Annotated in this window: 52 protein-coding genes (2 of these 52 cut by a window edge); 27 read left to right on the top strand and 25 right to left on the bottom strand. The window is 69.8% G+C overall.

The window, feature by feature from the left end; genetic code table 11:
* Window positions 1–208 carry the 3' end of a hybrid sensor histidine kinase/response regulator gene (locus tag EZ216_RS01080; protein WP_135247726.1) on the top strand. Its footprint begins 2,903 nt before the window's first position, so the window shows 208 of its 3,111 coding nt (coding positions 2,904–3,111); its start codon lies beyond the left edge, outside the window; it ends in the stop codon at window positions 206–208.
* A gap of 53 nt (window positions 209–261) precedes the next feature.
* Window positions 262–849 (top strand): peroxidase-related enzyme, encoded by a 588-nt coding sequence (locus tag EZ216_RS01075; protein WP_135247725.1) that lies wholly within the window; start codon window positions 262–264, stop codon window positions 847–849.
* An 11-nt stretch (window positions 850–860) separates the two neighbouring features.
* Here EZ216_RS01075 and EZ216_RS01070 read toward each other — a convergent pair whose 3' ends face one another.
* Window positions 861–1,730: an N-formylglutamate amidohydrolase gene (locus EZ216_RS01070; protein ID WP_135247724.1), complete on the bottom strand. Its 870-nt coding sequence runs from the start codon at window positions 1,728–1,730 to the stop codon at window positions 861–863.
* 151 nt (window positions 1,731–1,881) lie between these two features.
* On the opposite strand from EZ216_RS01070, the gene EZ216_RS01065 reads away from it, so the two are divergent.
* A complete protein-coding gene (locus tag EZ216_RS01065) occupies window positions 1,882–5,511 on the top strand; it encodes a hydantoinase B/oxoprolinase family protein (protein WP_135247723.1) in 3,630 nt (1,209 codons plus the stop codon).
* Window positions 5,512–5,558: 47 nt separating this feature from the next.
* Complete coding sequence (locus EZ216_RS01060) at window positions 5,559–6,098, top strand: DUF4019 domain-containing protein (protein ID WP_135247722.1); 540 nt, start codon at window positions 5,559–5,561, stop codon at window positions 6,096–6,098.
* Between the two features lie 6 nt (window positions 6,099–6,104).
* Here the strand turns inward: EZ216_RS01060 and EZ216_RS01055 are convergent, their stop codons facing one another.
* From EZ216_RS01055 to EZ216_RS01045, 3 genes are all read right to left on the bottom strand, one after another.
* On the bottom strand, window positions 6,105–6,824 hold the full coding sequence (locus EZ216_RS01055) for a DUF4142 domain-containing protein (protein ID WP_135247721.1): 720 nt from the start codon (window positions 6,822–6,824) through the stop codon (window positions 6,105–6,107).
* A gap of 125 nt (window positions 6,825–6,949) precedes the next feature.
* Window positions 6,950–7,690, bottom strand: coding sequence for a DUF4142 domain-containing protein (locus tag EZ216_RS01050; protein WP_135247720.1), 741 nt, complete (start codon window positions 7,688–7,690; stop codon window positions 6,950–6,952).
* A 22-nt stretch (window positions 7,691–7,712) separates the two neighbouring features.
* Window positions 7,713–8,960, bottom strand: a complete 1,248-nt coding sequence (locus tag EZ216_RS01045) for a hypothetical protein (protein ID WP_135247719.1) — start codon at window positions 8,958–8,960, stop codon at window positions 7,713–7,715.
* A gap of 227 nt (window positions 8,961–9,187) precedes the next feature.
* Between EZ216_RS01045 and EZ216_RS01040 the strand changes: the two genes are divergently transcribed.
* The gene (locus EZ216_RS01040; protein ID WP_135247718.1) at window positions 9,188–9,559 is read left to right on the top strand and encodes a YXWGXW repeat-containing protein; all 372 of its coding nucleotides are present in this window, start codon (window positions 9,188–9,190) and stop codon (window positions 9,557–9,559) included.
* Between the two features lie 25 nt (window positions 9,560–9,584).
* Here EZ216_RS01040 and EZ216_RS01035 read toward each other — a convergent pair whose 3' ends face one another.
* Window positions 9,585–10,394 carry a ZIP family metal transporter gene (locus EZ216_RS01035; RefSeq protein WP_135247717.1) on the bottom strand — a complete coding sequence of 270 codons (810 nt, stop codon included), beginning with the start codon at window positions 10,392–10,394 and terminating at the stop codon, window positions 9,585–9,587.
* Window positions 10,395–10,491: 97 nt separating this feature from the next.
* Complete coding sequence (locus EZ216_RS01030; RefSeq protein WP_135247716.1) at window positions 10,492–11,376, bottom strand: dienelactone hydrolase family protein; 885 nt, start codon at window positions 11,374–11,376, stop codon at window positions 10,492–10,494.
* A gap of 101 nt (window positions 11,377–11,477) precedes the next feature.
* On the opposite strand from EZ216_RS01030, the gene EZ216_RS01025 reads away from it, so the two are divergent.
* Window positions 11,478–11,669, top strand: a complete 192-nt coding sequence (locus EZ216_RS01025; RefSeq protein ID WP_135247715.1) for a 4-oxalocrotonate tautomerase — start codon at window positions 11,478–11,480, stop codon at window positions 11,667–11,669.
* A gap of 5 nt (window positions 11,670–11,674) precedes the next feature.
* Here the strand turns inward: EZ216_RS01025 and EZ216_RS01020 are convergent, their stop codons facing one another.
* Together EZ216_RS01020 and polA are read right to left on the bottom strand one after the other, a co-directional pair.
* Window positions 11,675–12,253, bottom strand: a complete 579-nt coding sequence (locus EZ216_RS01020; protein WP_135247714.1) for a hypothetical protein — start codon at window positions 12,251–12,253, stop codon at window positions 11,675–11,677.
* Window positions 12,254–12,363: 110 nt separating this feature from the next.
* Window positions 12,364–15,186 (bottom strand): DNA polymerase I, encoded by a 2,823-nt coding sequence (gene polA / locus EZ216_RS01015; RefSeq protein ID WP_135247713.1) that lies wholly within the window; start codon window positions 15,184–15,186, stop codon window positions 12,364–12,366.
* A 180-nt stretch (window positions 15,187–15,366) separates the two neighbouring features.
* On the opposite strand from polA, the gene EZ216_RS01010 reads away from it, so the two are divergent.
* The 5 genes from EZ216_RS01010 (at window position 15,367) to EZ216_RS00990 (ending at window position 18,623) form a co-directional block, all read left to right on the top strand.
* Window positions 15,367–15,681, top strand: coding sequence for a hypothetical protein (locus EZ216_RS01010; protein WP_135247712.1), 315 nt, complete (start codon window positions 15,367–15,369; stop codon window positions 15,679–15,681).
* Between the two features lie 12 nt (window positions 15,682–15,693).
* The gene (locus EZ216_RS01005; protein ID WP_135247711.1) at window positions 15,694–16,656 is read left to right on the top strand and encodes a homoserine kinase; all 963 of its coding nucleotides are present in this window, start codon (window positions 15,694–15,696) and stop codon (window positions 16,654–16,656) included.
* A 94-nt stretch (window positions 16,657–16,750) separates the two neighbouring features.
* Complete coding sequence (locus EZ216_RS01000; RefSeq protein WP_135247710.1) at window positions 16,751–17,530, top strand: BPSS1780 family membrane protein; 780 nt, start codon at window positions 16,751–16,753, stop codon at window positions 17,528–17,530.
* A complete protein-coding gene (locus tag EZ216_RS00995) occupies window positions 17,527–18,282 on the top strand; it encodes a FecR family protein (protein WP_135247709.1) in 756 nt (251 codons plus the stop codon). The genes EZ216_RS01000 and EZ216_RS00995 overlap by 4 nt, the downstream gene beginning before the upstream one ends.
* Window positions 18,283–18,413: 131 nt before the next feature.
* Window positions 18,414–18,623 (top strand): hypothetical protein, encoded by a 210-nt coding sequence (locus EZ216_RS00990; protein WP_135247708.1) that lies wholly within the window; start codon window positions 18,414–18,416, stop codon window positions 18,621–18,623.
* A 68-nt stretch (window positions 18,624–18,691) separates the two neighbouring features.
* On the opposite strand, the gene EZ216_RS00985 is transcribed toward EZ216_RS00990, so the two are convergent.
* Window positions 18,692–18,973, bottom strand: coding sequence for a hypothetical protein (locus tag EZ216_RS00985; protein ID WP_135247707.1), 282 nt, complete (start codon window positions 18,971–18,973; stop codon window positions 18,692–18,694).
* A gap of 194 nt (window positions 18,974–19,167) precedes the next feature.
* Here EZ216_RS00985 and EZ216_RS00980 point away from each other — a divergent pair, with 194 nt between their 5' ends.
* Window positions 19,168–20,181, top strand: coding sequence for a P1 family peptidase (locus EZ216_RS00980; protein WP_205959602.1), 1,014 nt, complete (start codon window positions 19,168–19,170; stop codon window positions 20,179–20,181).
* Between the two features lie 5 nt (window positions 20,182–20,186).
* On the top strand, window positions 20,187–21,518 hold the full coding sequence (locus EZ216_RS00975) for a TAXI family TRAP transporter solute-binding subunit (protein ID WP_135247706.1): 1,332 nt from the start codon (window positions 20,187–20,189) through the stop codon (window positions 21,516–21,518).
* A 1-nt stretch (window position 21,519) separates the two neighbouring features.
* On the opposite strand, the gene EZ216_RS00970 is transcribed toward EZ216_RS00975, so the two are convergent.
* From EZ216_RS00970 to EZ216_RS00955, 4 genes are all read right to left on the bottom strand, one after another.
* Complete coding sequence (locus EZ216_RS00970) at window positions 21,520–23,739, bottom strand: DUF1631 family protein (protein ID WP_135247705.1); 2,220 nt, start codon at window positions 23,737–23,739, stop codon at window positions 21,520–21,522.
* Window positions 23,740–23,941: 202 nt separating this feature from the next.
* Window positions 23,942–24,166: a hypothetical protein gene (locus tag EZ216_RS00965; RefSeq protein ID WP_135247704.1), complete on the bottom strand. Its 225-nt coding sequence runs from the start codon at window positions 24,164–24,166 to the stop codon at window positions 23,942–23,944.
* Window positions 24,167–24,352 (bottom strand): hypothetical protein, encoded by a 186-nt coding sequence (locus EZ216_RS21230; protein ID WP_167772795.1) that lies wholly within the window; start codon window positions 24,350–24,352, stop codon window positions 24,167–24,169.
* Window positions 24,353–24,462: 110 nt separating this feature from the next.
* Entirely contained in the window at window positions 24,463–25,875 is a 1,413-nt protein-coding gene (locus tag EZ216_RS00955) for a hypothetical protein (RefSeq protein ID WP_205959601.1), read from the bottom strand.
* Between the two features lie 143 nt (window positions 25,876–26,018).
* On the opposite strand from EZ216_RS00955, the gene EZ216_RS00950 reads away from it, so the two are divergent.
* Both EZ216_RS00950 and EZ216_RS00945 read left to right on the top strand, forming a co-directional pair.
* A complete protein-coding gene (locus EZ216_RS00950) occupies window positions 26,019–26,654 on the top strand; it encodes a response regulator (protein ID WP_135247702.1) in 636 nt (211 codons plus the stop codon).
* On the top strand, window positions 26,654–28,465 hold the full coding sequence (locus EZ216_RS00945) for an ATP-binding response regulator (protein ID WP_135247701.1): 1,812 nt from the start codon (window positions 26,654–26,656) through the stop codon (window positions 28,463–28,465). The genes EZ216_RS00950 and EZ216_RS00945 overlap by 1 nt, the downstream gene beginning before the upstream one ends.
* Here the strand turns inward: EZ216_RS00945 and ettA are convergent.
* Window positions 28,449–30,116, bottom strand: a complete 1,668-nt coding sequence (gene ettA, locus EZ216_RS00940; RefSeq protein ID WP_135247700.1) for an energy-dependent translational throttle protein EttA — start codon at window positions 30,114–30,116, stop codon at window positions 28,449–28,451. The genes EZ216_RS00945 and ettA overlap by 17 nt on opposite strands.
* 171 nt (window positions 30,117–30,287) lie before the next feature.
* On the opposite strand from ettA, the gene EZ216_RS00935 reads away from it, so the two are divergent.
* Window positions 30,288–31,613 (top strand): beta-propeller fold lactonase family protein, encoded by a 1,326-nt coding sequence (locus tag EZ216_RS00935; protein ID WP_135247699.1) that lies wholly within the window; start codon window positions 30,288–30,290, stop codon window positions 31,611–31,613.
* A gap of 2 nt (window positions 31,614–31,615) precedes the next feature.
* Here the strand turns inward: EZ216_RS00935 and EZ216_RS00930 are convergent, their stop codons facing one another.
* Window positions 31,616–33,820, bottom strand: coding sequence for a DUF1631 family protein (locus EZ216_RS00930; protein ID WP_167772794.1), 2,205 nt, complete (start codon window positions 33,818–33,820; stop codon window positions 31,616–31,618).
* Window positions 33,821–34,040: 220 nt separating this feature from the next.
* Here EZ216_RS00930 and EZ216_RS00925 point away from each other — a divergent pair, with 220 nt between their 5' ends.
* The gene (locus EZ216_RS00925) at window positions 34,041–35,780 is read left to right on the top strand and encodes a DEAD/DEAH box helicase (RefSeq protein WP_135247697.1); all 1,740 of its coding nucleotides are present in this window, start codon (window positions 34,041–34,043) and stop codon (window positions 35,778–35,780) included.
* Between the two features lie 182 nt (window positions 35,781–35,962).
* Window positions 35,963–36,619 (top strand): NAD(P)H-binding protein, encoded by a 657-nt coding sequence (locus tag EZ216_RS00920; protein WP_135247696.1) that lies wholly within the window; start codon window positions 35,963–35,965, stop codon window positions 36,617–36,619.
* 7 nt (window positions 36,620–36,626) lie between these two features.
* Here the strand turns inward: EZ216_RS00920 and EZ216_RS00915 are convergent, their stop codons facing one another.
* The 8 genes from EZ216_RS00915 to EZ216_RS00880 all read right to left on the bottom strand — a co-directional run bounded on the left by EZ216_RS00915 (window position 36,627) and on the right by EZ216_RS00880 (window position 44,055).
* Window positions 36,627–37,412, bottom strand: coding sequence for a transglutaminase-like domain-containing protein (locus EZ216_RS00915; RefSeq protein ID WP_167772793.1), 786 nt, complete (start codon window positions 37,410–37,412; stop codon window positions 36,627–36,629).
* A 166-nt stretch (window positions 37,413–37,578) separates the two neighbouring features.
* On the bottom strand, window positions 37,579–38,328 hold the full coding sequence (locus tag EZ216_RS00910) for a FadR/GntR family transcriptional regulator (RefSeq protein WP_135247694.1): 750 nt from the start codon (window positions 38,326–38,328) through the stop codon (window positions 37,579–37,581).
* Between the two features lie 3 nt (window positions 38,329–38,331).
* Window positions 38,332–38,721 (bottom strand): cupin domain-containing protein, encoded by a 390-nt coding sequence (locus EZ216_RS00905; RefSeq protein WP_135247693.1) that lies wholly within the window; start codon window positions 38,719–38,721, stop codon window positions 38,332–38,334.
* Window positions 38,722–38,737: 16 nt separating this feature from the next.
* Window positions 38,738–39,808: an ABC transporter ATP-binding protein gene (locus EZ216_RS00900; protein WP_135247692.1), complete on the bottom strand. Its 1,071-nt coding sequence runs from the start codon at window positions 39,806–39,808 to the stop codon at window positions 38,738–38,740.
* A 3-nt stretch (window positions 39,809–39,811) separates the two neighbouring features.
* Window positions 39,812–40,654, bottom strand: a complete 843-nt coding sequence (locus EZ216_RS00895) for a carbohydrate ABC transporter permease (RefSeq protein ID WP_338050533.1) — start codon at window positions 40,652–40,654, stop codon at window positions 39,812–39,814.
* 2 nt (window positions 40,655–40,656) lie between these two features.
* Entirely contained in the window at window positions 40,657–41,529 is an 873-nt protein-coding gene (locus EZ216_RS00890) for a carbohydrate ABC transporter permease (RefSeq protein ID WP_135247690.1), read from the bottom strand.
* Between the two features lie 85 nt (window positions 41,530–41,614).
* Complete coding sequence (locus EZ216_RS00885) at window positions 41,615–42,994, bottom strand: ABC transporter substrate-binding protein (protein ID WP_135247689.1); 1,380 nt, start codon at window positions 42,992–42,994, stop codon at window positions 41,615–41,617.
* Between the two features lie 101 nt (window positions 42,995–43,095).
* Window positions 43,096–44,055, bottom strand: a complete 960-nt coding sequence (locus EZ216_RS00880; RefSeq protein WP_135247688.1) for a 2-hydroxyacid dehydrogenase — start codon at window positions 44,053–44,055, stop codon at window positions 43,096–43,098.
* Between the two features lie 71 nt (window positions 44,056–44,126).
* Between EZ216_RS00880 and EZ216_RS00875 the strand changes: the two genes are divergently transcribed.
* The 4 genes from EZ216_RS00875 to EZ216_RS00860 all read left to right on the top strand — a co-directional run bounded on the left by EZ216_RS00875 (window position 44,127) and on the right by EZ216_RS00860 (window position 48,301).
* Window positions 44,127–45,869: an IlvD/Edd family dehydratase gene (locus EZ216_RS00875; RefSeq protein ID WP_135247687.1), complete on the top strand. Its 1,743-nt coding sequence runs from the start codon at window positions 44,127–44,129 to the stop codon at window positions 45,867–45,869.
* 130 nt (window positions 45,870–45,999) lie between these two features.
* Window positions 46,000–46,899 carry a 2-dehydro-3-deoxygalactonokinase gene (locus EZ216_RS00870; RefSeq protein ID WP_135247686.1) on the top strand — a complete coding sequence of 300 codons (900 nt, stop codon included), beginning with the start codon at window positions 46,000–46,002 and terminating at the stop codon, window positions 46,897–46,899.
* Window positions 46,896–47,534 (top strand): 2-dehydro-3-deoxy-6-phosphogalactonate aldolase, encoded by a 639-nt coding sequence (locus EZ216_RS00865; protein WP_135247685.1) that lies wholly within the window; start codon window positions 46,896–46,898, stop codon window positions 47,532–47,534. Before EZ216_RS00870 ends, EZ216_RS00865 begins: the two co-directional genes overlap by 4 nt.
* Window positions 47,531–48,301 carry an SDR family NAD(P)-dependent oxidoreductase gene (locus EZ216_RS00860; RefSeq protein ID WP_135247684.1) on the top strand — a complete coding sequence of 257 codons (771 nt, stop codon included), beginning with the start codon at window positions 47,531–47,533 and terminating at the stop codon, window positions 48,299–48,301. The genes EZ216_RS00865 and EZ216_RS00860 overlap by 4 nt, the downstream gene beginning before the upstream one ends.
* A gap of 155 nt (window positions 48,302–48,456) precedes the next feature.
* Here EZ216_RS00860 and EZ216_RS00855 read toward each other — a convergent pair whose 3' ends face one another.
* On the bottom strand, window positions 48,457–49,896 hold the full coding sequence (locus EZ216_RS00855) for an NAD-dependent succinate-semialdehyde dehydrogenase (RefSeq protein WP_135247683.1): 1,440 nt from the start codon (window positions 49,894–49,896) through the stop codon (window positions 48,457–48,459).
* An 85-nt stretch (window positions 49,897–49,981) separates the two neighbouring features.
* Between EZ216_RS00855 and EZ216_RS00850 the strand changes: the two genes are divergently transcribed.
* Window positions 49,982–50,410, top strand: coding sequence for a DUF1810 domain-containing protein (locus EZ216_RS00850; protein WP_135247682.1), 429 nt, complete (start codon window positions 49,982–49,984; stop codon window positions 50,408–50,410).
* A 182-nt stretch (window positions 50,411–50,592) separates the two neighbouring features.
* Here EZ216_RS00850 and EZ216_RS00845 read toward each other — a convergent pair whose 3' ends face one another.
* Window positions 50,593–51,390 (bottom strand): IclR family transcriptional regulator, encoded by a 798-nt coding sequence (locus EZ216_RS00845; RefSeq protein ID WP_135247681.1) that lies wholly within the window; start codon window positions 51,388–51,390, stop codon window positions 50,593–50,595.
* Window positions 51,391–51,532: 142 nt separating this feature from the next.
* On the opposite strand from EZ216_RS00845, the gene EZ216_RS00840 reads away from it, so the two are divergent.
* The 4 genes from EZ216_RS00840 to EZ216_RS00825 form a co-directional block, all read left to right on the top strand.
* Window positions 51,533–52,498 (top strand): Bug family tripartite tricarboxylate transporter substrate binding protein, encoded by a 966-nt coding sequence (locus EZ216_RS00840; protein ID WP_167772792.1) that lies wholly within the window; start codon window positions 51,533–51,535, stop codon window positions 52,496–52,498.
* Window positions 52,499–52,581: 83 nt separating this feature from the next.
* Window positions 52,582–54,543, top strand: a complete 1,962-nt coding sequence (locus EZ216_RS00835) for a flavin-containing monooxygenase (protein WP_135247679.1) — start codon at window positions 52,582–52,584, stop codon at window positions 54,541–54,543.
* Window positions 54,540–55,754 carry a CaiB/BaiF CoA transferase family protein gene (locus EZ216_RS00830; protein WP_239024242.1) on the top strand — a complete coding sequence of 405 codons (1,215 nt, stop codon included), beginning with the start codon at window positions 54,540–54,542 and terminating at the stop codon, window positions 55,752–55,754. Before EZ216_RS00835 ends, EZ216_RS00830 begins: the two co-directional genes overlap by 4 nt.
* Window positions 55,751–55,870: the 5' end (the start) of a patatin-like phospholipase family protein gene (locus tag EZ216_RS00825; RefSeq protein WP_135247678.1), read on the top strand. Its footprint extends 735 nt past the window's final position; only the first 120 of its 855 coding nucleotides appear in the window; its start codon is at window positions 55,751–55,753; its stop codon lies off the right edge, out of view. The genes EZ216_RS00830 and EZ216_RS00825 overlap by 4 nt, the downstream gene beginning before the upstream one ends.

Here is a 55,870-nt window from a genome sequence, read left to right as displayed (position 1 = left end):
CGCCGCGTTGCGCCAGGCGCTGCCCGCGCAGGATTTGCTGCGGCACTTCCACACGCTGAAGGCCGCGGCCGCGGGCGTCGGCGCCAGCCGCCTGGCCAGCGTGGCCGCGGCCGCCGAGAAGGCGGCGCGCCACGCGCCCGAAGAGGCCGGCCGCCAGGTCGGCGCGCTGCTCGCCGTGGCGGAGCAGACGCTGCTCGAGCTGGCCTGAGCGCGTGCCCCTGCGGCGCGGCCGATAATGGCCGGCCGCAGGAGACACCCACCGTGAAACGCTACCCCGCCCCCACCCTCGAGCAGGTGCCCGAGGACATCCGTGCCCGCATCCTGGAAGTGCAGGAAAAGGCCGGCTTCGTGCCCAACGTGTTCCTCGCCCTCGCGCGCCGCCCGGCCGAGTGGCGCGCTTTCTTCGCCTACCACGACGCGCTGATGACGCCCGAGACCGTGGGCCGCGAAAGCGGCCTGACCAAGGGCGAGCGCGAGATGATCGTCACCGCCACCAGCGCGGCCAACCAGTGCCTGTACTGCGTGGTGGCGCACGGCGCCATCCTGCGCATCTACGAGAAGAAGCCGCTGGTGGCCGACCAGGTGGCCGTGAACTACCGCAAGGCCGACATCCCGCCGCGGCAGCGCGCGATGCTGGACTTCGCGATGAAGGTGTGCCTGCGCTCGCAGGAAATCGACGAGAGCGATTTCGCGCCGCTGCACGCGCACGGTTTCTCGGACGAGGACATCTGGGACATCGCGGCGATCACCGCGTTCTTCGGGCTGTCGAACCGGATGGCCAGCTTCTCCGGCATGGAGCCGAATCCGGAGTTCTACCTGATGGGCCGGGTGCCCAAAGAGAAGAAGTAGAAGCGCGCCTTCTACAGCTGGCGCGGGTCGGTCCGCACGATCAGTTCCGACAGCGCCTTCAGGTCCGCCTTCAGCTGAGCCGACTGCGGCAGAAGCTCGAAAGTGCCCTCGTCCATGTACAGCCGCCGGTTGGTTTCCAGCTGGATGCTGTGCCGCTGCCGAGCCGGGTCGCCGTAGCGGCGCACCAGTTCCACGCCCTTGTACGGGTGGTTCACCGCGACGTCGTAGCCGCGATCGCGGAGGAACCCGGCGAGCAGCGCGGTGAGTTTCGGGTCGGCCGTGGTGCCGTCGCGGTCGCCGAAGACGAAGTCCGCATGCTTCAGGCCCGGGTAGTCGGTGGAATACGGCGCCGACACGGCCGGCATGGAATGGCAGTTCAGGTGGATGCTGTAGCCGTGGCGCGCATGCGCGGCCTCGATCGCCTGCTGCACCGCGCGGTGGTATGGGCGCCAGCAGCGTTCGATGCGGCCGCGCACCTCCTGCGGCGTGAGTTTCCGGTCGTAGACCGGCAGGCCTTCGTCGGTCTGGCGCCAGATCAATCCCTTGCCCAGGCGCAGCTTGGAGAGCGCCGTGGCGTCGCTGACCACTTCGCCGTCCCAGGCGCCGTCGAGCATGTCGACGTCCACCTCGGTTTCGCCGCGGTTGGGGTCGAGGTAGATGCGCGGGAACAGGGCCTCGATCCACGCAATGCCCAGTGAAGGGGCGAAGTCGTAGAGCTTTTCGACGTGGGTGTCTTCCGCCGTTCGCATCTCGGCGAAGCCGCAGGCGTAGTTGAAGTCGTCGGGGTAGACGGTGCCGCTGTGCGGGGAGTCGAAGATGGCTGCGGTGGTGCCGGGGGTGGCGCGAATGGCTTGGGGGGCGCTTTCTTGCTGAAGGGGCATGGGGTGACTCTACTCTGGTGCTTGTGGTGGCGGGTTCGATGTCCCGGGGGTGCGCGGCGGGTGGCGCCTGGCGCGCCGCACGGCCGCCGCACACAACGCCAACAGGTCGAATGACCACAACAAGTAAAGTCCACCCAACGACTGTTCCCCCATGGCCAACAACAAATTCATCACCCCCGCTCGCTGGCAGTTCTGGATCGACCGCGGCGGCACCTTCACCGACGTGGTCGCCCGCCGGCCCGACGGCTCGCTGGTCACGCACAAGCTGCTATCGGACAACCCCGAGCAATACCGCGACGCGGCGGTGGCCGGCATCCGGCACCTGCTGGGCCTGAAGCCCGGCGAACCCATCCGGCCCGAGCAGGTGGAGTGCGTGAAGATGGGCACGACCGTCGCGACCAACGCGCTGCTCGAACGCAAGGGCGAGCCCACGCTGCTGGTCACCACGCGCGGCTTCCGCGACGCGTTGCGCATCGCCTACCAGAACCGCCCTCGCCTCTTCGACCGCCACATCGTGCTGCCCGAGCTGCTGTACGCGCGCGTGATCGAGGCGCATGAGCGCATCGGGGCACACGGCGATGTCGTTGAAGCGTTCGACGAGGCGCACCTGCGCAACGAACTGGCTGCCGCCCATGCCGCCGGCCTTCGAAGCGCTGCCATCGTGTTCATGCACGGCTACCGCTACACGGCGCACGAAGAAGCGGCTGCGCGGCTGGCGCGCGAAGCGGGCTTCACGCAGGTCAGCGCGTCGCATGCCACCAGCCCGATGATGAAGTTCGTCAGCCGCGGCGACACGACCGTGGTGGACGCGTACCTGTCGCCCATCCTGCGCCGTTACGTCGACCAGGTCGCGGCCGAGATGCCGGGCGTGAAGCTGTTCTTCATGCAGTCGTCCGGCGGCCTGACGGACGCGCACGCATTCCAGGGCAAGGACGCCATCCTGTCCGGCCCCGCCGGTGGCATCGTGGGCATGGCGCGCACCGCGGCCCTGGGCGGGCAAGAGCGGGTGATCGGCTTCGACATGGGCGGCACCTCCACCGACGTGTCGCACTTCGCGGGCGAGTTCGAGCGCGAGTTCGAGACGCAGGTGGCCGGCGTGCGGATGCGCGCGCCGATGATGAGCATCCACACCGTGGCGGCGGGCGGCGGGTCGATCCTGGAATTCGACGGCGCGCGCTTCCGCGTGGGGCCGCAGAGCGCGGGCGCGAACCCGGGCCCGGCCTGCTACCGGCGCGGCGGCCCGCTGGCGGTGACCGACGCGAACGTGCTGGTGGGCAAGATCCAGCCGCGCTACTTCCCCAAGGTGTTCGGCCCCAATGCCGACGAGCCGCTCAGCCACGAAGCGGCGGCGGCGAAGTTCGCCGGGATCGCCGCGCGCACAGGCCGCAGCGCCGAGGAAGCCGCGCAAGGCTTCATCGACATCGCCGTGCAGCAGATGGCCAATGCCATCAAGAAGATCTCGGTGGCACGGGGCTACGACGTCACGCGCTACACGCTGCAGTGCTTCGGCGGCGCCGGTGGCCAGCATGCCTGCCTGGTGGCCGACGCGCTGGGCATGGCACGCGTGTTCGTGCATCCGCTGGCCGGCGTGCTGTCGGCTTACGGCATGGGCCTGGCCGACCAGAACGTGATCCGCGAGCAGGCGGTGGAGCTGCCTCTCGCCGAAGGCGCGCTGCCGCAAGTAGCCGCACTGCTCGACAAGCTGGCCGGCGCCGCGCAGGAAGAACTGCAGCGCCAGCAAGTCAGCGCGGGCGAGGTGCGCGTGGCGCGCCGCGTGCACGTGCGCTACCAGGGCAGCGATGCCGCGCTGGTGGTGCCGTTCGGCGACCTGGCGCGGGTCCAGTCGGCCTTCGAAGCCGCGTACCGCCGGCGCTACTCGTTCCTGATGCAGGGCAAGGCGCTGGTCGTCGAAGCCGTCTCGGTCGAGGCCGTGGTCGCGGGCGATGCGCCGGCCGAACCTTCGAGCCCCGAGCAGCCCGTGCGCGAAGTGCCGCGGCGCGAGACGGTGCGCATGTACTCCGGCGGCCAGTGGCACGAAGCGGCGCTGGTGGTACGCGAGGACCTGCGCGCGGGCGACCGCATCGACGGGCCGGCCATCATCGCGGAGAAGAACGCCACCACCGTGGTCGAACCCGGCTGGCAGGCGAAGCTGACGGGGCTGGACCACATCGTGCTCGACCGCGTCGTGCCGCGCGAGCAGCGCTTCGCCGCTGGCACGCACGTCGACCCGGTGCTGCTGGAGGTGTTCAACAACCTGTTCATGAACATCGCCGAGCAGATGGGCCTGCAGCTGCAGAACACCGCCTACTCGGTGAACATCAAGGAGCGGCTGGATTTCTCCTGCGCGCTGTTCGATGCCGAAGGCAACCTCATCGCCAACGCGCCGCACATGCCGGTGCACCTGGGCTCCATGGGCGAGAGCATCAAGACGGTGATCCGCGAGAACGCCGGCGCCATGGCGCCGGGCGACGTGTACGTGCTGAACGACCCGTACCACGGCGGCACCCACCTGCCCGACGTCACCGTCATCACGCCGGTGTACCTGTCGCCGGAAGACGCGAAGCCGATGTTCTACGTCGGCAGCCGGGGGCACCACGCCGACATCGGCGGCACCACGCCCGGCTCCATGCCGCCCTTCTCCACCCGCATCGAGGAGGAAGGCGTGCAGATCGACAACGTCAAGCTGGTCGATCGCGGCGTGCTGCGGGAAAAGGAAATCCTCGCCCTGCTGCGCAGCGGGCAGCACCCCAGCCGCAACCCGGAGCAGAACCTGGCCGACCTGAAGGCGCAGATCGCCGCCAACGAGAAAGGCGTGCAGGAACTGCGCAAGATGGTCGCGCAGTTCGGCCTGGGCGTGGTGCAGGCCTACATGCGCCACGTGCAGGACAACGCCGAGGAGTCGGTGCGGCGCGTCATCACGCGGCTGAAGGACGGGCAGTTCACGCTGCCGCTGGACAACGGCGCGCAAATCAGCGTGGCCATCCGCGTCGACGCGAAGGAACGCAGCGCCACCATCGACTTCAGCGGCACCAGCCCGCAGCAGGCGAACAACTTCAACGCGCCCACCGCCGTCTGCATGGCCGCGGTGCTGTACGTGTTCCGCACGCTGGTGGACGACGACATCCCGCTCAACGCCGGCTGCCTGAAGCCGCTGAAAGTGGTCATCCCGCCGGGTTCGATGCTGAACCCCAACCCGCCGGCCTCGGTGGTGGCGGGCAACGTGGAGACGTCCACCTGCATTACCAACGCGCTGTACGGCGCGCTGGGCGTGATGGCGGCGGGGCAGTGCACGATGAACAACTTCACCTTCGGCAACGAGCGGCACCAGTACTACGAAACCATCTCCGGCGGCTCGGGCGCGGGCGGCGTGTACGACGGCGCGGGCCGGCTGGTGGGCGGCTTCGACGGCACCAGCGTCGTGCAGGCCCACATGACCAACTCGCGCCTGACCGACCCCGAGGTGCTGGAATTCCGCTTCCCGGTGCGGCTGGACAGCTACGAGATCCGGCAGGGTTCGGGGGGCGCGGGCCGCTGGCATGGCGGCAACGGCGGCATCCGCCGCGTGCGCTTCCTGGAGCCGATGACGGCCAGCATCCTGTCCAACGGCCGCAGGCACGGCGCCTTCGGCATGGCCGGCGGGCAACCCGGCCAGGTCGGGGTCAACCGCGTGGTGCGTGCGGATGGCCGCGAAGAAGGCCTGGACCACATCGGCTCGGCGCAGATGCAGCCGGGCGACGTGTTCGAGATCCGCACGCCCGGCGGCGGCGGTTTCGGCAGCTGAGCGGGAACGAAGCGCGGCAGGCGGGGTCGGCTAGACTGCCTTTCGACATGCATCCCATCACACGACACCTTTTCGCTTCGGCCCTGCTGGGCCTTCTCGTGGCCGTGTCCGCGCACGCCCAGTTGAAGTCGGGCAACGCCGGCCGGGGGCTGGGCGTGCCCTCTGTCCCGGCGCCTGAATCACCCGCGGCTGCGGCGTCTGCCCCGGCCGCCCCGGAAGGCGCGGCCATCTCGCCCGACGACGAAAGGCTGACCGCCGGCCGCCTGGCCGCCGCGGGCTGGCTGACGCTGCTGGACCGCCGCGACTGGGGCACCGCCTGGGAAACCAGTGCGGCCGTCTTCCGCAAGAACGTCCCGCTGGACCGCTGGATGGACGGCATCCCCAAGGTGCGTGGCGAGGTGGGCTCGCTGCAGGACCGCCAGCCGGAAGCGATGAACTTGCGCACCGACATGCCCGGCCAGCCGAAGGGCGAGTACGTCAGCATCGTCTTCCGCAGCCAGTTCGCGCAGAAGACGCTGGAAGAAGTCGTCACCACCACCCGCGAAGCCGACGGGCGCTGGCGCGTGACGGGCTACACCGCCCAGTAACCCGGGTCAGCGCGCGTGCGTATGGCGCGCGTGCGCCGCCGCGGCCACGGGCCGCCGGCGGAGATCCTCCCGATGCGCCGCCGCCGGCACCAGCTGCGCGGCCGTCGCCTGCTGCTGCCTCAGGCCGGGCAGCTGGCGGTCGATCCACGCGCGCAGGGCCGGGTCGGCGATGTCGGCCACGGCCTTCTCGTACTGCTCGATGTCGCCGCGCTGGCGCTCGCGGCCGAGGACGTCCGAGAATTCGCGGTCGAACCGCGTGCCCTGCAGCCGGCCCAGCCGGTTGAGCGCCTTGCGCTGGGTGTTCTCCAGCATGGGCGGCGCCATGCCACGGGCGTGCAGCAGGTGCAGCAGTTCGGCATCCGAAGCGGTGTGGAAGTCCAGCAGCTCGGCCGCGAAGGCCTTCACCCGGTCACCCTGCGCGCGCTGCGACGCCAGCTTCGCCGCATCGGTCTCGAAGCGCGCCTGCTGCGAGGCGGCGCGGAGGAAGTCGCGGGCCGCGCGCTCCTCCGGCGGCAGCCGCGTGGCGGTGCGGGCCGATTCGGCGGCATAGCCGGCGAACACCGCACGGCGCGGTTCTGAAGCCGCGGCGGGCCGCGCGGCAGCCGGCGGCTTGCCCGCCGCGGCATCCTGCCGCAGCTCGACTTCGTTTTCGGCGCGCGCCGTGCGCGCGATCCACAGGCCCGCCGCCGCGACGGCCAGGCCCCACATCCAGCGTCTGGAAACCAACTGTGCCTCCTCCCGCCCGCTGAACGCGCGGACGGCTCACGCAGCCATTGTTCAGCCGCGCGGGGCGCCCTTCGTGTCGGCGGCGTCCCACGAACGCGTAGGACGCCGCCTTCCGGTGCAATGCTTCAGCTGCCCGTCTTGTTCGCGCCACTGCCGCCACCGGTCTTCGTGCTGGCGCCGCCGCCGGTGTTGCCCGGCGAAGCGCCCATCGAGTGGCCGCTGGCGCCCATCCTGGCCGCGTCTTCCGCGGCCTTGCCGCCGGCCTGGGGAAGCTTCTGTGCCGCGGCCAGGTGCTCCTTCAGCATCGGCAGCGACTTTTCCGCGAAGGCCTTGAGCTCCGGATCCTTGACGTCCTTCGCGGCCTTCTCGAACACCTTGATGTCCTTCTCGTGCGCCTTGATGCCCACGCTCTTGACGAAGTCGGTGTCGAACTCCTGGCCCTGCTTCTTGCCCAGGTTCTCGATGTCGCGGCGCAATGCGCGCGGCGGCGCGGCGGGCATCTCCACGTGCTTGGCGTTGGCGATCTTCGTCAACTCGTCGTTCGCCCTCTGGTGCTGGTCGACCAGCATGTCGGCGAACTTCTTCACGTCGGGGTCCTGCGCCTTGCTGGAAGCCAGCTGTCCGACCTGCACCTCGAACATGCCGCTGCCCGCGGCTTCGTCGATGAACTTGCGGTCGCCGCGGGAGACCTTGTCGTCCTTGCCGGTCTCGGCGTTGCGCGTGCCGGTGCCCGCCTGTGCCGCGGGCGCCGAGCGGCCGCCGGTGGGCGACGTGCCGGAGTTCGGCGACGCGGTGGACTGCGCCAGGGCGCTGCCGAAGGAGAGGGCCGCCGCGATGGCGAGGGCCGAAAGCTGGAAACGTTTCATGTGAGCTTCTCCTGCATGCACGTCACTTGCGGTTGCCGGACGACGAGGAGCCGGTGGTGGATGGCGAACCGGCCGACCCGGTGCCGCCGCTCTCGCGCCCGGACGCGCCGCCGCTCATCGTGCTGCCCGCGGAACCCATGCCGCTGGAGCCCTTCAGGTCGCCCATGGAGCCGCCGCCGGAGCCGCCCGCGCCGCTGGCCCCGCTGCCCTGGTGGGAGGTGGCCGGCTGAGAGCCCGCCGCGCCACCCGTGGGCCCGAAGTTGCCGCCGGTGCTTTGCGGCGGCATCGTGTTCTGGCCCTGGCCGCCGCTGCGGCTGGCACGCCAGCTGTTGAACTCGTCGGAGAACTTGCGGTAGCGGTCCTGGCGCCAGTTCTGGTAGTCGTTGTCGAGGTTGCGGATCTGCTCCTCGCGCCACTGGTGGTAGTCGGGATCGTGGTGTTGCTGGTGCGGCTGGCCGTGCTGCATGTCGCGGTCGCCCATGTGCTCCAGGCCGCGGCCCGGCTGGTTGTACTGCGACTGCGGGCTGTGCAGCGATCCTTCGTTGAAGCTCCGCGGCTCGCGCCAATGATCCTGCGAGCCGTAGCCCTGCTGGCCATAGCCTTGCTGGCCATACCCCTGGCCGCCGTAGCCGCCCTGGCCGTAGCCGCCCTGGCTGCCGCCCTGGTAGCCCTGGCCCCAGCCACCCGACTGCGGCGCGCCGCCCTGCATTTGTCCGCCCTGGCCGTAGCCGCTGGCCATGTTGCCGCCTTGGCCGTAGTTCATGCCCATGCCGCCGTACTGGCCGCCCTGCTGCTGGCCGCCTTGCGAGCGGCCGCCGCCGGAAGGCGCGCTGCCCGCGTCCCACATGCGGCCGTGCTCGCTCCAGCGCGATTCCTGTTCATGCCGGGCTTGCGGCCCGCCGTAGCCGCCCTGCTGGCCGCCGTAGCCCTGGCCCTGGCCGCCGTAGCTTCCGCCGCCGGCGAATTCGTCGCGGCCGTAGCCGCGCTGGCCCCAGTCCTCGCGGCCGGACGACTCGCGGCTCCAGCCTTGAGGGCCGCCGCGCTCGCCGCGGCCGTAGCCGTAGTTCTCGCCGCCATAGCCGCCGTAGCCACCGGACTGCTGCGAGCCCAGGTCGGCATGGCCGCGCTCGCCGCCGTAACCGCGCGAGGCCTCCCAGCCGCCGCCCTGCGAATGCTGCTGCGGGTTCTGCGGATCGCGCCGCTCATCCTGTCGCCAGCGGCCCTGCGGGTTGTTCGTGCGGTCGCGGTCCTCGTAGTCACGTGATGCCATGGTGTTCGCTCCTTGGGTTCCGGAAGTGCGCGGCGGCCCTTCCCGGCCGCCGTATCCCAATGACCTTAGGACGCGGCCGCGCTGGGGGGTGTCGGACGGTGGCGACACCTTGTAGGACTGCCCGGCCTTACGAACCGCGCGGTTCTTCACCTGCGCTTCGCAACGCGGATGCGAGCCCGACATGGGCCAGCACGACCATCGCATCACCCCAACCGAAGGAGTACCTCATGGGCAAGCAAGGCAAGACTGGATGGATCGTGATGGGCTCGCTGGCCGCCGCGGCGGCGCTGTGGGCACCCGCCGCGAGCGCGCAGCAGCGCGTGTACGTGCAGTCCGCGCCCCAGGTGGTCGTGGTCCCGGCGCCGCAGCGCGTATGGGTGCCGGCGCACTGGGAGCGGCGCGGCCATTCGCAGGTGTGGGTGCAGGGCTACTGGGCCCAGCCGGTGGCGCAGGCGCAGCCCCGCGACTGGCGGGTGGCGCGGGCCGACCGCATCGACCGCGATCGCGACGGCATCCCCGACCGGCACGACCGCGACCGTGACGGCGACGGCGTGCCGAACTTCCGCGACCGCTACCCCGACAACCCGTGGCGCCATTGAGCGCGGTTGAGCCCGCGCGTGCCGCTCAGTGCGCGTGGGTGAGCCAGCTGGCCACGGCCACGAGCAGGATGCCCGCGGCCAGCCACAGCACCTGGGCCAGCGTCTCGCGCGCGCCCAGGCGCTTCTGCAGTTGCGGGATCAGGTCAGCCAGCGCCACGTAGATGAAGCTGCTGCTGGCGACCACCAGCAGGTAAGGCAGCAGCTCGTTCAACCTCTCCACCAGCCACCAGCCGACCAGGCCGCCCAGCGGCGTGACGGCCCCGGCGAGCGACACCTTGCCGATGGCCGAGCGGCGGCTGCCGCTGGTTTCGCGCACCACCGCCAGGTCGCCCACGTGGTGCGGCACTTCGTGGGCCAGCACCGCCAACGCGGCGACGAATCCCAGCCGCGGGTCGGCCGCGAAGGCCGAGGCGATCAGCACGCCGTCGCCGAAGCAATGCACGCTGTCGCCGGCCAGCACGGCCCAGCCGCCGGAGCGCGCCGGCTCATGGTGATGGTGGTGATGGGCCTGATCGTGCCCTTCCCCTTCGTGATGGTGCTCGTGCCCGTGGTGCCACAGCTCCGCCTTGTCCAGCAGGAAGAAGAACACCACGCTCACCAGCAGCGTGCCGAACAGCGCCTGCGCCTGGCCTTCGCTTTTCTCGAAAGCTTCCGGCAGCAGGTGCATGAAGGCCGTCGAAAGCAGCGCGCCGGCGGCCAGGCTGAGCAGGTGCTGCGCGTTGGCGCGGGGCGCGCGGCCCTGGCCCAGCACGCCCAGGCTCATCAGGCCGGCGGCGAGCCACACGCTGCCGATGCCGGCCGCCAGGGTGGCGAAGAGGATGGTGAGGAGTTGCATTCGAATGGGCCGCCGCCGCGGGGCACGGCCCAGGGACCGCCTCAGCGGCCGAGGGCGCGAATCTTAGCAATGGGGCGCGGCCGCGGGTCGCGCGGGGTCATGCGACGCCGTGCGCGCGCAACCATTCCAGCGCGCGCTTCCAGCCGTCTTCGGCCGGGCCCTGGCGGAAGCTGGGGCGATAGTCGGCGTGAAACGCGTGCGGGGTGTCGGGGTACACGACGAACTGCGAACCCTTCGCCGCCGGTGAGCCCGCCGCGAGAGCGCCTTTCATCCTGTCCACCGTGTTCAGCGGGATGCCGCTGTCCGCGCCGCCGTACAGGCCCAGCACCGGCCCTTTCAGGGCCGCGGCGACGTCCAGCGGGTGCTTCGGCGTGGCCGCCGTGCTCTCGCCCGCCAGCCGCCCATACCAGGCCACGCCGGCCTTCACCGGCGCATGCGCGGCGTACAGCCAGGTGATGCGGCCGCCCCAGCAGAAGCCGGTGATGGCCGCCCTGGTCACGTCACCGCCATTGGCGCCGGCCCACTTCAGCGCGCCGTCCAGGTCGGCCAGCGCCTGCTCGTCGGGCGTCTTCGCGACCACCTCCGCCATCAGCTTCGCCAGCTCGCCGTAGCTGCCCGGGTCGCCCTGCCGTGCGAACAGCTCCGGCGCGATGGCCAGATAGCCGGCGCGCGCGAAACGGCGTGCGGTATCGGCGATGTACTCGTGAACGCCGAACACCTCGTGCACGACCAGCACCACCGGCAGTCCGGTGCGGCCGGCCGGCGCGGCGCGGTAGGCAGGCACCTTGAAGCCGCCGACGTCGTAGGTGATCTCGCCGACCGTGAGCCCGTCGGCAGGCGTCTTGATCGCGGTCTGCGCCATGGCGGCGCCCGCGGCGGCCGCGTAGCCCGCGCCCAGCGCCTTCAGGGCGGTGCGGCGGGTGGGCCGCGCCTCGGCGGGCAGCAGCGCACCGGCATCGTTCAAGAGGTCTTCACGCAGCATCGGGAGTCTCCAGGTGGGTTGGCATGCGAACGCCGCGCGACTATAGGGGCGCGAACCATAATCGCGGCTTTTCCCGCCAACCCCCCAAGGAGATTCCCAACATGCCCACGCTGCGCGTCGAACTGATGGAGGGGCGCACGCCCGAACAGAAAAAGGAACTGGCCAGGGCGCTGACCGAGGCCGTCGTGAAGACCCTGGGCAGCAAACCCGAGTCGGTGGACATCCTGATGTACGACATCAAGCGCCACGACTGGGCCACCGGCGGCGTGCTCTGGACGGAGCGGACTTCCTGAGCGAATTAATCGAAGTGGTGCCACTGCTCTTCGGGCAGTGACACGAGGAATTGATAGGCCTGCTGCAACGCGCCCACGCGGCCGGCCCATTCGATCTGGTCGCGCAGGCGCAGGCGCTTCTGCATCGCCGAAGTGGCGTTCCATGCCGCGCCGTCCACCGGCGCGGGCGGCGTGAAGGTGCGGCCTTCGCTCACGCGCGGGGGCAGCATCTTGTGGAAGGCGCTCCATTGCGCGGGCATCGGGCAGGCCCGGTTGTTCCGGCGCGCCATCACCATCGCCTCTTCCAGCGTCACGTCGCGGATGACGGCGGGCGCAAGCGCCGCGGGCTTGGCCTTGACCTGCGCCAGGCCCATCGGCTCGGTCGGCTCGAATCCCGGCGGCACCGTGGGGGCCGGCCGCGCGGCCGGCTGGGTGGCCTGGAACTGCACTTCGTGGGTACGCTGCAGTTCCTCGAAGCGGGCCCAGGCCGATTCACTCGTTTCCTCCAGCCCCATGGGCGCGGTCGCGCGCGAACCGGGAACGAAATGAGCCGGCGCCGGTGGAGGCGGCGGCTTCTTGGGAGGAGGATTGCGGTTGGCGGCCATGAGGAGAAAGGATTATCCGGTGCCGCCGGAGCGCCGCCAAGCCCGCCAGGAAAGCCACGCCGGGTATTCCCGGCCCCTTCGCGCGGCAGCGACGGGTTTGTGGCACGCCGTCAGTGCGCGCGGTCCCAGTTGGGCCCGGCGCCGAACTCCGCCACCAGCGGCACGCGCAGTTCCGCCACGCCCGCCATCAGGCGCGGGATCTCGGCCCGAGCCCAGTCCAGTTCGTCTTCCGGCACCTCGAACACCAGTTCGTCGTGAACCTGCAGGATCATCTTCGTGCGCCGCGCCTCGCGGTCCAGCACGTCCTGCACCTTCACCATCGACAGCTTGATCAGGTCGGCGGCCGTGCCCTGCATGGGCGCGTTGATGGCCTGGCGCTCGGCGCCGCCGCGGCGCGGGCCGTTGGGCGAGTTGATCTCGGGCAGGTACAGGCGGCGGCCGAACACCGTCTCGACGTAGCCGCGGCTCTTGGCCGACAGGCGCGTCTCGTCCATGTAGTGCTTCACCCCGGGGTAGCGCTGGAAGTAGCGGTCGATGTAGCCGGCGGCCGCCTTGGTCTCGATGCCCAGGTTGCGCGCCAGGCCGAAGCTGCTCATGCCGTAGATCAGGCCGAAGTTGATGACCTTGGCGTAGCGGCGCTGCTCGCTGGACACCTGGTCGGGCGCCACGCCGAACACTTCGCTGGCGGTGGCGCGGTGCACGTCCATGTTCTCGCGGAAGGCGCGCAGCAGCGCCTCGTCCTCGCTGATGTGCGCCATGATGCGCAGCTCGATCTGGCTGTAGTCGGCGCTGGCGATGACGTGGCCGGGCGCGGCGACGAAAGCCTCGCGGATGCGGCGGCCTTCCGCCGTGCGAATCGGGATGTTCTGCAGGTTCGGGTCGTTGCTGGAAAGCCGGCCCGTCACCGCCACGGCCTGCGCGTAATGCGTGTGCACGCGCCCCGTGCGCGGGTGCACCATCTGCGGCAGCTTGTCGACGTAGGTGCCTTTCAGCTTCGACAGGCCGCGGTGCTCCAGGATCTTGGCCGGCAGCGGGTAGTCCTCGGCCAGCTTCTCCAGCACCTCTTCGTCCGTGCTGGGCGCGCCGCTGGCGGTCTTCTTCACCACCGGCAGGCCCTGCTTGGTGAACAGCACGTCGCCGATCTGCTTGGGGCTGCCCAGGTTGAACGGCTGGCCGGCCAGCTCGTGCGCTTCCTGCTCCAGCTTCATGATGCGCTGGCCCAGCTCGTGGGCTTGCCGCACCAGTTCCTCGCTGTCGATCAGCACGCCGTTGCGCTCGATGCGGTACAGCGTCTCGCTGCTCTGGATCTCCAGCTCGTAGATGTAGCGCAGCTTGGGGTCGCGCTCCAGCCGGGGCCACAGCGACAGGTGCACGTCCAGGCACTGGTCGGAATCCTCGCAGGAATACTCCGCCGCCTTCTCCACCGGCACCTGCTGGAAAGGGATCTGGTGCGCGCCCTTGCCCGCAATGGTTTCGTAGTCGATGCCGCTGCGGCCCAGGTGTCGCTCGGCCAGGCTGGCCAGCCCGTGCGGCTTGTGCACTTCCAGCACATAGCTTTGCAGCATGGTGTCGTGCACGTAGCCGCGCACCTCGATGCCATGGTTGGCGAACACGTGGCGGTCGTACTTCACGTGCTGGCCCAGCTTGGCGCGCGAGCCGTCTTCCAGCCAGGGTTTCAGTTTCGCGAGCACTTCTTCGCGCGGCAGCTGGTCGGGCGCGCCGGCGTAGCTGTGCGTCAGCGGGATGTAGGCGGCGATGCCCGGCGCGGTGGAGAACGACAGGCCCACGATCTCGGCCTGCATCTCGTCCAGCGAACTGGTCTCGGTGTCCAGCGCGACGAGCTGCGCTTCCTTCACGTGCGCCAGCAGCGTGTCGAACTGGTCCCAGGTGAAGACCGTCTCGTACTGCAGGTTGGTCGCGCGCGACAGGCCCGAGAGGTCGGGCTCCTCGAACAGCCCGCCGGGGCCCGGACCCGCGCCTACCTTCTTGTGCGAGCGGTGCTCCTCGATCAGCTCCGGCGGGACGTCGTGCGTCTCCAGCTGCTTCACCAGCCCCTTGAAGCCGTACTTCTCGTAGAAGACTTTCAGCTGGTCGGTGGCCTGCCCGCCGATGACGATGTCGTCCAGCGAAGGCAGGCCGGGGATGTGGTCCTTCAGGTCGCAGTCCCGCTTGATGGTGAGCAGCTGCCGCCCGGTGGGCAGCCACTCCAGCGCCTTGCGCAGGTTCTCGCCGACGGCGCCCTTCACGTCGGCGGCGCGGGCGATCAGGTTGTCGAGCGAGCCGTATTCCGTCAGCAGCTTCACCGCCGTCTTGGGGCCCACCTTCTCCACCCCGGGCACGTTGTCCACCGAGTCGCCCACTAGCGCCTGGTAGTCCACCATCAGCCGCGGCGGCACGCCGAACTCGGCTTCCACGCCGGCCAGGTCGCGCACCTTGTCGTTCATGGTGTCGATCACGGTGACGTGCTCGTTCACCAGCTGCGACAGGTCCTTGTCGCCGGATGAGATGACGGTGCGGATGCCGCGCTCGCCTGCCATGCACGCCAGCGTGCCGATCACGTCGTCGGCTTCCACGCCGGACACGTTCAGCACCTTCCAGCCCAGCAGGCGCACCACCTCGTGGATGGGGTCGATCTGCGCCCGCAGGTCGTCGGGCATGGGCGAGCGGTGCGCCTTGTACTCGGGGTACAGGTCGTCGCGGAAGGTCTTGCCCGGCGCGTCGAACACACAGGCCGCGTAGTCGGCCCGCACGTCCTTGCGCAGCTTCTGCATCATGTTGATCATCCCGCGGATGGCGCCCGTGGCCGGGCTGGCGGGATCGCCCGGCACGGCCCGCAGGTCGGGCATGGCGTGGTAGGCGCGGTACAGGTAGCTGGAGCCGTCCACCAGCAGTAGCGTCTTCGGCTGGGCGTCGTCCGTCTTCTCTTCGGTCATCCGGGGATTGTGCCGAACCTGCTGATGCGGACTCCCTTACGCAGAGCACGCAGAGGGGACGCAGAGGACGCGGAGAGGATGGAAAAAAAGAAACATTCAATGGTTTTCCTCAGCGGACTCTGCGTACCCTCTGCGTGCTCTGCGTAAGGGAGTCCGCTTTCCGCGGCCTACAATCCACGAATGCGCCTCGTTTTCGTCGCCCTGCTCCTGACCGCCCTGCCCGCCTTCGCGCAGCAGCCGCCGGCGGACGACCCCGCGGCGCCGGGGCGGCGCAACCAGCGCATCGAGAAGCTGGTGCATGAGGATGCCGGCTCGCGCATCGAGGAAATCCGCTACGGCGGCCAGATGCAGAGCATCACGGTGCAGCCCAAGGCGCCGGTTCCCTCGTACGAGATCGCCCCGTCCACGCCTTCGCGCGACCGCGTGACCGACGAGCGCCGCGGCGCCACGGGCACCGGCGGCGGCGAGCGGTACTGGAACGTCCTGAACTTCTGAGGCCGCACGCGGATGGCGGTCTTCACCGAGGTGTCGGAAGATGAAGCGCGCGGGCTCGCGCAGCGGTTGAGCCTGGGCGAAGTGCTGGAGCTGCGCGGCATCCAGGGCGGCATCGAGAACACCAACTACTTCCTCACCACCCAGCAGGACGGCCGGCGCGCCGAATGGGTGCTGACGCTGTTCGAGCGCCTCACCGCCGAACAGCTGCCGTTCTACCTGCACCTGATGAAGCACCTGGCGCACCGCGGCATCCCGGTGCCCGACCCGGTGGCGGACCAGGGCGGCGACATCCTGCACACCGTGTGCGGCAAGCCCGCGGCGGTGGTCGACAAGCTGGCCGGCCGCAGCGAACTGGCGCCCATCGCGGCGCATTGCGCGGCGGTCGGCGAGATGCTGGCGCGCATGCACCTGGCCGGGCGCGACTTCAACCGCGCGCAGCCCAACCTGCGAGGCCTGGCCTGGTGGAACGAGACGGTGCCGGTGGTGCTGCCCTTCCTGCAGGACGCGCAGGCGTCGCTGCTGCGCAGCGAACTCGCCTTCCAGAACCACGTCGCGGCTTCGTCCGCCTGCGCGGCGTTGCCCCGCGGCCCGGTGCACGCCGACCTGTTCCGCGACAACGTGATGTTCGAGGATGGCGCGCTCACCGGCTTCTTCGACTTCTACTTCGCCGGCGTCGACACCTGGCTGTTCGACGTCGCGGTCTGCCTCAACGACTGGTGCATCGACCCGCCCACCGGCCGCCACGACGAAGCGCGCGCCCGCGCCTTCCTGCAGGCCTACCAGCGCGTGCGGCCGCTGGCGGCGGCCGAGAGGCGCCTGCTGCCCGCCATGCTGCGCGCCGGCGCGCTGCGCTTCTGGATCTCGCGGCTGTGGGACTTCCACCTGCCGCGCGAGGCGGCGCTGCTGCAGCCGCACGACCCCGCGCATTTCGAGCGCGTGCTGCGCGAACGTGTGCACGAACCGGTCGCCGCCTGAACGCGGCGCGCCCGTGCGTTAAATTCTTCACGGGGCCGGTCCCCCGCCCGCATGTCGCGGTGCATCCGGTCCGATCCAATCCGGCGTACCTGCAATGAAACTGAATGTGGTCCCCGCGCGCACCGGCCTCACCTGGGTCCGGCTCGGCATCCGCACCTTCCTGCGGCAGCCGCTCGCGCTCGCGGGTTTGTTCTTCATGTACATGGCGGCGGTGCTGGTGGTGACGCAGATTCCGGTGGTCGGCGTGGTGCTCGGGGGCCTGCTCGTGCCCGCGGCCACGCTCGGCCTGATGGCCGCCACCGCGGAGGCGGCCAGTGGACGCTTCCCCATGCCCGCCGTGCTGGTCAGCGCGTTCCGCGCGGGCCGCGAGCGGCTGCGCTCGATGCTGGTGCTGGGCGTGATCTACACCGTGGGCTCCGCGCTCGCCACCGTCCTCGGGCACCTGCTGGCCGGCGGCGCGCCGCCCGCCGCGGCGGACGTCCCGCAGGTGGACATGGAAACGCTGGTCACGCTGCTGCTGCACACCCCGCTGTTCATGATGTTCTGGCACGCGCCCGCGCTGGTGCACTGGCATGGCATCACGCCGGCCAAGAGCCTGTTCTTCAGCACCGTGGCGTGCTGGCGCAACTTCGGCGCGCTCACCGTCTACAGCATCGGCTGGCTGGGCGTGTTCCTGGTGTTCGGCACCGTGCTGGGCCTGATCGGCGGGCTGGCCGGCGGCCCGGGGCTCGCCAAGGCGGTGATGATGCCCACCGCGCTGCTGCTGGCCGCGATGTTCACCAGCTCGGTGTGGTTCACCTTCCGCGACAGCTTCCGGGCGGACGACGACGTGCCGCCCGCCCCTTCTTCACGACCCGACGGAGAACAGCCATGACCCAGCACCACTTGCAAGGCCGCACCGAGGACGAGATCCTCTGGTTCCGCCGCCGCGGCTTCCTGCAGGCCGCCGCCGCGTGGACCTCGATGGGCGGCTTCGCGGCCGCCTGGGCCCAGCAGCGCAGCAACATCGTGCAGCTGTCCGGCGACGCGCAGGCCAACGGCCAGCGGCTGACGCCGCAGTCGTTCATCCAGACCGGCGACACCCTCGAAACCGGGCCCAACACCAGCCTGGTGTTCGTCGTCGGCAACTCGGCCTTCCAGATGCGGCAGAACAGCCGCATGACGGTGGAACGCGGCCCGACGCTCAACGCGGTGAGCGTGCTGCGCCTGGTCACCGGCGCGGTGGTCAGCGTGTGGGGCAAGGGTCCGAACCGGCAGATCGTCACGCCCACGCTCACGGCGGGCATCCGCGGCACCGGCGTGTACACCGAGGTGTTCCCTCAGCAGCAGTCGCGCAGCTATTTCTGCAACTGCTACGGCACCGTGGACATGGGCGCGGGCGGCGACCGCGTGGTTTCGCGGTCCAGCTACCACCAGTCTTTCTGGGGCGAGCCGGAAGCGAAGGACGGCCGCTTCCTCACGCCCGCCACGGCGATCAACCACACCGACGAGGAACTCGAGTTCCTGGCCGGCCTGGTGAACCAGCGCACCGCGTGGCAGGAGATGGGGCGCAAGGGCGTGAAGGACGGCCAGGGCTACATGGAGGAAAGGCCGCCCGGCGCGCATCCGGCGATGGCGCCGCGCTGACCGCTTTTCCCATTTCGCTGTCGCCGGATGTGAGGCGCTTGGCCGCCGTCAGCTTCATGAGGCGGCGGCTGACAGCCACGGATCAGCGTCGCCGCTGAAATGAGGCCAGGACAGACGAAAGGAGTACCGCCATGTCCCAGCAAGCCCTGATCCGCGGTGAAGTGAGCTTCCGTGTCGGCGACGGCATGCTCATGCCCATCCCCGACGGCCCGGTCGACATCGAGCTCACCGCCGACAGCGCCACGCTGTCGTGGGTGGAAGGCGGCGATCTCGGCTCGGCCGCCATCACGCGCGACGAGTTCGAGCGCTACGTGCGCGAAGGCAAGATCCGCCTGGGTTGATCCCCCGCCGGCGTGGCAAGGGCTGCCGGAGTCGCCTCCGGCAGCCCTTGTTTTTTTGTCCCGCAGGTTCAGAGGAACAGCTTGGCGAACACGATCCCGGCGAGGAACGACACGCCGACGGCGGCCAGCGGGTTTTCGCGGACCTGCTCGCGCGCCATGCCGCCGTACTCCTCGTGCCAGTCCATCAGGCGGTCGCTGCCCGCGGAGACCGTCTGCTCCAGGCGGTCGACGGTGTCGTGCGCGCGCTGGGCCACGCGGCGCACGGTGCCATCGACGCTGTCGGCGCCCGCGTTGCTGCCGCCGGTGGAGGCGCTGGCCGGGAGGGGGGAAGTGGAGGTTTCGCTGTTCATGGGTTGTGCTCCGTGGTGCGTGTTGGGCGAAAAAATCGCCGGGCGGAAATCCGGCGTCGCCACCCACTTTAGGAAGCCCAGCGTTGGCACCATGTCGTCCGGCACAAGCCGGGCCGGTAGGACGCCGCCGACACGGGGTCGCAACGCGTGCGCACCGGGGGCCCGCTTATGATGAGCCGCCTGTCGCACACCGCATGAGCCTGCCCTCTCCTACCGCATCTTCCCTCGCGCCGGCCGGCGCCATCACCGACGTCGCCGGCATCGAAGCCGGCCACTTCACCGACACCCGCCGGCCCACCGGCTGCACCGTCATCCTCGCGCGCGACGGCGCGGTGGCCGGCGTGGACGTGCGCGGCGCCGCGCCCGGCACGCGCGAGACCGACCTGCTCTCGCCCACCAACCTGGTGGACCGCGTGCATGCGGTGATGCTCGCGGGCGGCAGCGCGTGGGGCCTGGACGCCGCGTCCGGCGCGATGCGCTGGCTGGAGGAGCAAGGCATCGGCCTGCAGGTCGGGCCGGGCCGCATCCCCATCGTGCCGGCGGCCGTGCTGTTCGACCTGTACCTGGGCGACACGGCGATCCGTCCCGACGCTGCCGCCGGCCACGCGGCCTGCGCCGCCGCTTCGGGCGATGCGCCGGAAGAAGGGAGCGTCGGTGCCGGCACGGGCGCCATCGTCGGCAAGATCTACGGCGTGGAGCGCGCGATGAAAGGCGGCGTGGGCACGGCCTCGCTGCGCGTGGGCGGCATCACCGTCGGCGCGCTCGTGGCCTGCAACGCGCTGGGCGATGTGATCGACCCGGACACCGGCCGCGTGCTGGCCGGGGCGCGCCTGGACGACGGCCGCACGCTGATGGACACCCGCCGCGCGCTGCTGGCGGGACAGCCGCCCAAGCGGCTGGTGGCCGCCGCCAACACCAGCATCGGCGTGGTCGCCACCGACGCCGTGCTGACCAAGGCGCAAGCCGCGCGCCTGGCGACGGTGGCGCACGACGGCTTCGCGCGCAGCATCAACCCGGCGCACACCATGTTCGACGGCGACACGCTGTTCGCGCTGGGCACGGGCGCATCGGGCCAGCCGGCCGAGATGATGCTGCTGGCCACGATGGCGGCCGAAGCGGTGGCGCGCGCCACGGTGCGGGCGGTGCAGGCCGCGCGCGGCATCACCGTCGATGGCGTGCACATCCCTTCCCTTTCGGACCTCGCTTGACGCTCATGCCCAAGGCCATCCGCTACACGCTCCTGTCCGTGCGCGACCTGCTGGTCTCCGCGGGACCATTCGCCTTCCTGGCGGTGGCGCTGCTGGTGCTCGCCTACCTCTGGCTGGATCCCGCTCCGCCCAAGCACGTGCGCCTGGCCACCGGCCCGGCACAAAGCGCGTACGACGAGTTCGGCAAGCGCTACCAGCGCGCCCTGGCCGCCAACGGCATCCGCGTGGAGCTGGTGCCCAGCGAAGGCTCGGTCGACAACGAGCGCCTGCTGCGGGAAAACCGCGCCGACTTCGCCTTCGTGCAGGGCGGCACTTCCTCCGGCACCGTGTCCGAGCAAGACCGCGAAGGCATCGTGTCCATGGGCAGCCTGTTCCTGGAGCCGGTATGGCTGTTCTACCGCGAGGAATCGGCGAAGAAGAAGGTGCCCACGGGACAGCTCAATTCGCTGACGCAGCTGGAAGGCATGAAGCTGAACGTGGGCACGCCCGGCAGCGGCGTGCCCAAGCTGATGCAGCGGCTGTTCGAGGCCAATCGCATCGACCCCGCGACGCTGCAGCTGTCGCAGCTGGAACAGACGCCGGCCACGGCGGCCTTCCTCTCCGGCGAGCTGGACGCGGTGGTGTTCGCTTCCGCGCCCGAGTCGCTGATGGTGCAGATGCTGCTGCAGACGCCGGGCGTGAAGCTGCTGGACTTCGCGCAGGCGGAGGCGTATTCGCGCCGCTTCGCTTTCCTGTCGCCGGCCACGCTGCCGCGCGGCATCGTCGACCTGGCGCAGGACCTGCCGCCGCAGAACGTGCGCCTGGTCGCCACCACCACCGGTTTGCTGGCGCGAGCGGAAACGCACCCGGCCTTGCAGCAGCTGTTCGCCCAGGCCGCGCGCACCCTGCACAGCCCCGCGGGCTGGTTCAACCGCGCGCGCGCCTTCCCCAACATCGAGAACAGCGAGTACCCCATCTCGCGCGAGGCGGAGCGCGTGATGCAGGCCGGCGCGCCCTTCCTGCAGCGGTACCTGCCGTTCTGGCTGGCCAACCTGGTCGAGCGCATGTGGCTGGCGCTGGGCATCATCGTCGCGGTGCTGCTGCCGCTGTCGCGCATCATCCCGCCGCTGTACGCCTTCCGCATCCGCTCGCGCGTGTTCCGCTGGTACGGCCAGCTGCGCGCGATCGAGGAACGCGGCGCGGAGGAACCGGACGCGGTGCCGCAGCTGCTGAAGGAACTGGACGAGATGGACCAGCGCGTGGCGCACGTGGCCGTGCCGCTGTCGTACGCCGACGAGCTTTACGCGCTGCGCTCCAACATCCGGCTGATCCGCAACCGGCTGGCGCCGGTGGCCTGATTCAGAAGCGGAACTCGAAGCTGTTCATCAGCGCGGCGTCGGCCACGGCGTCCAGCGCGCCGTCCACCGCCTCGCCTTCCGACACCAAGCGCAGCGCGCCGGCCTGCGACAGCGCGGCCGCCAGCTTGGGCGTCATCGAGTGCGTGTCCCCTTGCGCATTGGTGAACATCAGCAGCGTCTCGCCGGGGCTGCTCCAGGCCAGCTGCCAGCGCGACCAGCCGTCTTCCAGCAACAGCTCCACCCAGCTGCCCGGCCGCAGCTGCAGCGGCAGGTCGGGCAGCGCCGCCGGCACCGTCTTGGCCGGGCCGGGTTCGGTGGGCTGGAACAGCGGGTGGTGCGTGGCGGGCAGCGAATCCATGAAGCCGGACTGTTTGGCTTCTTCCGGCGCGAGCCAGCCACCCGATTCGAGCATGGGGCCCAGCAGCTGCTGCAGTTCTTCCTTCGCCGCGGGGCGGTCTTCGGGCCGCGGCCGCGCCGCCACGGCCGACTGCATCGTGGCGTGGTGCAGGTCCGACAGCCGCTGCATGAAGCGGCGCACCTGCACGCCCGTGTAGCCGGTGGACTTCAGCCCCTGCTCCAGGGTGGCCAGCAGCGGCGGCAGGCGCTGCGCCAGCCGCTTGGCGGCCGTGGGTGTCGCATGCGGCAGCAGCGTCCACAGCAGTTCGGGGACCAGGCCCGCGTACTGCGGCGCCTCTTCCGCGCCGTCGATCTGCGCCTGCGCGATCACCTGGCACCAGGGCCCGGCGATGAACTCGGCGACGATGGGCGGCGCCAATGCCAGGTGAGGCCCGGCTTCGAAGTCGGCCGCCAGCCGCGCGGCCAGCAGGTTGCGCTGCTCGGCGCGCACCAGCGCCTGCATGGCCTTCTCGCGCCTGCGCCGCTCGCGCGACAGCTTGCGGTCCCAGGTTTCCTGCAACGTCTGCAGCGCGAATTCGTACGGCTCCGCGCCGGTGACGTGCGTGGTGGCCAGCGCCTCCACCGCCTCGACCAGCGGGCCGAGGAAATCGCGGAAGCCGGGCTCGCCGGCCGAGTGCCAGGCCAGGCTGCGCGAGACGACCTCGTCGAGCAGCCGGCGCGCCGGGTGGCGCCGGTTGCTGAAGAAGCGCGGATCGGCCAGCGCCAGCTGCAGCAGCGCGGGTTCCAGCGCGCGCAGGGCCTGCTGCACCGGCGGCAGGATGCGCGGGTCGGCCACCAGCGTCTCGATCATCAGCCGCACCACTTCCAGCCCGATGGACTGGCCGGGCCGGCGCGCCTCGGCCTGCAGCGCGCGCCGCAGCTGGGCCATCGCATCGCCGGACCCGGGCTGCTCGCGCTCGCGCCGGCGCACCCGCTGGATCGCCGCATCGACGTCGCGCAGCTCCTTGAGCATCTCCATCGCGGCGGGCACGGTTTCGCCGAACGTGGTGGCGGGCGCGGCTTCGGCTGGCGCGGCGCCGCTGGCCGCGGGCGCGGCGGCTTCCGGTTCACCCGCGAGCAGGCGCCTCAGGGCATGGACGGTCAGCGAAGTCAGCGGGCGGTCCCCGGCCGGTGCACCGGCGCGGGCACGCTCGGGCGCCGTGGCGGCGATCTGGAAGCCGGCTTCGCTGACGCCCTGCGCGCGCAGGGTCTCGATCAGCGAGCGGTAGCTGCGCACGACCTCCGGCCCCAGCGCCTCGCCGAGGAACTGCAGCCAGCGCAGCCGCACGGGCTCTGGCACCGCGAACTCGCCCACGACGTGGCGCAAGGTGCGCACGTACGTTTCCGGCCGCAGCGGGTTGCGCTCGGCCTGCACGGTTCGCAGCCCCTGGGCCGCGCACACCAGCGCGTTGAGGTGCGGCAGTTCGTGCTCCACCGCGGCGGCCACGGCCTGCTGCGTGCGCAACACCTCCACGCTTTCCTGCATTCGGTTGTCGTCCACCAGCTCCAGCTCGGCGAACTTTAGCGTGCCCGCCGACGCGGACGCGGGCGCGGCGGCGACGGATGCGACCGCGCGGCCGAACTCGGCCAGCAGCGCTCCCGAATACGCCTCGGCCAGCGCGGCGCCGTGGCGGTGCAGCAGGTTGATGGATTCGTGCACGAGGTTGCGGTCCTCGACGTCACGCGCGCGCTGCAGCCGCGCATCGAGCGTGGCTTCGACCTGCGCGACCGCGCGCTGGATGACGGCGCGGCCCTGCAGAGCCGCGTCGCGCACGCACTGGCGGTAGGCGGGAAGCGCTCGCTCATCGGTGGGCTGCTCGTTCATGGCTTGACTTTACAGCTCATCCTGCGAGGTGGCACAGCCGCGGTGGGCATGGGGATTGCCGCCGTGCCGCACCGTCCTCCAGGCACGTCCGGGGAGGGTTTCTCATCAACGACGAAAGGAATCTTCACATGAGCAAGATCGGAAAACTCGGTTCGCTCGCCGCGGCCCTCACGCTGGCACTGGCCTCGGGATTCGCGGCCGCTCAGGGTACGAGCGGAAGCAGCGGCAGCAGCAGCGACGGGGCAAGCGGCAGCACCGGGACCACCGGCTCCACCCCCGGCGCGAGCGGCAGCACGATGGGCTCCAGCCGCCCGGACTGCGCGAACACCGCCAGCAGCGGCATGAGCGGCAGCTCGGGCACGGGCGGCAGCACCGCGATGGGCAACACCGGCTCGGGCAGCACCTCGGGCATGGGCAGCGGCGGCACCTACGGCTCGTCCGGCAGCAGCGGCAGTACCGGGTCCAGCGGCAGCATGGGCAGCAGCGGCTCCGGCGGCACCATGGGCGGCAGTTCCGGCAGTTCCGGCAGCTCCGGCATGTCGGGCAGCTCGGGCAGCAGCACGATGGGCAGCAGCGGCGGCACGACGGGAAGCCCCACCGCGAGCAACAGCACGAATTGCTGACCCGCGGGGCACGGCGTGCCCCTCAAGTGCAAACGGCTTTCAGGCGTCGAGCCTGAAAGCCGTTTGCATCAGTCCGGCCCGCGCGCAGGCCGCGCGCCGCTCAGAAGTTGGCCAGCGTGTCCAGCTGCGGCTGCAGCATGCCGCGCCGGTACGCGACGTTGTTGCGGAAGTTGGTGGCGATGTCGGCGGCGGCAGTGTCGGTCGCCGTCGCGCGCGCGGTTGTGTCGGCGGCGGTCTGCCCGGTGTCGGTGCCGTTCATGACAATGAAGTGGACCAGGGTCACCGTGGCGCCCGCGGCCACCGTCAGCGGGTAGGCGACGAAGATGTCGTCATTGCCGTCATTCGTGTTCAGCGCCGAAGCGGAGGTGAAGGTCGGGGTGCCCGTGCCGTACACGATCGCCACGTCGCGGTCGCCGGTGTTGCCGTCCCAGGCGGTCAACGCCTTGCCGTTCGCGCCCGGCGTCGTGTAGAGGATGCCGTAACCGTCCGAGCCGAGATTCGACGCGTAGGTGACGGTGACCGTGATGGGGGCGCCCGTGGGGTTGCGGAAGGTGTCGGTGAACCGGCCCCAGGTGGCATTGGGCTGCGAGAAGAACATGCGCTGCACTTCCAGGCCGGCCAGCGTGCGAACGCCCGATTGGACGTTCTGCACGATCTTGACGGCAGGCACCGTCCAGCCGGTGCCGCCGGCCGCGAAGTTGCCGTTGGTCACGTACTCCACGGCGCCGCCGTCCCGGACCGACACGGCGGTGACGGTGGTGGGCGAGTTGTAGCCGCCTTGCGGCGACAGTTCGAAGGACAGCACGACGATCTGGCCGGCGAACGCGGTCAGCGTTCCGGAGCCCTGGGTGCCCACCACCGTGGTGCGGTCGTCGCTGTACAGCGTCGCCAGGAGAGCACCCGCCGTGCTGCGGACCACCACCTGGTACGACGAAGGCTCGTCACCGAAGTTGCCCGAGTTGATGGCGTAGTTGTCGTTCCAGGTGGCCGAAATGGCGCCCGTCGCCGCCCGCAGGTCCAGAGTCTGCTGGAGCGCCGCACCGCGCACCTGGTGCAGTTCGGCCCGGTTCGGCGCGGCATTGAAGGTGACCGTGACCACGCCGTCCGCGGCGCCCAGCTCGGGACCGTAGAACGTCAGCTCGCTGTACAACTGGTCGGAAGGAAAGCCGGTCACGGTGGCGCCATCGTCGATCGACAGCACCAGGGCCTGGTCCCACTGGTCGTTGTAGCCGTCCTCCAGGCTGAAGTCCGGTTCCAGGTCCCAGTAGTTCGCCTGGCCCGGCGCGGGTTCACCGTCGCCGTCGGCCGCCGCGACGGTCTGCAGCATGACGGTCGCGCCTTTCAGCGCGGTGGCGCTCGCCAGTTCCACGGTCGGGGCCGCAGGGGGAACCACAGCGGGCACGTCCGGCACAGCCGCCGCGGCGACCTCTTCGCCACCACCGCCGCCGCCACAGCCCGTCAGCGCCGCAACGGCGGAACCCAGGAGACTCAGGGAAAAAACTCTGCGATCCATCAGAACTCTCAACAACAAGTCAGAATGCAACTAACTGTAAGAACACCGACACGCACCAGCCATAGTCTTTTTGGACTGATGGGCAACAGCTCCACCCGACCCCCATGCGCCTGCGGCATGGTCGGCGTTGGGCTCGCCTCCCGATGCCAGCTTCTCCACTCATCCTCCTGCTCGACGACCACACCCTCTTCCGCTCCGGGCTGCGGATGGTGCTGGCGGCGGGCATCGAGCGGCTGCAGGTGCTGGAAGCCGCCTCACTCGACCAGGCGCTGGCCCTGGACGGCACGCCGCAGCTGCTGCTGGTGGACGTCCAGCTGCCGGGCTTGAACGGGTTGGAGGCGATCGCGCCCCTGCGACGGCGCTGGCCGCGCGCAGCGGTCGTCATGCTGTCGTCCCACACCGAGCCGGAGAAGGTGAAGCTCGCCCTCGAGCGCGGTGCGGCGGCCTATGTCTCGAAGGCGGATTCGGCCGAGCGCATCCTGGCCGTCGTCGTGCCGCTGCTGCGAGGCGAATCGCTCGCGGCGGAGGCCGGGACGCCGGCGGCCCTGGTTGCAGGACTGCAGGCGGAGCCCGCGGCGACGCCGCCGCGGCTCACTCCGCGGCAGTGCGAGGTGCTGAACCTGATGTGCCAGGGCTTGTCCAACAAGGTCATCGGCCGCCGGATGAGCCTGTCGGAGAACACCGTGCGCGGCCACGTGCAGGCCATCCTGGCCGCGCTGCAGGTGTCCAGCCGCTCCGAGGCGGCGTTCGTCGCGCGCCGCCTGGGCCTGATCGCCTGATGCACGACCACCGGACCGTGTGGCGCCTTGCCGAAGGGCGCATGCTGGCCGAGCAGCTCCGGCTGCTGCTGGGCAACGTCGGCAGTTCGGTGCTGCCGGGGGTGCTGCTGGCACTGTTGCTGGCCGCCTTCCTGCGGGGAGACGGCGACGCGCACGCGCTGGAGCTGTGGTGCGCAGCGGTCATCGCGGTCAAGCTGTACAGCGCCTGGGTGGCGCGCCGCATGCTGGACACGGCCACCGCCATCGACGATTCGCGTGCCCGCCGCATCGCGCGGGGGCAGATGCTGCTCAACGCCGTGGACGCCATGGCCTGGGGCGCCCTGGCGTGGGTGGCGCTGGACCACGCCAGCCTGGGCGGCAGCGTGCTCGTGGTGGCGGTGCTGGCGGCGGTCGCCGGCGGTTCGATGTCGTCGCTGTCGCCGGTGCTGCCGGTGTTCGTGGTGTTCATGCTGGTCGAGTTCTGCACGGTCGCGGGAAAGCTCCTGCTGACCGGGGAACCCGCGTACCGCATCCTCGGCATCGCGGGGGTGCTGTACACCGCGACACTGCTGGGCCAGGCGCGCAACAGCGCCCGTGCGTCGCGCGCGGCGATCGAGCTGCGCTTCGAGAACGAAAGCCTGATCGGGCAGTTGCACGTCGAGGTCAGCCGTGCGCGCCGGGCCGAGCAGCTGGCGAGCGAGGCGAACCAGGCCAAGTCCCGCTTCCTGGCCGCCGCCAGCCATGACCTGCGCCAGCCGGTGCACGCACAGGGACTGTTCCTGGGACTGCTGGGACGCAGCGAGCTGACCTTGAGCCAGCGCACGCTGCTGGAAAGCGCCGTGGCGGCTTCGCGAGCCTGCTCGGACATGCTCGACACCCTGCTCGATTTTTCGCGCATCGAAGCCGGCGTGGTCGAGGCGCAGCCGCGGGCGTTCCATCTTCAGCCGCTGCTGCACCAGATCGAGAGGGAACTGGCGCCGCAGGCCAACGCCAAGGGCCTGGTCTACCGCTCGCGCGAAACCCATGCCGCGGTGCTGTCCGATCCGGCGCTGGTCGATCTGATCGTGCGCAACCTGGTCTCCAACGCCATCCGCTACACCGGCGGGGGCGGCGTGCTGGTCGCCTGCCGGGCGCGGGGCCGGGACGTGGCGCTCGAGGTGTGGGACACCGGCATCGGCATCGAGCCCGCGCAGCAGCGGGACGTGTTCCTCGAATTCCACCAGCTGGGCAATCCGGAGCGTGACCGCCGCAAGGGGCTGGGCCTGGGCCTGGCGATCGCGCAGGGCCTGGCCCGGACGTTGGGCAGCGAGTTGTCCTTGTCTTCGCGGCCGGGACGCGGCAGCGTGTTCCGCCTGGTGCTGCCGGCGGTCCACGGCGCCACGCTGCCCGTGCCGCCGATGGCGCTTGCCGCGGATCGGCCGGGGCTGCAACGGTTGCCGCCGGTGCGCGTGCTGGTGGTGGACGACGACGAAACGGTGCGCGCGGGGATGCAACTGCTGCTGCGCGACTGGGGATGCGACTGCGAGGCGGTCGACGGCATCGAGGCCGCGCTGGCGCTGGCGGGCGCGTGGGCGCCGCAGCTGGTCGTCAGCGACTACCGCCTGCGCGGCGGGCGCACGGGCATCGAAGCGATCGCCGCGCTGCGCGCCGCGTGCGGGCCAGATCTGCCCGCGCTGCTGCTGACGGGAGACACCGCGCCGCACCGGCTGCGCGAGGCGAGCGCCACGGGCCTGCCCCTGCTGCACAAGCCGGCGCCGCCGGCCGAACTGCACCGCAGCATCGCGGCGCTGCTGGCGGATGCCCGGCCGGGCCCGATTACTTCAGCGCCTTGAAGCGCACCCGCTTCGGCTTCGCGCCCTCTTCGCCCAGGCGCTTCTTCTTGTCGGCCTCGTACTCCTGGTAGTTGCCGTCGAAGAACACCCACTGGCTGTCGCCTTCGGCGGCCAGGATGTGGGTGGCGATGCGGTCGAGGAACCAGCGGTCGTGGCTGATCACCATCACGCTGCCCGCGAATTCGAGCAGCGCGTCTTCCAGCGCGCGCAGCGTTTCCACGTCCAGGTCGTTGGAAGGCTCGTCCAGCAGCAGCACGTTGGCGCCCTGCAGCAGCGTCTTGGCCAGGTGCAGGCGGCCGCGTTCGCCGCCCGACAGCGTGCCCACCTTCTTCTGCTGGTCGCCGCCGTTGAAGTTGAAGCGGCCGCAGTACGCGCGGCTGGCCATCTGGAACTTGCCGACGTTGATGATGTCCAGCCCGCCGGACACGTCTTCCCAGACGGTCTTCTCGTTCGCCAGGTCGTCGCGGCTCTGGTCGACGAACGACAGCTGCACCGTCTTGCCGATCTTCACCGTGCCCGAGTCGGGCTGCTCGCGGCCCGCGATCATCTTGAACAGCGTCGACTTGCCGGCGCCGTTGGGGCCGATGATGCCGACGATGGCGCCCGCGGGCACCTTGAAGCTCAGGTTGTCGATCAGCACGCGGTCGCCGAACGACTTCGACACGTTCTCGAACTCGATGACCTCGTTGCCCAGGCGCTCGGCCACCGGGATGAAGATCTCGTTGGTCTCGTTGCGCCGCTGGTAGTCGATGTCGCTCAGTTCCTCGAAGCGGGCCAGGCGGGCCTTGCTCTTGGACTGGCGGCCCTTGGCGTTCTTGCGCACCCACTCCAGTTCGCGCTTCATCGCCTTGGCGTGCGCTTCCTCGCCCTTCTGCTCGGCTTCCAGGCGCGCCTCCTTCTGCTCCAGCCAGGTGCTGTAGTTGCCCTTCCACGGGATGCCGCGGCCGCGGTCCAGTTCCAGGATCCACTCGGCGGCGTTGTCCAGGAAGTAGCGGTCGTGGGTGATGCCCACCACCGTGCCGGAGAAGCGCGCCAGGAACTGCTCCAGCCATTCCACCGACTCGGCGTCCAGGTGGTTGGTGGGCTCGTCCAGCAGCAGCATGTCGGGCTTGGACAGCAGCAGGCGGCACAGCGCCACGCGGCGCTTCTCGCCGCCCGACAGGTTCTTGATCACCGCTTCCCAGGGCGGCAGGCGCAGTGCGTCGGCGGCGATCTCCAGCATGTGCTCCGAGTCACCCTCGGCGCCGGCGGCGGCGATGATGCTCTCCAGCTTCTGCTGCTCTTCCGACAGCTTGTCGAAGTCGGCGTCCGGCTCGGCGTAGGCGGCGTAGATCTCTTCCAGGCGCGCCTTGGCTTCCGCCACTTCGCCCATGCCGCCCTCGACGGCCTCGCGCACGTTCTGCTCGGGGTCGAGCTGCGGTTCCTGCGGCAGGTAGCCGATCTTCAGGCCCGGCATCGGCGTGGCTTCGCCTTCGATCTCGGTGTCGATGCCCGCCATGATCTTGAGCAGGGTCGACTTGCCCGAGCCGTTCAGGCCCAGCACGCCGATCTTGGCGCCGGGGAAGAACGACAGCGAGATGTCCTTGAGGATCTGGCGCTTCGGCGGAACGATCTTGCCGACGCGGTTCATGGTGTAGACGTACTGGGCCATGGGCTCTGCCTGGGTGCGGAAAACGGGTGAGGAGGAAGTGCGCGAGCCCGGCTGGGCTGCGGCGGAATGGCGGATTATCCCTGCTCGCGCGGCCGCGTGGCCGCTATGCGCCATGTGCCCCTGCCGCGGGGCCGATAGCTTGGCGGGCTTCGCATCCTGCCCATCCAAGCCATGCGCCGTGTTCTCCTCGTTTTCGCCATCCTCTGCCACGTGTTGCTGCTGGCCGCCTGCGGCGGCAAGGAAGACGAGGTCCCGCCCGACGCGGCGCCGCCTGAGTCGGCTCCCGGGCCGCAGCCGCGGCCGATGGCGATCACCGTGCAAGGTCTGCTCGGCACCGGGCTGCAGGTCCGGCATGCGGGCACCGTCATCGACATCGGCGCAGACGGTCAGTTCGCCTCGGTGACGCCGGCTGGCGGAACGCCAACAGTGGAGGTCGCCACGCAACCGGTGGCGCCGCCGCAGCGCTGCAGCGTGTCATCGGCGACAGAGCAGGCAGCCACCATCATGTGCGGATGGCCGCAGGCGGCATCCGCACTGGTCGGCGAATCGGGCACCGGCACGGTGAAGGCGTTCGACGTGGCTGCGGCGGGTGCAGTCACCCCTACCAGCGCGGCCATCGGCGCCGTGGATGCGGCCTACGCGGGAGTGGCCCACCCCAGCGGCCGCTACTTCTACGTGCCGCAGGACGCCTCTGGCGGCACGCTGGGCACCTACGCAATTTCCCCGGCAACCGGAGAACTCACCGAACTCGCCCGCGTGCCGCTCGGCCTGCCCGGCCCACTCGCGGCCATGGACCCGAAGGGCCGCTTCGTCGTTGTGACCGGCCGCCCCAGCGGGTTCCTGCAGGCGCTGCGCATCGATGCCGCGACGGGCCTTCCCGAACGGGTGGGCCCGCCGATGGCTGGCGCAGGTCCGAACCCGGCAGGCCTCGCTTTCCATCCGGCCGGCACACTGGTGTACGCGGTGTCCAACCTGAACGGCACGGTGCGTCCGTTCCTCGTCAACCCGTCCACCGGCAGCCTCACGGGCTTGGCCACGCTGACCTTGGGACAGCCACCTTCCTTCTTCACCGTCGATCCTCGCGGGCGGTTCCTCTTCACGTACAACGGCGACGACACCTTGACGGTCGTTCGTATTGGGCCCGGCCTGGGCGATCTGACGGAAATGGCCACCACGGCTTCGCCGCCGACCACCGCCGCATTGGGGGTGCGGCCGCAAGGCGACTTCCTGTTCGCGCTCAACTTCGACGGCATCACCGTCTTCGCCATCGACGGCGCCACGGGTGCCTTGTCCATCGTGGGCGCAACGGTGCCGGCCGGGAATTCCCCTGGCGGGCTGGCAATCGATCCTGCGGGGGAATACCTGCTGGTAAGCGACACGGGCTCGGACATGGTGCTGACCTACGCCATCTCCGCGTCGGGCGCCTTGACACCCACTGGCACCCGGCCCAGCGGCATAGCCTTTCCGGACAGCGTCGTCCTCGTGCCCCGCCCCTGACCCTAGCCGCCGTCCAGGCTGTTCTTCAGCGCCGCCTTCGCCACCTGGTCCAGTGCATCGTCCACCACCGGGCGATCCGCCACCACGCGCAGCAGGCCCTGCGTGCGCAGGCGGTCCAGCGTGCGGCGCGACATGGAGTGCGCGGTGCCCGCGATGGACGTGAACATGAACAGCGTGCCGTGCGGGCTGGCCCAGGTGAGCTGCACGCGGGTCCACTGCGTGTCCACCATCAATTCGGCCCAGGTGCCCGTGCGCAGGTCGCTGGGCGGCGCCGCCTCGGGTTCCGGCGCGGTGCCGCCCGGCGGTGGCACGTCGGCCGCCGCGAAGTCCTCGGGCATCAGCGAGTCCTGGTCCAGCCAGCCCGATTCCTGCACCTCGCTGTCGGCCAGCCAGGGTTCGTCGGCGTCGGCCCGCTCCAGCGTGGGCGGCTGCGCTTCGATCTCCTGCGCGCGCTTGCGCGAGGCGTCCTGCGCGTCCCGCAGCGCCGCCGAGTGCAGCGCCATCAGGTTGTCGAAGAAGCGCTGCGACAGCTCCGGCGGGTACGCGATGCGCTGCAGGCCTTCGCGCACCTTCGCCACCAGCGTGGGAACCATCTCCGTCAGCCGGTGCGCGCGCCGGCGCACCGAGGTGGATTTCTGCACGCTCCACACCAGCTCGTCCACCATCGCGCGGTAGCCGAACGGGTCGTCGGAACCGTCGGTGCAGCTGAGCTGCGCTTCGGCCACCACCTGCGCCCACGAGCCCTTGAGGAACTCCAGCACGAAGGCGGGCACTTCCAGCCCGTCCATGGTCTGGGCGAAATCGGCCGCGAGCTTCTGCGCCAGCAGGTTGCGCTGCTCCGCGTGCAGCAGCGCGCGCGCCGCTTCCTCGCGGCGGTGGCGCAGCGTCTGGTCGTGCCCGGTCCACACCTGCTGCAGGTGATCGGTGAGCTCGCCGAAGGAGTCGGCGTCCAAGACCTTGCTCTCGGTCAGCCACTTGGCCGCGTACTTCACCGTTTCCAGGAAGCGCCGGAAGCCTTCGTCTTCCTCGCGCTGGAACGCCAGGCTGCGCTGCGTCACGCGGTCGAGGAACTGGCGCGCGGGGTGGGTGCGGTCGCTGAAGAAACGCGAGTCCTGCAGCGCCAGGCGCTGCACCGCAGGCTGCATCGACTTGAGCTGGTCCTTGTATGCGGCGAGCAGGCGCGCGTCCTTGGCCAGCGTCTCGAACATGAGCCGCAGCACTTCCTCGCCCAGCTGCGCGCCCAGGCGCTGCTGCGGCGGCGCCTCGTGCGCGGCGGCGGGCTGGGCCGGGGATGCGGGCGCGGGCGCGGGCTTGGGCCTTTGCTCCAGCCGCTTGACCAGCAGTTCTTCCTGCTTCAGCTCCTGCAGCAGCGACATGGAAGCCGGCACGGTGTGCAGGAACTCGGGCTTGCCGCGCGGCGCGTCCAGGTCGCCGGCCAGCAACTGGCGCAGGCGGTCCAGCGTGAGCAGCGTCTTGGCCATCGCGCCGGTGGTGGACGAGCCGGTCGCGCCACTGCCCTGGTGCACCTTGCCGCCGATGGGCACGGCCGGCTCGATGCCGGTGGACAGCAGCCACTCGGACACTTCGCGGTACAGGCGCCGCAACTGCGCCCCGAGCATGCCGCCCGCTGGGGCGATGATGGTTTCCCGCGATCTCGCGTCGGGCACGTGGATGGCCATCGTCGCCTGCAGCGCGCGCACGAACACTTCCGGCCGCACCGGGTTCAGGCCCGGCTGGATGGTGCGCCAGCCCAGCAGCGTGCTCACCAGCGCATCCAGCGCGGGCAGCACGTCGTCGACGGCGAAGCTGACTTCCTGCTGGGCGCGCGCGACTTCGATGCTCTGGTCGAGCTCGGCGTCGCCGAACAACTGCAGGTCTTCGTAGCGCAGCACCTCGGCCTGGACCGTGTCCTTGCCGCCGCCTTCGTAGACGACGCGGGTGAGTTCCTGCTTGAAGGTGGCGCGCACCTGCGCGCCTTGCATGTCCAGCGTGGCCAGCGCGGCCACCGCGGCGCGGATGCCGCCCTGCTGGAAAGCCGGGATGCTTTGCGGACCCGTGGGCGCGGCGCCGCGCACCAGGCCCTGAACCACTTCGGCCATCAGCGAGTCGGCCTGGCCGATGACGGTGGTGAGACAGTCGTTCAGGGACGGCTGCAGCGCGGTGGGATCGTCGGCCACGCCGATCCGGCGGGGAAGCATCTTGGCCATGGTCGCGCTCATTATGCTGAGCCGGAGGGGTGTTGCGAAGCATGCGACAATACGGGTTCCCGCGGAGATCAGCAGTCGCTTTCCACGGGCTCAGCGTTCCGCTGGGGAGCCGCCGGCCCCGCCGAGCCTCCCGCCTCCAACCTCATCTGCCTTCTGACTTGCTCGGTGCCCGCAAGGCGCCGCACGGGCCGATACCCTGCGCCACGGTAGGCGCTCATCCATGACTTTTGACGAACTGAACCTGGCACCGGCCATCCTGAAGGCCGTGCGCGAACAAGGCTACGAGAACCCCACCCCCATCCAGGCCCAGGCCATCCCCGCCGTGCTCGAAGGGCACGACCTGCTCGCCGGCGCACAGACCGGCACCGGCAAGACGGCCGCCTTCACCCTTCCGCTGCTGCACAAGCTCTCCAAGGGCCAGGGCAAGACCAACAAGTTCGGCAAGGACGGCATCGCGGCCCTGGTGCTGACGCCGACGCGCGAGCTCGCCGCCCAGGTGGAAGAGTCCGTGCGCACCTACGGCAAGTACCTGCCGCTCACCTCCACGGTCATCTTTGGCGGTGTGGGGATGAACCCGCAGATCGACCGCATCAGGAGAGGTGTCGACATCCTTGTCGCGACGCCGGGCCGCCTGCTCGACCTGCAACAGCAGGGTCACCTGGACCTGTCCACGGTCGAAATGCTCGTGCTCGACGAAGCCGACCGCATGCTGGACATGGGCTTCATCCACGACGTGAAGAAGGTGCTCGCCCTGGTGCCCCGGGAAAAGCAGAGCCTGCTGTTCTCGGCCACGTTCAGTGATGAAATTCGTGACCTTGCAAACGGACTGTTACGCGATCCGCGTAGCATCCAGGTCACACCCCGCAACACCACGGTGCAGCGCATCACCCAGGTCGTGCACCCGGTGGGCCGCGCCAAGAAGAAGCAGCTGCTGGCGCACATCATCCAGCAGCACGACTGGTCGCAGGTGCTGGTGTTCACGCGCACCAAGTTCGGCGCCAACCACGTCGCCGAATTCCTGAACAAGAACGGCATCACCGCGATGGCGCTGCACGGCAACAAGAGCCAGGGCGCGCGCACGCAGGCGCTGGCCGGCTTCAAGAGCGGCGAGATCCGCGCGCTGGTGGCCACCGACATCGCCGCCCGCGGCATCGACATCGACGACCTGCCGCACGTGGTGAACTACGAGATCCCCAACGTGTCCGAGGACTACGTCCACCGCATCGGCCGCACCGGCCGCGCGGGCAAGGAAGGCCAGGCCGTCAGCCTGGTGTGCCTGGACGAGGAAGGGTTCATGCAGGAGATCGAGCGCTTCACCAAGCAGCAGATTCCCGTGCAGGTGGTCGAAGGCTTCGGCCCCGACGCCGGCGAGCGCGCCGAGCCCATCGCCATGGGCCGCCAGACCCTGTGGGGCGGCGCGGGCAAGCCGCCCAGCCGCGATGTGATGGCCGCCGCCGCCAAGGCCGCGCGCCAGGAAATGATGCAGCGCATCCGCGAGAACAAGGCGCCGCAGCGCGGCGGCAAGTCCGAAGGCGAAGGCCGCGGCGCGCGCAATGGCAACGGCGGCGGCAATGGCGGCAATGGCCAGCGCGCGCGTCCGCAAGGCGGCGGCCCGCGCCCGGCGCAAGGCGCCAACGGCAATGGCCAGCGCCCGCCGCAGCAGCAGCGTCCGCAACGCGTCGAACGCGACTTCGACGACCGCGAGGACCGCGACGACGACCGCATGCCGCGCAACGTCGACCCCCTGCGCACCAGCCTGCCCACTCGCCGCGACATGACCGGTGTCAAGCGCGTCAACGGCAACGGCCAGCCCGATCCCACCCGCACCAGCATCGACAGCATGGGCGGCGGCAACCGCAACGGGGGCGGCCGCAACCGCAATCGCGGCGGTGGTGGCGGCGGCGGCGGTGGTGGCTACGGCCAGCGCGGACAGAACGTCCGCTACGGCAACGGGCGTTGAATCCAGGCGCGCCAGCGGCGCGCTTCTGAAGGCGGACACCCTTACGCAGAGGACGCGGAGCAAGCGCAGAGGGCGCAGAGAAGACATTCAAGATGTTTCTCTGCGCCCTCTGCGTGACCTCTGCGGACTCCGCGTAAGGGTGTCCGCTTTCCTTTGTTCCCCTTGCTGGCGACAATCCGCGAATGACCAGCCGCACCGTCCTCCTCGCCGGCGCCACGGGTCTCGTGGGCCGCGAGATCCTCGCCGCGCTGCTGCGCGACCCCGGCGTGCGCGCCGTGCACGTGCTGGCGCGGCGGGCCTTGCCGCAGACCGACCCTCGGGTGACGGTGCACCAGGTGGATTTCGCGACATTGCCGGCCCTTCCCGCGGCCGACGAGGTCTACCTGGCGCTCGGCACCACGATCAAGGTCGCCGGCAGCCAGCCCGCTTTCCGCGCCGTCGACTTCGACGCCAACCTGACGGTCGCGCGGGCCGCGCAAGCGGCGGGCGCGCGGCGCGCGGGGCTGGTCAGCGCGATGGGCGCCGACGCGCGCTCGTCCATCTTCTACAGCCGCGTGAAAGGCGAGCTGGAAGACACGCTGGCGCAGCTGGGATTCGACGCCCTGGTGATCGCGCGGCCTTCGATGCTGGCCGGCAACCGCACGGCGCTGGGGCAGCCCGAACGCGGCGGCGAGAAACTGGCGTTGAGGATTTCCACGGCGCTGCGGCCGCTGATCCCGGCCAACTACCGCTCGGTGCAGGCGGAAGACGTTGCCGGCGCGCTGGTGCGCGAAGTGCCCCGCGCCAGCGGCAGGCAGGTGATGCTGTCGGGCGAACTGCAAGGCGCCGCGCGCCGCTGAGCGCGCCCTACGAGGTCTCGCGCTCGGCCTGCGGCGGCGAGGCCGGGCCGTCGCCGGCGCGCAGTTCGCGGATCGCGCGCTCCATCAGCGGCGCCACCATGTTCCAGTGCAGCGACCGCGTGAGCGGGCGGCGCCGCTTGCGGTAAGCCTCGGAAGCCGAAAACGCCAGCACGTCGTCGTAGCAGCCGTGGTCTTCCAGCACCATGGGGTCTTCGGCCGGCGGACTGCCGCCGACCCAGGCGCCATCCAGGCCGTTCCAGATGGCGTGGCCTTCGCGGTGGATGCCGTAGCCCCAGGTCCAGCCCAGGTCCTTCAGCCGCTGGCGCGCGGCCGCCATGTAGGCCGCGTCGAAGATGTAGGTGTCGGTGCCCACCCATCGCCCCTGCGCCCACACTTCCACCGCGGGCCGGCCGCCGCTGGACAGCGACGGCACCAGGCCGCGCATCACTTCGCCGTTGAATTCGTACCAGTGCAGGCGCGCCGGGATGCCCGCCGAGCGAAGCAGCGCGACCAGCAGCGTGGCCTTGTCGGGCGAATCGCCGCGGCCGGCGTCCAGCACCTGGCGCGCCGTGCGCGGCTGCAGTTTCAGCGGCTTGGTGAACGGCAGGCGCTTAACGAAGGCGTACACCGACAACACCTTCTCGCGCTCGGTCTTGCAAAGCTGCGTGAGCGAGCGGGCCCGCACGCGCAGGCGCGGGTCTTCGAGGTCCAGCAGGGCGGTGGCCCCCAGCCAGCGGCGGGGATCGTCGGGGCCCGGGGGCGGCGGCGCCCCCGGTTCAGGAAGGTCGGACAACGAAACAGCTCTCCAGCAACGGGGTGGCGGCGGGACCGTCTGCGTCCCGCCAGGCGCCCGCGTGCCGAGTGGTGGGAAGGCCCACCGTGGCCGCGAATCTTGTTGGGCCGATTTTAAAGGCTGGCGGTCGGCGATGCCTCAGCCGGCCCGCCTTCGGGAGGCCGCTCTACACCATGGCGCGCAGCCGGGGCGCGGGCAAATCCAGCTTGGGCAGACGGCGGCGCGAGGCGAGCACTTCCTCGATGTCCTCGCGCGCGCCGTCGATCAGCACCAGGATGGCTTTCTCGGCCTTGGCCGGGTTGCGCGCGATCACCGCGTCCAGCACCGCGCGGTGCATGGGCAGCGACGAGCGCGGCCCGTCCTTGCGGCTGGTGGAGATCTCGAAGCTGGTGCGCAGCAGCGCGGCGAGCGCCTTGCTCATCTGCGCCACCATGCGGTTGTGCGCCGCGCGCAGCAGGCCCTGGTGGAAAGCCAGGTCGAAGGTGACGTAGTCGCCGCCCTCCTCCACCGCCTTGCGCATGCCGGCAAAGGCGGCCTCGATGTCCGCGATGTCTTCCGGCGTGGCGCGCTCGGCGGCCATGCGCACCGCCGCGGGTTCCACCACGCGGCGCAGTTCCTGCAGGTCGCGCAGGAACTCGCGCGTCAGCCCCACCTGCGACTGCCAGACCACGACCTCGGGATCGAACCAGTTCCACTGCTCCGCCGCCAGCACGCGCGTGCCGACTTTCGGGCCGGTGCTGACCAGGCCCTTGGCCACCAGCGACTTCACCGCTTCGCGCACCACGGTGCGGCTGACGCCCAGCTCTTCGCACAGCACGGGCTCGGGCGGGATGGTGGCGCCGGGCGGGTAGCGGCCGGAGATGACGGCCTGGCCCAGCTTCTCCAGCGTGCTGCCGTGGACGTTCTTGATGGCCACGGGCTAGCCCCGCACGAACAGCGTGACAAGCGGCTCGCCGCCGACTTGCGCGCTCCAGTGGCCGTGCACCTTGGGGTCGAACACCGCGCCTTCGGGCAGCAGGTCGGCCGACCAGAAATGCTCGCCCGGCCCGAAGGTGCGCGAGCTGCCGTCCTGCAGGCCGATCTGCATGCGCCCCGAGAGGATGAACACCCACTGCGTGTGCGGCGAGACGTGGAACTGGCTGCGGAAGCCCACCGGGCTGTGCCGAAGCTGGTAGCCGCCGCTGGGCATCAAGGCGGACAACATGGATTGAGGGGTGCCCTGGTCCAGCGTGACCGGCTCCTCGCGGAAGCGGGCCCGCCCGTCGGTGTCGGTGAACAGGACCACCTTGGTGAACTGCGTGGCGGCCATGGGGGGATTGTGCCTTTCAGTCCAGGCGGCGGCCGTCGGCGCCATCGAACAGGTGGGCGCACTTGGGGTCCACCGAGAGGTACACGGTCTCGTCCGGCTGCGCGGCGGTGCGGCCGTGAAGCACGACCACCAGGCGCGCCTCGCCGACCTGCAGCAGCAATTCCGTCTCGGCGCCCGTGGGCTCGACCACCACCACCTTCGCCGGCACGCCCTGCCCTTCGCCGACGAGCTTGAGGTCGCCGGGCCGCACGCCGTAGTGCACCTTCTGCCCGTCGGTGCCGCGCGCGACGCGCGGCGCGGGCCAGGCCTGGCCCTGCGCCTGCACCCAGTTGCCGTCGGCGCCGACCTTCAGCGTGCCTTCCAGCACGTTCATCGCGGGCGAGCCGATGAACTGCGCGACGAACAGGTTGCCCGGCCGGTCGAACAGCTCCAGCGGGGTGCCGATCTGTTCCACGATGCCGTCGTGCATGACCACGATGCGGTCGGCCATGGTCATGGCTTCGATCTGGTCGTGCGTGACGTACACCGTGGTGGTCTTCAGCCGCTGGTGCAGCGCCTTGATCTCGGCCCGCATCGCGACACGCAGCTTGGCGTCCAGGTTCGACAGCGGCTCGTCGAACAGGAACACCTTGGGGTCGCGCACGATGGCGCGGCCCATCGCCACGCGCTGGCGCTGGCCGCCCGACAGCTCGCGCGGGTAGCGGTCCAGCAGCGCGTCGAGGTTCAGCACGCGGGCGGCGTCGGCCACGCGCGCGGCGGTGACTTCCTTGTCGGCCTTGCGCAGCTTCAGGCTGAAGCCCATGTTGTCGCGCACCGTCATGTGCGGGTACAGCGCGTAGCTCTGGAACACCATCGCGATGTCGCGGTCCTTGGCGTCCAGGTCGTTGATCACGGTCTCGTCGATGCCGATCTGCCCCGCGCTGATCGGCTCCAGGCCGGCCAGCATGCGCAGCAGCGTGGACTTGCCGCAGCCCGACGGCCCGACCAGCACCACGAACTCGCCGTCCGTGATGTCGAAGCTGATGCCGTGGATGACCTTGAACTTGCCGAAGTTCTTTTCGACGTTGCGGAAGGAAACGGATGCCATGGCTTAACTCTTGACGGCGCCGGCGGTCAATCCGCCGACCATGTAGCGCTTGAAGGCGTAATAGATCGCCGCCGGCGGCAGCGCGTAGATCAGGCCGGTGCACATGAGCAGTTCCCACGGCGAATCGTCCGCCGAGAGGAAGTTGCCCAGCGCCACGGCCAGCGTCACCTGCTCGTCGTGCGACAGCAGCAGGAAGGCGTACAGGTACTCGTTCCAGGCCAGCAGCAGCGAGTACGTGCCCACCGCGACCAGCGAAGGCACCATCAGCGGCAGGTACACCAGGCGGAACAGCTGCAGCGGCGTGGCGCCGTCGATGCGCGCGGCTTCGTCCAGTTCCAGCGGCAGCTTGTCGCTGGCCTGCTTGAGCACCCAGATGCAGTACGGCGACGCGATGGTCACCATCGCGAGGATCAGCGCCCACTGGTTGTTCAGCAGGCCGTAGCTGCTCATGGCCTTGTACATCGGCACCGCCAGGAAGGCGGCGGGGATGAAGTACGTGAACAGGGCCAGGTTCAGCACCGTGCGGCCGCCCTGCACCTTCAGCCGGCTGATGGCGAAGGCGCAGGTGGTGGCGATGAAGAGCGTGATGGCGCCCACCGCCACCGCGATGACCACCGAATTCCACAGCTGCTTCCAGAACAGGTGCAGGTAGAAGTGCTTCTGGAAGAACACGAAGTCGAAGTTCTGCAGCGTCGGTTCCTTCGGCCACAGCCGGCCCGACGTGGCCGAGTCCTTGCTCGAGATCGAGAACAGGAACAGGTGGTAGATGGGGATCATGGTCCACAGCAGGACCGGGATGCCCACCAGCAGCAGCTTGGCTTCGGTCGCGACGTTGCGCCAGGTGATCTTCACTTGGACAGCCTCTTCATCATGAAGTACACGAGCGGCAGCACCAGCGGCATGGCCACCACGATGGACGCCATCGCCAGGTCCACCTGGTCCAGGCGCAGGTAGCGGATGCCCAGCGTGGCCAGCACGTGCGTGAGGTCGGCGGGGCCGCCGCCGGTGAGCAGGTAGACGCTGTTGAAGTCGCCCAGCGTCCAGATCATCGACAGGATGGTGGACGTGAGGTACAGCGTCTTCATCGCCGGCCAGGTGATGAAGCGGAACTTCTGCCAGCTGCTGGCGCCGTCGACGGCGGCGGCCTCGTACTGCTCGCCGGGGATGGCCAGCCGGCCCGCCACCAGGATCAGCGTCCAGAACGGCAGCGACTTCCACACGTGCATCAGCATGGAGAAGCACAGGGCCAGCGTCGGGTCGTTCAGCCAGTTGGGGCCGTCCTGGCCGGTGAGGCGGAAGATCAGCGTGTTGATGACGCCCCACTCGGGGTTCAGCATGAACCGCACCGAGAGGATGGTGGGGATCGACGGCACGGCCCACGGGATGATGAACAGCACCGACAGGATGCGGATCCACCAGCGTTCGTGGACGAAGAAGCCGGAGAGGAACAGCGCGATCACCATCTTGAAGTTGATGGCGACCACGATGAACACCACGGTGTTGATCGCGGTGCGGAAGAAGATGGGGTCCTGGAACAGCCTCTCGTAGCTGTCCGGGTGCCGGGCCAGCCACAGGCCGTAGCCCACGGGGTACAGCACGAAGACCAGGAACACCAGCAGGTAGGGGACGACGAACAGCCGTCCCCAGAGCTCCCACGAACGCGACTGGCGCGGCGGCGCGGCCGTCTCGGCTTCCAGCGGCAATGCGGCGGCTTGCGACATGGCGGCTCCTGGGCTTTGTCGGGGGTGGGGATTGCGGGGATGGAGGACCGGCGCCACCCGCTGGGGCGGCGCCGGCTTGCGGGGCTCAGTTGCCGGCGACGGTCTTGATGCGGGCGATCATCTCGTCGACCGCCTTGTCCACCGGCACCTTCTCGTTGATGACGCGGTTGGCGGCCTTGGCCCAGACGTTCTCGTTGTTCAGCACCGTGAACTTGTAGTTCTTGGTGAACTCGAACGGCACCACGCCATTGGCGTACTGGTTGAACACCGCCTGGCGGTGCGGGTCGGCCTTCCAGAACGCGCTGGCCTGGCCGGCCTTGGTCACCGGGAACCAGCGGCCGAGCGAGCCTTCCACGTACGGCGTGAGGTTCTCGTCCTGCAGCAGGAACGAGACGAACTCCATCGCGCGCTTGGTGTTCTTGGCGCCCTTGAAGATCACGCCGGTCTTCACCGCCGTGCGGTACACCATCTTGCTGCCGTCGGGCTTGTTGGGGAAGCCGGCGGTGGCGATGTTCTCGGTGTAGTTCTTCTTGGCAGCCGCGCGCTGCTGGTCGTTCAGCTGCGTGTTGTTGGCGTCGTCCAGCCACTTGGCGGCGATGGAGATCGTCGCGTTGTGGGTCAGCACCGTGGTCTTGTTGTGGAAGGCCACGTTGTTGTCCGGGTCCTTCCAGCTGGTGGACGACGGCGGCGAGCAGCCCTTGGTGTACGGCGCGACATAGTCGGTCAGCGCGCCGATCAGGCCCGTGCGCACCGAGGGATCGTCCACCAGCAGCTTGCCCGCGTCGTTGACCAGCTTGACGTTGTACGCGTCCATGAAGGTCAGGAACGAGTAGAACGAGTCGCTGGAATCCACGCCCAGGGGCTGGCCGATGCCGAAGATGCGCTGGCCGGTCTTCTGGCGCTCGGCGGGCTGCACCTTGTCGCACCAGAAGCTCCAGAAGCCCTTCCAGTCCTTCGGGATGTCGCTTTCCTTGAAGCCCGCCTCGGCCAGCATGTCCTTCCAGTACTGGATGTGCATGGTCTGCTGCTTGAGCGGGAACGCGTAGTACGCGCGCTTGTTCTCCGCGTTGTTCAGCAGGAAGGTGGTGGCCAGCGCATTGGGCTCGAACTTCGGGCGCAGCGGGTCGATGACCTTGGAGATGTCTTCCAGCTTGCCGTCGTAGGCCCACTTGGCGGTGACCTGGAAGTCGTAGACGTCGGCGTAGGCCACGTCGGGCGGGTTGCCGGCATCCAGCGCGGCCACCGTCTTGGGGATCATGTCCTGGATCGGGTACTGCGACAGCTCGATCTTCACGCCCTTGTGTTTGGCTTCGTACTTCTTGATCGCGTCGAACAGCGCCTGGTCTTCCGCGGGGTAGAAGCCCTTGACCCACCAGACGGTGAGCTTTTCCTGGGCAGCCGCGGTACCGGCCGCCATGAGGCCCGACGCCACGAGGGCGGCGGCCGCGATGGTCCTGAATTTCATTGGCAGTGTCTCCTTGTGGGTATCGGTGGGCCCCGGTGCGATCGCGAGGGCCGGGTTAATCATATGATGATTGATACTTAAGCGGTCAGTCGGGACAAACCCTATCGGCACTCCGGCACGGGGGTCGGCAACGCACGGCCGGCGAAGTGCGCGGCCAGGTTGTCGAACGCCAGCTGCGCCATCGCATGCCGCGTCTGCACCGTACCGCTGCCGATGTGGGGCGTCAGCACCACGTTGTCCAGCGCACGCAGCGCCGGCGGCACGCGCGGCTCGTCCTCGAACACGTCCAGCGCCGCGCCGGCGACGGTGCCGTCCTGCAGCGCGCGGATGAGCGCGGCTTCGTCGACCACCGTGCCGCGCGAGACGTTCACCAGGTAGCCCTGCGGACCCAGCGCCTTCAGCACCTTCGCGTCGATCAGGTGCCGCGTGCCCGCGCCGCCCGGCGTGATGACGACCAGGAAGTCCACGTTCGAAGCCAGCGACACCACGTCTGCGTGGAAGTCATGCGGCACGTCCTTGCGCGAGCGGCTGGTGTACGCGATGGACATGCCGAAAGCCTGCGCGCGCTTCGCGATCGCCTGCCCGATGCGGCCCAGGCCCACGATGCCCAGCCGCGCGCCGGACATCTTGCGCGCGAGCGGCATCGCGCCCTGCTCCCATTGGCCTTCGCGCACGAAACGGTCGGCCTGCGGCAGCCGGCGCGCGACGGACAGCATCAGCCCGATGGCGAGATCGGCCACCTCGTCGTTCAGCACGTCGGGCGTGTGCGTGACGGGGATGCGCCTCTCCTTCGCGGCGGCGACGTCCACCTTGTCGTAGCCCACGCCCATGATGGACACCATCTCCAGCGCGGGCAGCCGCGCCATCAGCTCGCGATCGACCAGCGACTCGCCGCCGCCGGTGACGGCGCGGATGCGCGGTGCCGCTTTCGAGAACGCCGCCGGGTCAGTGACGTGCAGGCGATCGAGCAATTCGAAGTCGCGCTGCAGTCTTTCGACGTAGAACGGCGGCAGCTTCATCACGGCCAGCACGGCGGGCTTGTCGGAACGGGGATCGCTCATGGTTTTCACGGAGAAAAATCGCGGCAATCGTATGACGATAATATGAATGACCTTTCTCCGGAGTTACCCGCATGACGTCGTCCAGCAAGCCCCGCAAGAAACCCGAGGAGCTGCGCAGCCAGCAGTGGTTCGGCCGACAGGACCGCGACGGCTTCGCGTACCGCAGCTGGGTGAAGGGCAAGGGCGTGCCGCACGACCAGTTCGATGGCCGCCCCGTCATCGGCATCTGCAACACGTTCAGCGAACTCACGCCCTGCAACTCGCATTTCCGCACGCTGGCCGAGCAGGTGAAGATCGGCGTGTACGAAGCGGGCGGCTTCCCGCTCGAATTCCCGGTGATGTCGCTCGGTGAAACGCTGCTGCGCCCCACCGCCATGCTGTATCGCAACCTCGCCAGCATGGACGTCGAAGAGTCCATCCGCGGCAATCCGGTCGACGGCGTGGTGCTGCTGATGGGCTGCGACAAGACCACGCCTTCGCTGGTGATGGGCGCTTCCAGCGTCGACCTGCCCACCATCGGCGTCAGCGGCGGCCCGATGCTCAACGGCAAGTGGCGCGGGCAGGAACTGGGCTCGGGCACCGGCGTGTGGAGCATGAGCGAGCAGGTGCGCGCCGGCACGCTGAAGCTGCAGGACTTCTTCGAAGCGGAAAGCTGCATGCACCGCAGCCACGGCCACTGCATGACGATGGGCACCGCTTCCACCATGGCCAGCATGGTCGAGGCGCTGGGCATCGGCCTGCCGGGCAACGCGGCCTACCCCGCGGTGGACGGCCGCCGCAACGTCATCGCGCGCAACGCGGGCCGCCGCATCGTGGACATGGTGCACGAGGACCTGAAGCTGTCGAAGATCCTCACGCGCCAGGCTTTCGAGAACGCCATCAAGACGCTGGCCGCCATCGGCGGATCGACCAACGCGGTGATCCACCTCATCGCCATCGCGCGCCGCATCGGGGTGGAGCTGTCCATCGAGGACTTCGACAAGCTCGGCTCCGAACTGCCGTGCCTGGTGAACCTGCAGCCTTCCGGCAAGCACCTGATGGAAGACTTCTGCTACGCGGGCGGCCTGCCGGTGGTGATGAACGAGATCCGCCAGCACCTGCACCTGGACGCCATCACCGCCAACGGCACCACCGTGGGCCAGAACATCGAAGGCGCGCAGAACTACAACACGGAAGTGATCCAGCCGCTGGACAAGCCGTTCAAGGACAAGGCCGGCATCGCGGTGCTGCGCGGCAACCTGGCGCCGCGCGGCGCCGTCATCAAGCCCAGCGCCGCGACACCGGCGCTGATGGTGCACAAGGGCCGCGCCGTGGTGTTCGAGGACATCGAGGACTTCCACAAGCGCATCGACGACGAGAACCTGGACGTCGACGAAACCTGCGTGCTGGTGCTGAAGAACTGCGGCCCCAAGGGCTACCCCGGCATGGCCGAGGTGGGCAACATGCCGCTGCCGCCCAAGGTGCTGCGCAAGGGCGTCACCGACATGGTCCGCATCAGCGACGCGCGCATGAGCGGCACGGCGTACGGCACCGTGGTGCTGCACACCGCGCCCGAGGCCGCCGCGGGCGGGCCGCTGGCCATCGTGAAGAACGGCGACATCGTCGAACTGGACGTGCCCAACCGCCGCCTGCACCTGCACATCAGCGATGAAGAGATGCAGGCTCGCATGAAGGCATGGACACCGCCGAAGCCGCCGCTGGATTCGGGGTACTGGAAGCTTTACGTCGATCACGTGCTGCAAGCGGACCAGGGCGTCGATCTCGACTTCCTGGTCGGTAAGCGCGGCGCATTCGTGCCGCGCGACAACCACTGAGGAACAGCCCCTGTCATGCCGGGCTTGACCCGGCATCCACCGCCCGCCCGCCGGACACGCCAGATCGTCTTTCCGGAGATGGATGGCGGGTCAAGCCCGCCATGACAAGCGTCGTGGCTACCATCCCCCCATGACCGCCCTCATCGCCTTCGACTGGGGCACCTCCTCCCTTCGCGCCGCGCGCCTGGACGAACGCGGGCAAGTCCTGGAAGAGCGCTCCAGCACCGACGGCATCCTGCAAGTGCCGGCAGGCGGCTTCCCCGCCGTCTTCGAGCGCATCACGCAAGGATGGCCGCTGCACGGCGCCACCTGCCTCGCCAGCGGCATGGTCGGCAGCCGGCAAGGCTGGCGCGAAGCGCCCTACTGCCCCTGCCCCGCCGGCGCGGCCGAGCTCGCGGACCACGTGCTGTGGCTGGACGATGTGCCCGGCGGCGCGCGGGTCGGCCTGGTGCCCGGCCTGAGCGCGCGCGAAGCCGGCGTGCCCGACGTGATGCGCGGCGAAGAAGTGCAGGTGTTCGGCGCGCTGCAGCGCCTGGACACGGACCACGGCCTCTTCGTGCTGCCCGGCACCCACAGCAAGTGGGTGCGCGTGGCCGGCGGCCGCATCACCGGCTTCTCGACCTTCATGACCGGCGAGGTCTACGCAGCCCTGCGCCAGCACACCATCCTGGCGCGCACCATGGCCGAGGGCGCGCAAGACAACACCGCCTTCCTGCGCGGCGTGCAGCACGCGCTGCGCGCCGGCAGCTTGCTGCATGGCGCGTTCAGTGCACGCGCGCTCTCGCTCTTCGGCGAACTGACCGAAGCCGCGGGCGGCAGCTACCTCTCGGGCCTGGTCATCGGCGAGGAACTGCGCGCGCAGCGGCTGCAGAACAGCGCGTTGCAGCCCGTGCTGATCGGCTCGCCCGCGCTGACCCGCCGCTACGCGCTCGCCTTGTCCGTCCTCGGCGTGCAAGCGCGCGAACTCGGCGCGGAAGCCACCTGGCAAGGCCTGTGGTCGCTGGCGCAAACCCTGGACACGACCGCATGATCCAACCCATCGAATTCGACGCCGCTTTCGCCGCCTGCCCGCTGGTGGCCATCCTGCGCGGCCTGCGTCCCGAAGAAGCCGTGGACGTCGGCCGCGCGCTGGTCGACGCGGGCTTTCGCCTGCTGGAAGTGCCGCTCAACTCGCCCGACCCGCTGCGAAGCATCGCGGCGCTGTCACGCGCTTTCCCGCAGGCGATGGTGGGGGCCGGCACCGTGCTGCGGCGGCAGGAAGTCGGCCCGATCCAGGCCGCGGGCGGGCGATTGATCGTCGCGCCCAACTTCTCGGCCGCTGTCGTGCAGGAAACGCGCGAGCTCGGCCTGGCCTGCCTGCCGGGCGTGGCGACGCCCACCGAAGCTTTCGCCGCGCTGGACGCCGGCGCCACGGGACTGAAGCTCTTCCCCGCCGAGGCCATTCCTCCGGCTGCGGTGAAAGCGATGCGCGCCGTGCTGCCTCGCGGCGTGCGCCTGCTGCCCGTCGGCGGGATCGCCGCCGACAACATGGCCGAGTACCGCGCCGCGGGCGCGGATGGTTTCGGCATCGGCTCCGCGCTGTTCAAGCCCGGCCTGTCCGCGGCCGAGGTGGGCTTGCGCGCGCAGGCCTTCGTCGATGCCTGGGCAGGTACGATCCGGGCATGAGTGAAGTCAATTTCGGCCTGCAGGGCCGCGTCTGCATCGTCACCGGCGGTTCGCAGGGCATCGGCGAGGCGTGCGCGCGCCGCTTCGCGAAGGACGGCGCGATCCCCGTCATCGCCGACGTTTCGCGCGACCGCGGCGAGGCGCTGGCGAAGGAGCTCGGCGGCCTGTTCGTCGCCTGCGACGTGGGCGACAAGGTGCAGGTCGACACGCTCGTCGCCGAAACCGTGCGCCGCTACGGCCGGCTGGACGTGCTGGTGAACAACGCCGGCATCTTCAAGGCTTCGGATTTCCTCGAGGTCAGCGAAGCGGATTTCGACGCCGTGCTGCGCGTCAACCTCAAAGGCTCGTTCCTCGTGGGCCAGGCCGCCGCGCGCGAGATGGCCAAGGCCGGGCGCGGGTCCATCGTGAACATGAGCTCGGTGAACGGCGTGCTCGCCATCCCCACCATCGCCAGCTACAACGTCAGCAAGGGCGGCATCAACCAGCTCACGCGCGTGATGGCGCTGGCGCTGGCCGACAAGGGCATCCGCGTGAACGCCGTCGCACCGGGAACAATCGCCACCGAGCTGGCGGCCAAGGCGGTGCTGACGAGTGACGAGCAGCGATCTCGCATCATGAGCCGCACGCCGATGAAGCGGCTGGGCGAACCGTCCGAGATCGCGGATGCCGTCGCCTGGCTGGCCAGCGATGCGGCGAGCTACGTCACCGGCGAGATCGTGGTGGTGGACGGCGGGCGGATGACATTGAACTACACAGTGCCGGTGTAGAAACCCGCAAGCCGTGGATCCCGCCTGCGCGGGAATGACGCGGTGGGCGGCGAGTGCGCGGAAATGGAAAGAGGGCCCGTGGAGGCCCTCTTTCTACGGAGCGTCATCCCCGCGCAGGCGGAGATCCATGGCTTGCGCCTTGGCGCGCAGCGCGCTCAGACGTTCGCGATCGCCACCGCGCGCGCGTTCAGGTAGGCCTCCAGCGCCTCCGGCCCGCCTTCGCTGCCGTAGCCCGAATCCTTCACGCCGCCGAACGGCATCTCGGCGGACGGCATCGCGGGCATGTTCACCCACAGCATGCCGACTTCCACGCGGCGCGTCAGCAGGTCGGCGTTCTTCAGCGACTTGGTGAACGCGTAGCCGGCCAGGCCGAACGACAGGCGGTTGGCTTCGGCGATCGCCTCGTCCATCGTCTTGAACGCGCGGATGGCGGCGACGGGGCCGAAAGGCTCGTCGTTGAACACCTTGGCCTGCAGCGGCACTTCGTCCAGGATGGTGGGCTGCCAGAAGTTGCCGGCCGTGCCGATGCGCTCGCCGCCGGCCAGCACCTTGGCGCCCTTCTCCACCGCGTCCTTCATGAACTCGGCCATCGCGGTCACGCGGCGCGGGTTGGCCAGCGGGCCCATCTGCGTGCCTTCGGCCAAGCCGTCGCCCACCTTCAGCGCCTGCGCCTGCTTGGCCAGCAGGGACGCGAATTCCTCGCGCACGCTCTCGTGCACCAGGAAGCGCGTCGGCGAGATGCAAACCTGGCCCGCGTTGCGGAACTTGGCGGCGCCGGCGGACTTCACCGCCAGCGCGATGTCGGCGTCGTCGCAGACGATGACCGGCGCGTGGCCGCCCAGCTCCATCGTCACGCGCTTCATGTGCTGGCCCGCCATCGCGGCCAGCTGCTTGCCCACCGGCGTGCTGCCGGTGAACGTGATCTTGCGGATGACCGGGTGCGGGATCAGGTAGCTGGAGATTTCGGCCGGGTCGCCGTACACCAGGCCCAGCACGCCGGGCGGCAGGCCCGCGTCCTGGAAAGCACGGATCAGCTCGGCGGGACCCGCCGGCGTCTCTTCCGGCGCCTTCACCAGCATGGAGCAGCCGGCCGCCAACGCGGCGCCGACCTTGCGCACCACCTGGTTGATCGGGAAGTTCCACGGCGTGAACGCGGCCACGGGGCCCACCGGGTCCTTCACCACCATCTGGCGCACCGCCAGGTTCCAGCGCGACGGCACCAGCCGGCCGTACACGCGCATGCCTTCGTCCGCGAACCACTCGATGATGTCGGCGGCGGCCATGGCCTCGCCCTTGGCTTCCACCAGCGGCTTGCCCTGCTCCTGCGTCAGCAGGCGGCCGATGGCTTCGGCGCGCTCGCGCATCAGGCCGGCGGCCTTGCGCATGACCTTGCTGCGATCGGCGGCGGTCATGTCGCGCCAGGTCAGGAAGCCCTTCTGCGCCGCGTCCAGCGCACGGTCCAGATCCACCTTGCTCGCGTGCGCCACGCGGCCGATCTCCTGGCCCGTGGCCGGGTTGTGCACGGCCAGCGTGCGGCCGTCCGCGGCGTCCTGCCACTCGCCGTTGATGAAGAGCTTGGTGTTGGGGTAGGTCATGGAAGAGCCTGGAGGGATTGCGTTGGGAAACTGCGATTGTGGAGGATTCCGGCGCACGCGCCCGGGGGCGCGGCAAGATGGGCGGATGGACACGCGGGATGCTTTCGACCTGCAGCGCTTCGTCGATGCGCAGGCGCCCGTCTACGCCACCGCGCTGGCCGAGCTGCACGCCGGCGACAAGCGCACGCATTGGATGTGGTTCGTCTTTCCGCAGCACGAAGCGCTGGGCCGCAGCGGCATGGCGCGCCGCTACGGGCTGCGTTCGCTGGACGAAGCATGTGCGTACTGGAAACACCCGTTGCTCGGTGCACGCCTGCGCGAATGCTGCGAGGCGCTGATGCAGGTGGAAAACCTCAGCGCGCACGACATCCTCGGCAGCCCCGACGACCTGAAGCTGCGGTCCTGCCTCACGCTGTTCGAACTCGCCGCGCCGGAAGAACCTCTTTTCGCGCGGCTGCTCGATCGCTACTACGGGGGTGATCGCGACGAGCGCACGCTGGCGCTGTGCGGTTGACCGGCCTCGGGTCCGGCGGGCACGCCCGCAACCACCAGGACGGCCAGGGTGGATAACGGAAGGCTCGCGATCCGGCACGAGATCTCGACATTCGCGCGGCGTGCCGAACGTGCAGTGGTCGCCCTGCGGACTGGTGGACGAAGCGGCCGGCGCTTGCGCGACTTCGCACCCGAGGGAAAGGCCTAGGGCAAAGGCACGCCCCAGCCCGACGCGCCCAGCTCATCCGCCATCACGCCGGCCACCCAGGCCCGGCGCTCGTCCTGCATGCGCGCGCGGATCGCGCCCACGCTGATCGCCGCGTAGGTGCCGGGCGTCACCTCGAAGTACATGCCGACGCCGCTGACGCCGTCGGCCACCAGGTTGTCGGTGGCGGCGTAACCGCGCTTGAGCGTCTGCGCCACCTGCCGACGCAAATGCGCGAGCGAGCTGCGCTCCGGAGGAAGGCTGGCCCGCTGGCGCGCGTGGAACGCGGCGAGTTCGGCGTCGGTCAGCGTCGCCATCAGCGCGCTGCCCGCGGAACCCACGCCCAGCGGCCGCAGCCCGCCCACCTGCAGCACCAGCGCCTTGATGGGAAACGCGCCTTCCTCGTAGTGAACGCAATGCGCGAAGTCGCCGTTGCGCACCACCAGGTACACCGTGTCCTCGGTGCGGCGAGCCAGCCGGATCATCATCGGCCGGCAGCGCTCGATGATGGGCACGCGGCTCATGGTGGCGAGCCCCAGCTGCATCGCCTCCAGCCCCAGGCGATACAGCTTGCGCGAATCGCGCGCCACCATGCCCGTCTGCACCAGGGAACTGAGAAGCCGGTAGGTGGTCGTACGGTCCAGGGCCGTCGCGGCCACCAGCGACTGCAGCGACATGCCCTGCTCGTGGTTCAGGCCCACCAGCTTGAGCAGGTCCATCGCGCGGAACACCGTCTGCGCGCCTTGCACGCGGGCGCCGGTGTCCCCGGGCGGGGCGGGAGCCTTTTTGTTCACCATGTGCACATCATCCTGGCTGACCACCAGAGAGCGCAAGCCCAGAATGTTCAGCATGTGCACAAATAGCGACCTCGCGGTTCACCCGCATGCGGCCCCGGCCCATACTGGCCCGACGCATTTGACAGAGATCCGGAGACAAGTCTTGAAACGCTCGACCTTCCTCCTCGCCGCCTGCATGGCGGTCGCCGCGCCCGCGGTACTCGCGCAGGGCCCGGCCTACCCGAACAAACCCGTGAAGATCGTCGTCGGCTACCCGCCGGGCGGCGCTTCCGACATCGTCGCCCGCCTGGTCGCCCAGGAACTGCAGGCGATGAACAACCAAGGTTTCGTCGTCGAGAACCGGCCCGGCGTTGGCGGCATGCTGGGCATGAGCGTCGTGGCCAAGTCGCCGGCCGACGGCTACACGCTGGGCCTGGGCGTCAGCGGCACGTTGACCACCGGGCCGCACCTGACCAAGACCCGCCTGTACGACCCGCTGAAGGACTTCGAGCCCATCACCATGGTGGCCAAGGCGCCGATGATCCTGCTGGCCAGCCCGGCCTTCAAGTACGACAACGTGAACGCGCTGGTGCGCGAAGCCAAGGCCCGTCCGGGCGAGCTGATGTTCGCGTCCGGCGCGCAGGCTTTCGAGCTGGCGCTGCAGCTGTTCAAGTCCAAGGCCGACGTGAACATCACGTCCGTCTCCTACCCCGGCGGCGCGCAGGCTTCCATCGACGTGATGTCCGGCCGCGTGCCGCTGATGGTGGACACCATCGGCGCGCAGCAGGAGAACATCCGCACCGGCAAGCTCAAGCCGCTGGCGGTGCTGGACAGCAAGCGCTCGCCGCTGTTCCCCGACGTGCCGACGATGGCCGAAGCCGGCGTGAACGGCTACGAGGCGCTGGGCTGGACCAGCCTGGTCGCACCGCCCGGCACGCCCGAGGCCATCGTGCAGAAGCTGAACCAGCAGGTCGGCCAGGTGCTGGCCAAGCCCGAAGTGAAGAAGCGCCTGCTGCAGCTGGGCTTCGAGCCCTGGCACAGCACGCCGCAGCAGGCCGGCAAGATCGTCGCCAGCGAATACGCCAAGTGGGGTGACGTGGTGCGCACCTCCGGCATGCAGGCCCAGTAAGCCCGCACCCCACCCTTTTCCAACGTCCCTTGCGACTCCGCCGCGGCCCGCGGCTTCGGCGGAGCCTTGCCCGAAACAAGCCCATGACCACCCGAACCGATCCGAACTGGACCGCCGAACTCGATCGCGCGCTGCCCACCGCCAACGTGCCCACGCTGCTGATGGTGCTGCTGCACCTGACCGGCGAGCGCCGCTGGCTGGGTGACCGCTACCAGTGCACCCGCATCCACGGCATCGAGGACCACGACAGCGGCGGCCTGCCGCAGGACGTGCAGGACGAAGTGCGCGCCGCCGCGCGCACGGCCATCCTGGCGTGGAAGGCCGGCCAGGCGCCCGCCCTGCCCGACCCCGGCATCGACGAACTGGTGGACATGCTCCGCCGCAGCGTCGGCGAGGAAGTGCCCGCCTCGTACGGCCCCATGGTCGGCGCGTGGCTGGGCCTGGACGCCGAGTTCCGCATCGACCAGCAAGGCCGGTACCGCGTGCCGGAAGACTTCCACGCGGTCGTCATCGGCGCGGGCGTCGCCGGGCTGTGCGCTTCCATCCGCCTGCGCGGCGCGGGCATCCCGCACACCGTGATCGAGAAGAACGGCGAAGTGGGCGGCACCTGGTACGAGAACCACTACCCCGGCGCGGGCGTGGACACGCCCAACCACATCTACTCGTATTCCTTCGCCAAGGAAGACTGGACGCGCTACTTCGCGCTGCGCGAGGAGATCCAGGCGTACTTCGTGAAGGTGTCGCACGACTTCGGCGTGCGCCCGCACATCCGCTTCGACACCAAGGTGGAATCGGCCGTCTACAACGAGGCCGACATGGATTGGACCGTGCGCGTGTCCGACGCGGCGGGCCAGGCCGATGTGCTGCGCGCCAACGTCGTCATCAGCGCGGTGGGCCTGCTCAACGTGCCCAAGATGCCGAACATCCCCGGGCTGGACACCTTCCCCGGCCCCTGCTTCCACAGCGCCCGCTGGCCGAAGGGCCTCCGAGTCGCCGGCAAGCGCGTGGGCGTCATCGGCAACGGTGCCAGCGCCATGCAGATCGTGCCGGCCATCGCCGCCGAAGTGGCGCAACTCACGGTGTTCCAGCGCTCCAGGCAGTGGGCCGCGCCGTTCGACCGCTTCCAGAAGCCGGTGCCGCCCGCCGCGCGCTTCCTGCTGAAGGAAGTGCCGTTCTACCAGCCCTGGTACCGCCAGCGCCTGGCCTGGATCTTCAACGACCGCGTGCACTCGTCGCTGCAGGTCGACCCGGCGTGGCCGCACCCGGAACGCTCGATCAACCGCCGCAACGACAAGCACCGCGAGATGTTCGTCGAGTACGTGAAGAAGGAACTGGGCGGCCGCCAGGACCTGCTGCCCAGCGTGCTGCCCGACTACCCGCCCTTCGGCAAGCGCATGCTGATGGACAACGGCTGGTTCCGCACCGCCACGCGCGACAACGTGAAGATCGTCAACGACGGCATCGAGCGCGTCGACGGCAACGCGGTGGTCACGCGCGACGGCACGCGCCACGAGTTCGACGTCCTGGTGGTCTGCACCGGCTTCGACGCCATCAACCTGTTGTCGTCGTTCAACTTGGTGGGCCGCGGCGGCAAGACGGTGCGCGAAGCCTGGGACGCCAAGGGCGCGCAGGCCTACCTGGGCGTGGCGACGCCGGGCTTCCCCAACTTCTTCATGCTGGCCGGCCCCAACACGGCGCTGGGCCACGGCGGCAGCGTGGTGGCGCTGCTGGAAACGCAGGTGCAGTACGTCATGAGCCTGCTGAAGCAGGCGATGGCCAACCACGACTGGCCGTTCGAGATCGAGGTGCGCCAGGACCTGCACGACGAGTACAACGAGCGCGTGCAGGAAGCGCATGCCCGCATGATCTGGACGCACAAGGGCATGTCCAACTGGTACCGCAACGCGCAGGGCCGCGTCGTGGCGCCCACGCCGTTCCGCAACGACGACTACTGGCACATGACGCGCCGCAACGGCCTGGCCGACTACGTGGTGCGCGCGCGTTCCGGCGCCAAGTCGCAGGGACTGGTCGGGGAGTCGGCGTGAAGGTCGGCGCCCAGCCCGGCCCTCACCTGCTGAGCGGCCTGCGCATCCTGGACCTGGGCACCATGGTGGCCGGTCCGGTGGCGGCGACGCTCTTCGCCGACTTCGGCGCCGAGGTGATCAAGGTGGAAGTACCCAAGCGCGGCGACACCGTGCGCGACCTGGGTCCCTTCGTCGACGGCAAGTGCCTGTACTGGAGCGTCGAGAACCGCAACAAGAAGTCCGTCACGCTGGACCTGCGCCAGCCCGAAGGCCGCGAGCTGCTGCTGCGCCTGGTCGAGCAGGCCGACGCGGTGGTGGAGAACTTCCGCCCCGGCACGCTGGAGAAGTGGGGCCTGGGTTACGAGGAGATGAAGGCGCGCAACCCCAGGCTGGTGCTGCTGCGCATCTCCGGCTTCGGCCAGACCGGTCCCTACCGCGAGCGCGCGGGCTACGACCGCATCGCGCTGGCTTTCGGCGGCCTGATGGGCATCACCGGCTTCCCGGACCGCCCGCCGGTGCGCATCGGGACTTCCATCGCCGACTACCAGTCCGCGATCCTCGGCGCCTTCGCGCTGATGATGGCCATCTACCACCGCGACCTGCGCGGCGGCGAAGGCCAGGAGATCGACCTGGCGATGTACGAGGCCATCATCCGCTTCACCGAAGTGCTGGTGCCGGCCTACGACCGCCTGGGCACCGTGCGCGAGCGGCGCGGCAACAAGCATTTCGCCGCGGCGCCGGGCGAGCACTTCCGCACCTCGGACGGCCGCTACGTCATCCTCACCGTGTCCGCCGACGCGGGCTTCCAGCGCCTGGCGCAGGCCATGGGCCGCCAAGACTGGCTGGCCGACGAGCGCTTCGCCACGCACGAGAAGCGCTGGCAGCACGTGGACGAACTGAACGCCGCGCTGGCGCAATGGATCGAGCAGCAGCCGGTGGAGCAGCTGTGCGCGAAGCTGGACGAGGCCAAGCTCGCCTACTCGTTCATCTACACCATCGAGGACATCATGAACGACCCGCACTACCAGGCGCGGGGCACCATCGCCTCGGTGCCCGACCCCGCCATCGGCCCGGTGCGCATGGCCGGCGTGGTGCCCAAGTTCGGCGGCGTTCAGGAAAAGCCGATCGAGCCCGCGCCCGACCTGGGCCAGCACAACGAAGAGGTCTACGGCGGCATGCTGGGCCTCACCGTCGAGCAGATGGCCGACCTGGCCGAAAAGGGCGTGCTGTGAAGAAGGCGCTGGTGCTGGGCGGCGGCGGCGTCGCCGGCATCGCCTGGATCACCGGCCTGCGCGCGGGGTTGGCACGCGAGGGCGTGGACATCGCGCGCGCCGACGTGATCATCGGC

The organism is Ramlibacter humi, assembly GCF_004681975.1.
GTDB classification, from domain to species: domain Bacteria; phylum Pseudomonadota; class Gammaproteobacteria; order Burkholderiales; family Burkholderiaceae_C; genus Ramlibacter; species Ramlibacter humi.
Note: the sequence above shows the minus strand (reverse complement) of the source record. Positions and strands in the feature narration are given on the sequence as shown.

Bases quoted from the DNA above. Each gene is read 5' to 3' on its own strand.
- EZ216_RS01070 (WP_135247724.1), bottom strand. From the start codon at position 1,730: ATGCCCCTTCAGCAAGAAAGCGCCCCCCAAGCCATTCGCGCCACCCCC.
- EZ216_RS01065 (WP_135247723.1), top strand. From the start codon at position 1,882: ATGGCCAACAACAAATTCATCACCCCCGCTCGCTGGCAGTTCTGGATC.
- EZ216_RS01060 (WP_135247722.1), top strand. From the start codon at position 5,559: ATGCATCCCATCACACGACACCTTTTCGCTTCGGCCCTGCTGGGCCTT.
- EZ216_RS01050 (WP_135247720.1), bottom strand. From the start codon at position 7,690: ATGAAACGTTTCCAGCTTTCGGCCCTCGCCATCGCGGCGGCCCTCTCC.
- EZ216_RS01045 (WP_135247719.1), bottom strand. From the start codon at position 8,960: ATGGCATCACGTGACTACGAGGACCGCGACCGCACGAACAACCCGCAG.
- EZ216_RS01040 (WP_135247718.1), top strand. From the start codon at position 9,188: ATGGGCAAGCAAGGCAAGACTGGATGGATCGTGATGGGCTCGCTGGCC.
- EZ216_RS01035 (WP_135247717.1), bottom strand. From the start codon at position 10,394: ATGCAACTCCTCACCATCCTCTTCGCCACCCTGGCGGCCGGCATCGGC.
- EZ216_RS01030 (WP_135247716.1), bottom strand. From the start codon at position 11,376: ATGCTGCGTGAAGACCTCTTGAACGATGCCGGTGCGCTGCTGCCCGCC.
- EZ216_RS01025 (WP_135247715.1), top strand. From the start codon at position 11,478: ATGCCCACGCTGCGCGTCGAACTGATGGAGGGGCGCACGCCCGAACAG.
- EZ216_RS01020 (WP_135247714.1), bottom strand. From the start codon at position 12,253: ATGGCCGCCAACCGCAATCCTCCTCCCAAGAAGCCGCCGCCTCCACCG.
- polA (WP_135247713.1), bottom strand. From the start codon at position 15,186: ATGACCGAAGAGAAGACGGACGACGCCCAGCCGAAGACGCTACTGCTG.
- EZ216_RS01010 (WP_135247712.1), top strand. From the start codon at position 15,367: ATGCGCCTCGTTTTCGTCGCCCTGCTCCTGACCGCCCTGCCCGCCTTC.
- EZ216_RS01005 (WP_135247711.1), top strand. From the start codon at position 15,694: ATGGCGGTCTTCACCGAGGTGTCGGAAGATGAAGCGCGCGGGCTCGCG.
- EZ216_RS01000 (WP_135247710.1), top strand. From the start codon at position 16,751: ATGAAACTGAATGTGGTCCCCGCGCGCACCGGCCTCACCTGGGTCCGG.
- EZ216_RS00995 (WP_135247709.1), top strand. From the start codon at position 17,527: ATGACCCAGCACCACTTGCAAGGCCGCACCGAGGACGAGATCCTCTGG.
- EZ216_RS00990 (WP_135247708.1), top strand. From the start codon at position 18,414: ATGTCCCAGCAAGCCCTGATCCGCGGTGAAGTGAGCTTCCGTGTCGGC.
- EZ216_RS00985 (WP_135247707.1), bottom strand. From the start codon at position 18,973: ATGAACAGCGAAACCTCCACTTCCCCCCTCCCGGCCAGCGCCTCCACC.
- EZ216_RS00980 (WP_205959602.1), top strand. From the start codon at position 19,168: ATGAGCCTGCCCTCTCCTACCGCATCTTCCCTCGCGCCGGCCGGCGCC.
- EZ216_RS00975 (WP_135247706.1), top strand. From the start codon at position 20,187: ATGCCCAAGGCCATCCGCTACACGCTCCTGTCCGTGCGCGACCTGCTG.
- EZ216_RS00970 (WP_135247705.1), bottom strand. From the start codon at position 23,739: ATGAACGAGCAGCCCACCGATGAGCGAGCGCTTCCCGCCTACCGCCAG.
- EZ216_RS00955 (WP_205959601.1), bottom strand. From the start codon at position 25,875: ATGGATCGCAGAGTTTTTTCCCTGAGTCTCCTGGGTTCCGCCGTTGCG.
- EZ216_RS00950 (WP_135247702.1), top strand. From the start codon at position 26,019: ATGCCAGCTTCTCCACTCATCCTCCTGCTCGACGACCACACCCTCTTC.
- EZ216_RS00945 (WP_135247701.1), top strand. From the start codon at position 26,654: ATGCACGACCACCGGACCGTGTGGCGCCTTGCCGAAGGGCGCATGCTG.
- ettA (WP_135247700.1), bottom strand. From the start codon at position 30,116: ATGGCCCAGTACGTCTACACCATGAACCGCGTCGGCAAGATCGTTCCG.
- EZ216_RS00935 (WP_135247699.1), top strand. From the start codon at position 30,288: ATGCGCCGTGTTCTCCTCGTTTTCGCCATCCTCTGCCACGTGTTGCTG.
- EZ216_RS00930 (WP_167772794.1), bottom strand. From the start codon at position 33,820: ATGGCCAAGATGCTTCCCCGCCGGATCGGCGTGGCCGACGATCCCACC.
- EZ216_RS00925 (WP_135247697.1), top strand. From the start codon at position 34,041: ATGACTTTTGACGAACTGAACCTGGCACCGGCCATCCTGAAGGCCGTG.
- EZ216_RS00920 (WP_135247696.1), top strand. From the start codon at position 35,963: ATGACCAGCCGCACCGTCCTCCTCGCCGGCGCCACGGGTCTCGTGGGC.
- EZ216_RS00905 (WP_135247693.1), bottom strand. From the start codon at position 38,721: ATGGCCGCCACGCAGTTCACCAAGGTGGTCCTGTTCACCGACACCGAC.
- EZ216_RS00900 (WP_135247692.1), bottom strand. From the start codon at position 39,808: ATGGCATCCGTTTCCTTCCGCAACGTCGAAAAGAACTTCGGCAAGTTC.
- EZ216_RS00890 (WP_135247690.1), bottom strand. From the start codon at position 41,529: ATGTCGCAAGCCGCCGCATTGCCGCTGGAAGCCGAGACGGCCGCGCCG.
- EZ216_RS00885 (WP_135247689.1), bottom strand. From the start codon at position 42,994: ATGAAATTCAGGACCATCGCGGCCGCCGCCCTCGTGGCGTCGGGCCTC.
- EZ216_RS00880 (WP_135247688.1), bottom strand. From the start codon at position 44,055: ATGAGCGATCCCCGTTCCGACAAGCCCGCCGTGCTGGCCGTGATGAAG.
- EZ216_RS00875 (WP_135247687.1), top strand. From the start codon at position 44,127: ATGACGTCGTCCAGCAAGCCCCGCAAGAAACCCGAGGAGCTGCGCAGC.
- EZ216_RS00870 (WP_135247686.1), top strand. From the start codon at position 46,000: ATGACCGCCCTCATCGCCTTCGACTGGGGCACCTCCTCCCTTCGCGCC.
- EZ216_RS00865 (WP_135247685.1), top strand. From the start codon at position 46,896: ATGATCCAACCCATCGAATTCGACGCCGCTTTCGCCGCCTGCCCGCTG.
- EZ216_RS00860 (WP_135247684.1), top strand. From the start codon at position 47,531: ATGAGTGAAGTCAATTTCGGCCTGCAGGGCCGCGTCTGCATCGTCACC.
- EZ216_RS00855 (WP_135247683.1), bottom strand. From the start codon at position 49,896: ATGACCTACCCCAACACCAAGCTCTTCATCAACGGCGAGTGGCAGGAC.
- EZ216_RS00850 (WP_135247682.1), top strand. From the start codon at position 49,982: ATGGACACGCGGGATGCTTTCGACCTGCAGCGCTTCGTCGATGCGCAG.
- EZ216_RS00845 (WP_135247681.1), bottom strand. From the start codon at position 51,390: ATGGTGAACAAAAAGGCTCCCGCCCCGCCCGGGGACACCGGCGCCCGC.
- EZ216_RS00835 (WP_135247679.1), top strand. From the start codon at position 52,582: ATGACCACCCGAACCGATCCGAACTGGACCGCCGAACTCGATCGCGCG.